We start from the raw sequence: 55,917 nt of genomic DNA on the forward strand, positions 1-55,917 counted from the left end.
AAAGAAACCACCACCACGACCAAAAAGCCATGGTGACGGGGCATAACAAACTAATTCGTCGACTATGACACACTGTTGAGTTCTCAAACATCAGACGCATTACCGTGCTGCAACCAACTGGCTACGAGCTGCGGTGGCTTGTCCAACACTAGGCGGTGTTTTTCCTGCGACGCAAATCGCTGGCTTTTCCCGCCTTCCGCAGCGTTACGATCTGGTTTGCTCTGCACTCGGTGCGGAGCCGCCTCGATCGAGGTGGTGCGGCTGGTCCACCTGGGGCCGGGAGCCCGGCCTTCTGGCCTTGCTCCCCGCCGCTCCCTGGCGACAAAGAGAACATTAGACCGATGCCCACGGTCGTGCAAATCGAAACCGTGTGACGGGGGGCACAATCGCGTTTGCGCAGGTCAGAGGCGCTTTCGATGCGCGACACGCGCGTGGCGCACGCTTCGGGAGCCTCGCTGGCCCCCGGATTCAGCGCACCTCGACGCCGGCGAACTTCTTCTTGCCGCGGCGCAGGACCAGCCAGGAACCCCCGAGCAGGTCGGACTCCCCGGGCACCAGCTCGGGGTCCTCCACCCGTTCGTTGTTGAGGTAGGCCCCGCCCTCCGAGACGGTTCGCCGTGCCTCGCCCTTGCTCTTGGCGAGCCCGGCCTCGACGAAGAGGTCGACGACGGAGGGGATGTCCGCACGGGCGACCGTGGCGCTGCCGGCCTCACGGACGGCGGCGGCCAGCGTCGCCGTACTGATCGAGCGCAGGTCTCCCCCGCCGAAGAGTGCGGCGGCCGCGGCCTTGGCCTGCTCGGTCTCCTCCGCCCCGTGGACGAGGGTGGTCACCTCGTCCGCGAGCCGACGCTGGGCCGCCCGCTTCCACGGCTCGTCTGCGGTCTGCTTCTCCAGCGCCTCGATCTCCTCGCGGGACAGGAAGGTGAAGATGCGCAGCATCTCCGCGACCTTCTCGTCCTCCACGTTGAGCCAGAACTGGTGGAAGGCGTACGGCGACATCATCTCCGGGTCGAGCCACAGGGCACCGCCCTCGGTCTTGCCGTACTTGGTCCCGTCGGCCTTGGTGACCAGCGGCGTCGCGAAGGCGTGCGCCTGGTTGCCGCTCGCCCGCCGGATGAGCTCGGCGCCGCCGGTGATGTTGCCCCACTGGTCGGACCCGCCGAACTGGAGCGTCACCCCGTGATCGCGGTTGAGCGCCATGAAGTCCATCGACTGCAGCAGCACGTACGAGAACTCGGTGTAGCTGATGCCGGAGTCGAGGCGGCGCTTGACGGTGTCGCGAGCGAGCATCCGGTTGACCGGGAAGTGCTTGCCGATGTCGCGCAGGAAGTCGATGACCGACAGGGATGCCGTCCAGTCGTAGTTGTTGACCACGGTGGCGGCGTTGAGGCCGTCGAAGGAGACGAACGCCGAGACCTGGGTGCGCACCCGCTCGGTCCAGTCCTTGACCGTGTCGAGGCTGTTGAGCGTGCGCTCCCCCGAGTCCTTCGGGTCGCCGATCATGCCGGTGGCGCCGCCGACGAGGACGTACGGCGTGTGGCCGGCGTCCTGGAGGCGGCGGGCCGTGACGAGCTGGACCAGGTTGCCCATGTGGAGGCTCGGCGCCGTCGGGTCGAAGCCGACGTAGAACCGCACGCTCCCCTCGCCCAGCGCCGTACGCAGCGCGTCGATGTCGGTCGAGTGGGCGACGAGTCCTCGCCAGGCCAGCTCGTCGAGGACGTTCGGGGTCGACACGGGGGTGTTCCTTCCGGTGGGGGTTCTCCCCCAGCCTGCCAGACGGCGGCCGCGCCTAGCATGTGTGATCTCCCCAGATGGAAGGCATGACGTGATCGCAGGCAGGTACACCCTCGAGCGTGAGGTCGGTCGTGGCGGCACGGGTGCCGTGCACCTCGGCCGCGACGAGGTCCTCGGCCGCCCGGTGGCGCTCAAGCGGATCGGCATGGTCCCGGGCGCGGACGCGCCGGACCTCGCCCGTGCCGAGCGCGAGGCCCGGCTGGCCGCGGCGCTGAACCACCCGCACGTCGTCGCCGTCTACGACCTCGTCGTCGAGGACGACCACCAGTGGCTGGTGATGGAGTACGTCGAGGGCGAGACCCTCGCCGAGCGCATCCGTCGCCGCGGACGGCTGGGCCCCGACGAGGCCGCGTCCCTCTTGTGGCAGGCCGCCGACGCCCTTGCCGAGGCGCACGAGCACGACATCGTCCACCGGGACGTGAAGCCCTCGAACATCCTGTTGACCGCCGCGGACCAGGCCAAGCTCACCGACTTCGGCATCGCGCGCGCCATGGCCGACGCCAGCCTCACCCAGACCGGCCTGGTCACCGGCTCCCCGGCCTACCTGGCCCCCGAGGTGGCCTCGGGCTCGACCGCGACCTCGGCCAGCGACGTGTGGTCGCTGGGCGCGACCCTCTTCCACGCCCTCGCCGGTCACGCGCCGTACGACGTGGGCGGGAACCTCATCGGCGGCCTCTACAAGATCGTGCACGAGGAGCCGCCGCGGCTGCCCGACGCCGGCCCGATGGCCGAGGTGCTCGAGCACACGATGGTCCGCGACCCCGAGCGGCGCTGGACGATGGCCCAGGTCCGCGACCACCTCGACGCGCTGCGCCGCGGCGAGACACCGACCCAGGTCGTGCCGACGGGCGCGACGACCCGGACCCCGGTGCAGCCCGTCCCGGCCGTCCCGCCGGCCGCGGCACCGCCGGAAGCCCCGGCCGCGCGGTCCGAGCAGACCGGGACGATCGCCCCCACGCCCCGACAGCCCCGGCGACGTCGCTCGGTCCTGCCGTGGCTCGTGGCGGCCGCAGCAGCCATCCTCATCGGCATCCTCGTGGTGGCCTCCCTCCAGGACGACCCGGGGCAGCCCGCCGCCGACCCGGGGTCCGGGTCGTCGAGCCCGTCACCGTCCAGCGAGTCACCCACCAGCGAGTCGCCGAGCAGCGAGTCGCCGACCGAGGACGCCACCCCGGTCGCGACACGTCGGGAGATGACCGCCTTCATCGAGGACTACCTCGCGACGGTCACCTCGGACCCGCGAGCGTCGTTCGCGATGCTGACCCCGCAGTTCCAGCAGGCCAGCAACGGGTTCGAGGGCTACTCCGGCTTCTGGGGCACCGTCGAGTCGGCGACGCCGCGCGACATCACGGCGGACCCCGAGTCGCTCACGGTCACCTACACCGTCGACTACGTCATGGAGAGCGGCCGCGAGGACACCGACGACGTGTCCCTGCAGCTGGTGCGCCAGGACGACACCTACCTGATCGCCGGGGAGGCCTGACCCGGCGACCCTCTCCTCCCTACAGTGGCCCCGTGGCCGATGTCGGGAACGGGATGGACGATGCGTTCTACCGCAGCATCGTCGAGGAGTCACCGGACGGCATCTGGGTCTTCGACCTCGACGGTCGCACGATCTACGCCAACGACGCGATCGCCGAGCTGTACGGCGTCGAGCCCGCGGACGTGGGTGCACTCACCGTCTTCGACACCCTGGACGAAGAGGGTCGCGCGCAGTTCGACACGCACCTCGCCGCGTTGCGTGCCGGGCTCTTCAACCCCCACGACGTCGAGTGCCAGTGGGTCCGCCACGACGGCAGCACGCTGTGGGTCCTGGTGCGCGAGAGCGCCGTCCGGGCTCCGGACGGCACGCTGGCCGGCGTCCTGCACCGTGTCAGCGACTACTCGCACCGGCGAGCGACCCTCACCGCGCTGACGCAGGCGCGTGCCGACCTGGCCGACAAGGTGTCGCAGTACGACCTGCTTCAGGGCGTCGCCAGTGCGGCGAACGACGCCCACAGCCTCGTCCAGGTCCTCGGCCGCGGCCGGGAGCTGCTCCTCCTCATGCCGGACTGGGAGCGTGCCGTGGCGTTCCTCGTCGAGGGTGACCGCCTCACCCGCCTCCACCCGGTGGCGGAGGAACGGGAGGCGGAGATCGCCGACGACGCGGCGCACCCCGAGCGCGCCGCCCGCGAGCTGGCGGTGGCCACCCGGGCCGCCCGCTCCGGGACCATGCAGTGGGACGAGCGGCGGGTGTCGGTCGCCTTCCCCATCACTCACCTCGGGCGGGTGCACGCGGTCGGGGTCATGACCGCCATCCCCCCGCTGGAGCGCTTCGAGCTGATCGAGCGGATGCTCGACCACGTCGTGCAACAGCTCGAGCACGTGCTGGCCCGTGAGCTGGCCGAGCAGTCACTGGCCGAGGCGCGCGACGCCGCCATGATGGCCTCGCAGCAGAAGTCCGAGTTCCTCGCCACGGTCAGCCACGAGATCCGCACTCCGCTCAACGGGGTCCTCGGCCTCAACGACCTCCTGCTGCGGACCGGACTCGACGCGGAGCAACGCCGGCTCGCCGACGGCATCCACACGTCCGGTCGGCTGCTGCTGTCACTGATCAACGACATCCTCGACTTCAGCAAGATCGAGGCCGGGCGGGTGGTCCTGGAACAGGTCGACTTCGACCTGCGAGCCGTGCTGGGCCACGTGGCCGGGCCGATCGCCGGCGCCGCCGCCGCCAAGGGCCTGCAGCTCGAGGTGGAGTACGACGCCAGCGTCCCGGCAGTCCTCTGCGGGGACCCGACCAAGCTGAGCCAGGTCGTCGCGAACCTGCTCACCAACGCGGTGAAGTTCACCGCGGCCGGCAGCGTCCGCGCGTCCGTGCGGGCCCATCGGCTGGGTGACCTGTGGCGGCTCACCGTGCGCGTCGACGACACCGGCATCGGCATCGACCCGTCGTTGACCGACGTCTTCGCGCCGTTCCAGCAGGCCGACTCCTCCACCACCCGGAGGTACGGCGGCACGGGGCTGGGACTGGCGATCTCGCGGGAGCTGGCTCGCGCCATGGGGGGCGACATCGGCTACACGAGCAGCGCCGGTCGGGGCAGCAGCTTCTGGTTCACCGGGGTCATCCGGCCAGCGACAGGCGCCGCGCCGGTCACCCTCGCCGAGACGGTCCGCCACGAGTCGCCCGTGCCGGTGTCTGCGCTGCGGGTGCTGGTGGTGGAGGACAACCGGGTCAACCAGCTCGTCGCCACCGGCATGCTGACGGCCCTGGGGCACACGGCCGACACCGCCGAGGACGGGGTCGCGGCGCTCGCGGCCCTGGAGCGGGCGTCGTACGACCTGGTGCTGATGGACGTGCAGATGCCGCGCATGGACGGGTACGAGGCGACCCGTGCCCTCCGCGCGCGGGAGGGCGACACCCAGCGCACCCTCGTGATCGCGATGACCGCCAACGCCGTCGCCGGAGAGCGCGAGCGCTGCCTGGCGGCGGGCATGGACGACTTCCTCACCAAGCCGGTCGACCTCGAGCACCTCACCCGGACGTTGGCGCGCTGGTTCGCGGGCGAGGGTGCGCTCGACCTCTCCCGCCTCGACCTGCTGCGCGACATGGACCCCACGGACACCTCCTACCTGGACCGGGTGACTGCCCGCTTCGAGGAGAGCACGGTCGCGGCGGCCGAGGACCTGCGCCGTGCCGTCGAGACCGGCGACGCCGACGCGTTGCGTGGCCACGCCCACAAGCTCGCCGGCGGCGCCGCCAACCTCGGGGCCGTCGAGGTGGCGAGCCTGGCCCGCGACCTCGAGGCCATCGGCGATGCCGGCACGACGTCCGGTGCGTCCGCGGTCCTGGCCCGGCTCCTCGGCGCGCTGGAGCAGGCGAGGGCGGGCGTCCGGGCCTACCGCGAGAGGTGGCTGGGCCCGGCGTAGGACGCAGGCACTGCGTAGGGCGGGTGGGGCTCGAACCCACGACCCAAGGATTATGAGTCCTCTGCTCTGACCGACTGAGCTACCGCCCCGGGGCGGGGGTGAGCCTACGCAACCGTCCGGTCCGCCGGCCGCGGCGGGCGTGCGATCACGCGACCCGGACGGGGTGCCGGACGACGGCGTCGAAGAAGTAGCCGTTGTCGTTGTACGCCGCGACCGCCGGCTGCGTGCGACCGAGGGCGTCGGTGGCCCGCGCGAGCAGCTCGTGGCTGCCCGGGCGCGGGTGCGCCCACTGGACCGACCAGCGGGTCCACCCCTGCTCCTGGCGACCGGCACGGTCCAGGACGGCGGGGCGCCAGGATCGACCGCCGTCGAGGCTGACGTCGACACGGGCGATGGGGGCGGCACCGCTCCACGAGCGACCGGTGAGCCGCACGGGCCGGGCGGGCAGGGTTGCGTCCCACGCCAGCTCCCACGCCGAGCGCACCGGGTTGACGGTGAGCGGCGGGGAGTCGGCCGCGAAGTCGCCCCCGGTCATCCGGTACCACTTCGTGTTCCAGGGCGAGGTGAGCTCGGAGGTCGACACCTCGAGCGAGCCGAGCCACTTGATGCTGGCGATCCCCACCCACCCGGGCAGCACCAGCCGTAGTGGGAAACCGTGATCCGGCAGCAGTGGGTCACCGTCGGCGCCCCAGGCGAGGAGGGCATCTTCGAGGGCCTTGGCGACCGGGAACGGGCGGCGTACGCGGCCGTGGTCGACGCCTCCGGTGACGTAGGGGTCGTCGAGCCCGGCGGCCTGGATCGAGACCGCCCCGGCGTCCAGGCCCACGGAGGCGAGCACGTCACGCAGCCGTACGCCGTCCCAGCGCACGGTGCCGACCGAGCCGAGCGACCACTGCGTGCCCGCTGCCGGCTGCCCCTGCTGGGCGGCGAAGAAGCGGCGGCCGTTGCCGGTGCACTCGTGCACGGCGGTGAGCGAGGTCTGCGGCAGGGCCCTGAGGTCGGCCAGGGACAGCGACACCGCGTCTGCCTCCGCGCGCGGCGTACGGAGGCCGTCGCCGAAGATCCGCAGCCGGTACGACGCGGCGTCGATCGTCGGCGTCGCCGTGTGGTTGCGCACGAACAACCGCTCCTGGGTGGTGCGGTAGCGGCGCGGGTCGACGGAGTCCCAGCGCATCTCGGCGTTGGTGCCGAAGGCCACGAACCACTCGGGCGGGATCGGCTTGAGGATCGGCCCGGTGGCGGCGACGGCCAGCGACGGCCGGACCACGGCGGTCACGCCGACGGCGGAGGCGAGGGTGAGGAAGCCGCGACGACTGAGGGGGGCACTGGTCATGCCCGAGACCTTAAACCATAAAGTCAGTCATTTCACTTCACAATGTGGTCGGATCGGTCGTCTGCATCTCGTGCATCCGCTCGACGCTGCGGTAGCCGAAGGCGGTGTTGGTCCGGTACATCGCGGCGTTGTCGGGATCGGTCCAGGTGTGGATGGCGACCCGATCGGGATGCTCGGCCAGGACGATCGCCAGCGTCGCTGCCTTGAGCGCGGCGCCGAGGTGGCGACCGCGGTGCTCGGGCATCACCAGGGTGTCGTCCTGGAGTGCCTGGTCCGTGCCGTGCGCGAGGTAGGTGAGCGAGTAGCCGCCGAACACCCCGTCCGCCTTCCGGCGCGCCACCGCGACCACGGAGGTGTACGAGCGCCCGGTGCGCTCCTCCCCCACCCTCAGCCGCTCCACGGTCATGTCCACGGGCTCGTAGTCCAGCTCGCCGAGGGGGACGTCGTGGTTCATCCGGGTCCGCATCTCGCAGTAGGTGTCGACGTACTCGTCGGGGCACCGGTCGCGCCAGGTCAGGACCTCGTAGCCCGCGACGTCCACCGGGGGCGGCACGGCGGGCAGCGGGAGCAGCAGGTGGTCCTCCACGTGCCTGCTCCGGTAGCCGAGCGCGGTCGCGAACGCCACTCCCGGCGACGCACTCCCCGGGACCTCGTACACCTCGCCGCAGCAGCTCGTGCGCCCCTCGGCGCGCCGCAGCCGGGTGGCCTCGACGTGGAGGGCCCGGCCGACGCCGTGACGCCGATGGGTGGGCAGGACCGAGATCTCGAGGTCGGCGAGGTGCATGTTGTCCTGCAGCGAGAATCCGAGCTCGGCCACGCCGACGACACGTCCGCCGACGACGGCCACCAGGGGAAGGTAGCGACGGTACGGGCTGGGATGGCGCCACGAGCCGAGCATCGCGTCGTACGTGCGGGTGATGGCGTGCGGCCGGTCGTGGCGCGCCACCGCCCGCTCGACGTCGTGGAACGCCCGCGTCGCGGCATCGTCGTGGACATCGAGCCGGTGGATCTCCATGGGGACATCTGACCCCGGCCGACCTGTCGCCCGCCACCGGTTTGGGTGCCATGCTCGGACCATGAGCGCCTTCGAACCGCTTCCCGAGGACTGGCAACGTGCGCTGTGCATCGTGGCGCACCCGGACGACCTGGAGTTCGGCGCGGCCGCCGCCGTCGCCCGGTGGACCGGCCAGGGCAAGGACGTCGTCTACTGCATGGTCACCAGCGGCGAGGCCGGGATCGACGGTCTGCACCCGGACGAGTGCCGTGGCGTGCGCGAGGCGGAGCAGGTCGAGTCGGCACGACTGGTGGGCGTGTCGACGGTCGAGTTCCTCGGTCTGCCGGACGGGATCGTCGAGTACGGCGTGCCGTTGCGGCGCACGCTCGCCGAGGTCGTCCGCCGGCACCGCCCGGACGTGGTGGTCACCGGCAACTTCCGCGAGTCGTGGGGCGGGCAGTCGCTCAACCAGGCCGACCACATCGCGGTCGGACGGGCCGTGCTCGACGCGGCCCGCGATGCCGGCAACCGGTGGATCTTCCCCGAGCAGCTCGAGGGCGACCTCGAGCCCTGGGGCGACGTACGTGCGGTGTGGGCGGCCGGGTCACCGGAGGCCCGCCACGCGGTCGACACCACCGACACGTTCGACGCCGGGGTCGCGTCGCTGGAGGCGCACCGCGCCTACATCGACGGGCTCGGCTGGGAGCACTTCGACCCGCGCGAGTTCCTGGAGGGGATGGCCCGCCAGACCGGCCAGGGCCTCGGGGTCGCCTTCGCGGCACCGTTCGAGGTCTACCCGCTGGGCTGGGGCGACTGATCGCCGCCCCCTCGGCCGCCTCCCTGGCCGCCCTCGCCACCGTGTCCACCTGGTTGGTCCGTCGCGACCCCGTGCAGGAACCGGACGTCGTGGTCCTGTGCGGGAGCGGCGTGCTCCGCTCGCTCGACGTGACCGCCGCACTGCTCGAGGCGCACCCGCACGCCCGCCTCGTGGTGACCGGCGGGCGCGGCCACTCCACGCCTGCCCTGCTCGCCGCCGTACGGCGCCGGACGTCGGCCGACGTGCCGGACGACGACGGGCGGTCGGAGTCGTCGGTGCTCGCGGCCCTGCTCGTCGCGCACCACGGCGTGGACCCGGACCGGATCACCCTCGAGGAGGCGTCCACCCACTGCGGCGAGAACGCGTCACTCACCGCACCCCTGCTCCCGGACGGCCGCGTGGTCGTCGTCCAGGACCCGACGATGCAGCGACGGACCCACGAGTCCTTCGTCCACGCCCTCGCGGGACGCGACGTGTCGCTCGCGAGTCACGCCCCGTTCGTGCCGGACGTCCGCCCCGACGGCGGGTACGACGACGCGGGCCACCGCGCCTGGGACCTGGACCGCCTCGTCGACCTGGTCCGGGGCGAGGTCAGGCGGCTGCGCGACGACGCGCGCGGCTACGGACCCCGGGGTGCCGGGTTCATCGGACACGTGGACCTGCCGCCGGCGGTCGAGTCCGCGTCCGCAGTGCTGGCCGAGGCGTTTCCCGGCACCTCCCGGGCCTGACCGGGACGCACGGACCCCACCCGGCTCACGGTTCGCGCAGCAGGAGGTAGGCCGAGGTGAACGCGGCGATCGCGCCGGGCAGTGCCTCGAACCGCTCGGTGAGGGCGACGGCGATCAGGGAGACGGCCACCACGAGCGGGAAGGCGGCCGAGAAGGCAGCGTCGGGCGAGGGCTCGCCGACCCGACCCGTGTCCGGTCCGTCCTGTGACGTCATGCGTATATCGTACTAAGTCACTCTGATTACCTCATGCGACGCCCGGACCACAGGTCCCTGTCCCAGAGGTCACTGGCCCCTGTCGACGACGCACGGGGGTGCCTAGTCTGGCGGGATGATCCGGTTCCTGCTCCGCACGGCCGTCTTCCTCGTGTCCGCCGCGGTCGGCCTGCTCGTGGCCGCGGCCCTCGTCGACGGTGTCGACGTCACCACGAGCGGGTTCCTCCTCGCGGTGCTGCTGTTCGCCGTGATCCAGAGCGTCCTCGCTCCGTTCATCGCCAAGGTCACTGCGAGGAACGCCGCAGCGCTCCTCGGCGGTGTGGGCCTGCTCTCGACCTTCGTCGCGCTGTGGCTCACGACCCTCATCGGTGACTCGCTCACCATCGACGGCGGGGTGGGCACGTGGCTCACGGCCACCGTCATCGTGTGGCTGGCCACCGCGCTCGCCACGCTGCTGCTGCCGCTCGTCCTCGTCAAGGCCGGCGTCGAGGCGGCGCGCGCGCGGACCTGAGCACTCATGCGAAAGGGCCCCCGACCTGCGACTTCCGCAGGACGAGGGCCCTTCACTGGCTCCCCCGGTTGGACTCGAACCAACAACCCTCCGGTTAACAGCCGAATGCTCTGCCAGTTGAGCTACAGGGGACCGCTGAGCAGCGAGAGCACACTAGCAAGGCGGGTGCGGCGTTGAGAAATCAGGTCGACCCCACGTCGGCGCGGGCCTCGGCGAGGGCCTCGGAGGCCGCCGTGCGGACGGCCGGGTCGTCCGGGTCGACGCCCTCGTCGTACTCGTAGAACCACTCGATCGACGCGTCGCCGCGCGGCGCCCGGCGACCGATCACCCGCACGCCGCGACGCCCGGACAGCGCGACGTGGCGCTGGAGCACGACGCTCGCCGTGACGCGCTCGCGGACCAGCTCGAGGAGTCGACCCGGCTCGACGAGACCCAGCGCGTGCTCGACCCGCTGCTCGCCCCACGAGCCCACGAGCGAGACGCGCAGGACGTCGGTCTCGCTGTCCCAGTCGGCCGCCTCGACCCGCTCCCAGGGGATCCGGGTCCGTGCGTCGGCGTCGCCACCGGCGACGTACAGCGCGTCCCGGGTGCCGACCAGGACCCGGTCGTCGTCGGTGCGGCACCAGGCGAGCACCCGCTCCCCCGGACCGACGGCGACGTCCGGGACGGAGGTGCGGCGCAGCGACCTCACTGGGCCGCCACCTGCTGGTCGCGCAGGGTGCGGCGGTGCTGCTCGAGGGCGACCAGCTCGCCGAACATCTTGTTGTACTCGACCTGGTGCTCGACCGGGTTCGTGCGCTGGAGGCGCGACTTGAGGTCGGCGATGCGCCGCATGGTGGTGAGCTCCTGCAGCCGGTAGACGTGCGCCGCGACGTAGCTGGGCGACGGCGCGGCCGGGGTGAGCACCGGCTCGACGCCGAGCTCGGAGATCGCGGACGACACGTGCGGGTCCGTCACCGACGACCGCACCCGGGTGCTCCAGCCGCCGTCCTCGGCGCCCGCGGCCGGCCCGCCGGCCGCCGCGATCGCCTCCCACACCGCGCGGAAGACCGGGTGGCTGAAGTCGTCGGGGCCGAGTCCGTTGATCACCCGGCCGACGGCCGCGGGGTGCTGGATGACGATCTTGAGCGTCTCGCGCTCGATGGAGAACCGGGGGTCACGCAGGCTGGGCAGCTGCTTGCGCTGCGGCGCCGGGGCGGCGTCCGGCTCCGGCGTCGTACGACGGGGGTCGGGGCGGGCGTCGGGACGAGCGCTGCCGGGGGCGGGGCGGCTGGCCGCGCGGCGCACCTCGGCGCGGGCGTCGTCCACGTCGACGCCGATCATCCCGGCGATCTCCCGGGCGAACGCGTCGACCTTGGACTTGTCGCGGATGCTCGAGACCAGGGCGGCGGCCTCGCGCAGCGCGTCGACGCGACCGTCGGCGCGGTCCAGGTCGTACTTGGTCAGCACGTTGCCCATCACGAAGCGGTACAGCGGCTTGCGGGTGGCGATGAGCTCGCGCACCGCCGCGTCCCCCTTCTGCAACCGCAGGTCGCAGGGGTCCAGCCCGTCGGGCTCGACGGCGACGTAGGTCTGGGAGACGAAGTTCTGGTCGCCACCGAAGGCGCGGAGCGCGGCCTTCTGCCCGGCGGCGTCGCCGTCGAAGGTGAAGATCACCTCGCCGCGGAACTCCTCGTGGTCGTGCAGGAAGCGCCGCAGGACGCGCGCGTGGTCGTCGCCGAAGGCGGTGCCGCAGGTGGCGACGGCGGTGGGGACGCCGGCGAGGTGGCAGGCCATCACGTCGGTGTAGCCCTCCACCACCACGGCCTGCGACGAACGGGCGATGTCGCGGCGCGCCAGGTCGAGGCCGTAGAGGACGGTGTTCTTCTTGTAGATCGGGGAGTCGCCGGTGTTGAGGTACTTGGCGTCGATGCGGTCGTCGTCGAAGATCCGCCGGGCGCCGAAGCCGATCGTCTCGCCGCTGGCCTCGCGGATCGGCCACAGCAGGCGACCGCGGAACGCGTCGTAGTGGGAGCGGCCCTGCTTGACGAGGCCGGCGGTCACCAGCTCCTCGTTGGAGAAGCGGCGCCCGCGCAAGTGCCGCAGCAGCGCCTCGCCGTCGCGGGGCGCGAAGCCCACACCGAAGGTCTCCGCGCTGGCCTGGTCGAAGCCGCGCTGCCCGAGGAACTGGCGGGCCACCAGCGCGTCGGGGGTACCGAGCTGCTCGGCGTAGAACTCCTGGGCGATCTTGTGCGCCTCGATCAACCGGCCACGGGCGGGCCCGCGCGGGCGCTCCACCTGGTCGCCGTCCTCGCGCCGCAGCACCACGCCGTACTTGTCGGCGAGCCGCTCGAGGGACTCGGCGAAGGACAGGCCGTCGATCTTCATCAGGAAGGAGATGACGTCGCCGCCCTCCTGGCAGCCGAAGCAGTGGAAGAACCCCCGGGACGGGTTGACGTTGAAGGAGGGCGACTTCTCGTCGTGGAAGGGGCACAGGCCCTTGAGCGAGCCACCACCGGCGCGCTTCAGCGTGACGTACGACGACACGACGTCGTCGATGCGCGCCTTCTCGCGAACTTCGGCGATGTCGTCGTCGCGGATCCGGCCTGCCACGTGGCGGAGTCTACGTCCGCCCTGCGTGCCACCCCCACGGGTGCGCCCGATTCACATTCCCGGGCAGGTGGGGCACGTTGGAGGCATGACTGATTCCCGGACGACCGACGACCAGACCCTCGGGGGGCTGGTGCACCAGATGACCCAACAGGTCCCCGAGCTCATCCGTTCCGAGATCCGGCTCGCGCAGGCCGAGGTGGCCGAGAAGGGCAAGCGCGCGGGTGTCGGGATCGGCATGTTCAGCGTGGCCGGGCTGCTCGCGTTCTTCGCGCTCGCCACCCTCGTCACGACCGCAGTGCTGGCGCTCGCGCTCGTCGTGGACGCCTGGCTCGCCGCGCTGATCGTCGCGCTGGTGCTGCTCGCCGCCGCTGCCGCGGCCGGGGTCCTGGGCAAGAACAAGGTCGCCTCCGCAGGCCCGCCCAAGCCGGAGCGCGCCCTGGAGGGCGTCAAGGAGGACATCGCCACAGTGAAGGGTGCACACCATGAGTGACCAGCAGACCCCCGAGCAGATCGAGGCCGAGATCGTCGCCCAGCGCGAGCAGCTGGCGCAGACGGTCGACCAGCTCAGCGCCAAGCTCGACGTGAAGTCGCAGGCGCGAGCCAAGGTCGCCGACGTCAAGGACCGCGCCACCACCGACGACGGTGCCCCGCGTCCCGAGGTGCTGGCGGCCGCCGGCTCCCTGGTCGCGATGGCGATCGTCCTGGTGTGGTGGCGCCACCGGTCATGAGCAGCGCCACCTCCCGCCACGAGGCCACGACCCCGGACGCCGAGGACGACCGCAAGCCCGACAGCCCCGCGGACCTCGAGAAGCGTTCCTGGCTGTACGTCGCGCGCAAGACGTGGCGCGAGTTCTCCGACGACCAGTGCACGGACCTCGCGGCCGCACTGACCTACTACGCCGTGCTGTCGATCTTCCCGGCCGCCATCGCGCTCACCTCGCTCCTGGGCCTGGTCGGCCAGGCCGAGGAGTCGGTGCAGACGGTGCTGGACGTCCTGGACCCGCTGGTCTCCGCCGACATGCTCGGGACCATCGAGCCGACGCTGACCCAGATCGCAACGTCGCAGAGTGCCGGTCTCACGCTCGTCCTGGGCCTGCTCGGCGCGCTGTGGACCGCCTCGGGGTACGTCGGGGCGTTCGGGCGGGCGATGAACCGGATCTACGAGATCCCGGAGGGCCGGCCGTTCTGGAAGCTGCGCCCGGTCATGCTGTTCATCACCATCATCGCGCTGGTGCTGATGGCCGCCGTGCTGCTCATGCTGGTGGTCTCCGGCCCCGTGGCGGAGTCCATCGGGAACGTCATCGGGCTCGGCGACGCGGCCCTGACCGTCTGGAGCATCGCGAAGTGGCCGGTGCTGGGGCTCGCCGTGGTGCTGATCGTGGCGATCCTCTACTACGCCACCCCCAACGTGAAGCAGCCGACGTTCCGGTGGATCTCCGTCGGGGCGCTCGCCGCCATCGCGGTGTGGGTGCTGGCCTCGGTCGCCTTCACCTTCTACGTCGCCAACTTCTCCTCCTACAACAAGACCTACGGCTCGCTGGCCGGGGTCATCGTGGCCCTGCTCTACCTGTGGCTCACGAACCTCGCGCTGCTCTTCGGCGCCGAGGTCGACTCCGAGCTCGAGCGCGGCCGCCAGCTCCAGGCCGGGATCGCGGCCGAGGAGGAGCTCCAGCTGCCGGCGCGGGACACCCGCAACATCCGCAAGGCCGAGGAGAAGGAGGCCGCGGACATCGCGCAGGGACGCCGCATCCGCGAGCAGCACGAGGACACTCCCCCGCACGACCACTCGCACAACCCCCACCGAGAGGATGCATGATGAAGAAGCTGTTGGTACTCGTCGCCGGAGGAATCGGCTACGTGCTCGGCACCCGCGCAGGCCGCGAGCGCTACGACCAGATCAAGTCCATGGCCACCAAGGTCAAGGACGACCCGCGCGTCCAGGACGCCGCCCACCAGGCTGCGGACACGGCCAAGGCCCAGGCCCCGGTCGTCAAGGACAAGGTCACCTCGGCGGCCAGTGCCGCCGCGGACAAGGTCAAGCCCTCGGGCAGCAACGACTCCGACCTGGAGTCGCAGCTCAACCCGGACAACGTCGCGCTGCAGGACAACCCGTACCCCCAGGGCGACCTGCCCTGAGCCTCAGCCGACCAGGGTGGCGTGCCGCGACACCGCGCTCGCGTCGGTGAGGGACGCCACCTGGTCGACGACCACGCGGCGGCGGCCGGCCTCGTCGGCCGCCGCCGCCCAGTCGTCGGCGAAGGGCCGGTCGAGCGCGTCGGGCCCGCGCTCCCACAGGGCTGCGAAGAGCTCGGCGAGCAGCAGCCGCTGGCGCTCCATCAGCGCCACCCGGTCGGTGGCCTGCATGACGTAGTGCGCCGCGATCCCCTTGAGGATCCCGATCTCCACCTGCGTCTCCCACGGCACGACGAGCTCGGCACGGTGGCGGACCCGCGGCCCGTCGGACGCCGCGAACGTCGCCGCCTGGACGCTGCCGCAGAAGCGGCCGATCAGGTCGCTGGTGAGGTTCTTGATCGCCGCGAGGTCGCGGCGCGTCCCCGTGTACGACGACGTGGGCCAGCTGGCCTGGCGGCGCATGGATGCCAGCGCCTCGGTGAGCTCGTCGTCGCCGGACCCCGGCAGGTACCACGCGCGGACGGTCGCCCAGAGCGCGTCCAGGTCGAGGCGGGTCAGGTCCAGCCGTCCGGCCACGATCCCGTCCTCGACGTCGTGCACCGAGTAGGCCACGTCGTCGGCGAGGTCCATCACCTGCGCCTCCACGCACTGGCGGCGTCCGGCGACGCCCTCGCGCACCCAGTCGAAGACCGGGACGTCGTCGTCGTACACCCCGAACTTGACCACGACACGGGGCGTGCCGTCGGCGTGCACCCCGCCCGGGCCGGGTGCACCGTCACGGGGCCACGGGTACTTGGTGCAGGCGTCCAGGGTCGCCCGGGTGAGGTTGAGCCCGACCGAGGCACCGGAGGCGTCGAACGTCTTCGCCTCGAGTCGCGCGAGCAGCCGCAGGGTCTGCGCGTTGCCCTCGAAGCCGCCGCAGTCCTGGCTGAGCTCGGCCAGCACCCGCTCGCCGTTGTGGCCGAACGGCGGGTGGCCGAGGTCGTGGGCCAGCGCGGCGGTCTCGGTGATGTCGGGGTGGCAGCCCAGCGCGCGGGCCAGGTCACGCGCGACCTGCGCCACCTCGAGGCTGTGGGTCAGCCGGTTGCGGACGAAGTCGTCGGTCTGCGGACCGACCACCTGGGTCTTGGCCGCGAGCCGTCGCGACGCCGCCGCGTGCACCACCCGGGCGCGGTCGCGCTCGAAGGCGGTGCGCACGGGGGCGTCGACGCGCTTGGGTGGCTCGTCGACCACGCGGGCGCGGTCGTGCTCGTCGTACAGCTCGTCGGGTGTCATCGCCCGCGAGCCTAGTGACCACGACCGACGGTCGAGCGCGCGGAGCCCTTCAGCGTGCGGCAGCGCGGCGGCAGCAGCCGACGCGCTCGCACCGATCAACTCAGTAGACGGTGACGTGCACGTGGTCGTAGTGGTTGGCGGTCGTCGACCCACGGTCGGACATGCCGCGCCAGCCCTCGCCGTTGCGCTCGACGGACCAGATCTGCTGGGAGTAGATGATGTACTCGATGCCCAGCTCGGAGTAGTGGGCGCGGAGGAACTCCGCGACCTCCCAGCCGGTCGCGCCGCTGGTCATGATGTCGATGGCCCGGCCCTGGCCGTGCTCACCGTCGCCGCGCCAGGTGCCGTACGCCGTGATCTCGGGCCAGTTCGCGCACACCACGTCGTGGATGTCGTAGAGCGAGGGGCGGCCGGCGTCGATGGAGGAGCCGTTGGTGCACTGGCCCCCCAGGGACGGCCCGGTCTCGGGCTTCTCGTCGGCGAGGTAGCCGGCGGTCACCCAGCGGGAGGTGCCGTCGACCACGATCTCGACCTTGTCGCCGTCCTTGCGACCGGTCACGAGGACCTTCTCGAGGGAGTCGACGAGGCCGACGCGACGGGCGTCGCCGTCGGGGGTGGTCCACAGGTTGAGCTCGGTCGTCGTCCAGAGCCGGGTGTCGGCGGTGCGGACGGCGCGGAGCGTGGCCTTCTGCTCCCGGGCGTCCTGCCGGGCCTCGCGTCGCGCGGCCTGGCGCTTGTCCTGGCGGGCCTCGGCGCGGGCCTCCTGCCGGGCCTCCTGGCGGCGCTCGGAGCGGGAGACGACGTCGCTGCGCTGGGCGACACCGGAGGCGGAGATCCCGGCCGCGGCGTTGGAGGACGAGGCGAGCAGGTCCTCGGTGCCGGGGACGACGGGGTTGGAGGTGAGGACACCCAGGGCGACGGCGGACAGGGTCGCGACGACGGCGACGGGTCCGGCCACCTGGATGGCTGAGGGCGTGCGGCGGGCATTGGCGTCCCGCATGTGGCGATGCTGAGCCACAGCGTTGATCCTTTGCTGTTGCGTTCGGGGGATGCTGACCGGCTCTCGAGCCTGTGAGGGCCTCGGGGGGAGAGACGGGCAGAACGACGAGTGAAGCACAGCATTTCTGGCCTGTCCCAATTCTGACGGGACTCGCCGGGGGTGTTCCCCGTCACCGGACCGTGACCGCTCCGTCACCGCAGCGTTATCCGCCCGTCACCTCGAGGGCGTCCTCGCGGACGTGGACGTCGCGTCCGTCGGTGTCGTCGAGCCAGCCCTCGGGCAGCACGACGCGCTTGCGCGGGGCCCCCTGCCGACCACGCGGGGTGCCCAGCTCGGCGACCGGGAAGCCCTCGTCGGGGTCGAGGTCCGCCAGCAGGTCGTCGAGCGTGGCCAGGGACTCGACCAGGGCCAGCCGGTGCCGCAGGTCTCCCCCGGCGCGGAAGCCCTTGAGGTACCAGGTCACGTGCTTGCGGAACTCCTTGCAGCCCCGCTCCTCCCCCATGTGCTCGCTCAACAGCTCGGCGTGCCGGCGCATCATCGTGGACACCTCGCCGAGCGTGGGCAGGGTCGCCACCTGCTCACCGGCGAAGGCCGCGGCCAGGTCCCGGAAGAGCCAGGGCCGGCCCAGGCAGCCGCGCCCGACGACGACGCCGGCGACGCCGGTCTGCTCGACCATCCGCACGGCGTCCGCCGCCTCCCAGATGTCGCCGTTGCCGAGGACCGGGATCTGCACGCTGGCCACCAGGTCGGCGATCGCGTCCCAGTCGGCCTGACCCGAGTAGGCCTGCTCGACGGTGCGACCGTGCAGCGCGATGGCGGCGGCGCCGGACTCCTGGGCGATGCGGCCCGCGTCGAGGTAGGTCAGGTGGTCGTCGTCGAGCCCCTTGCGGGTCTTGATGGTGACCGGCACGTCGTACGGCGTCGCGGCGCCGACCGCCGACTCGACGATGTCGCCGAGCAGGCCGCGCTTCCAGGGGAGGGCTCCCCCGCCGCCCTTGCGCGTCACCTTGGGCACCGGGCAGCCGAAGTTGAGGTCGACGTGGGCGACGCCGTACTCGTCGCACAGGATCTGCACGGCCCGTCCGACGTAGTGCGGGTCGGTGCCGTAGAGCTGCACGGAGCGGGTGGTCTCCAGCTCGTCGAAGACCAGCATCTTGCGCGTCGTCTCGTCACCCTCGACGAGGCCGCGCGAGGTGATCATCTCGCAGACGTAGAGTCCGGCGCCCTGCTCGGCGCACAGCCGTCGGTACGCCGCGTTGGTGATGCCCGCCATCGGCGCGAGCACCACGGGGGTGTCGACGGTGACGGATCCCCCGGAGGGAGCGCGAAGGGTCAGCGACGACGGCAAGGACATGTCCCCATTGTCCCCGGAGGGGTCAGCGCCTGCGTCGGGAGGGGCGCCTCGCCCGGTCCCGGTCCACCTTCGTCGCCTCGCCCGTCCAGCTGACCGCCTTCTGGTCAGGCGTCGGCTGGAAGACCATCGCGTCGTACGACGCACCGGCGCGCGCGAAGAAGACCACGCACTTCGCGGTGCTGTCGCCCGGCTCGAACGACGTCGGGAGGGGGCGGGAGCGACAGGGCCGGAACGGCTCCGCGAAGGCCCATGGCGGGCCGAGCGTGTCGGAGGTGTCGAGCAGGTAGAGCGGGACGTCGAACCCGCCGAGGTCCGTGTCGCCGGCGTTGGCGACCGTCACGTCGACGTAGTAGGGCTGGGCGCCCTCGACCGTGCCGGCGGCGACGAGTCCGTCGAAGTCGGCCGGGTCGGCCTCGCGGACCGCCTCGACGCCCAGCTCCAGCACGCCCTCGACATCCGGGGCCGGGCGCCAGGCGACGGTCGCGGTCTCACCGACGTCGAGCACGCTGCCGGGCGCGGTCGTGTCCGCGACGGCGCCCGACGAGTCCTCGGCGCCCGCCCCGCCCGACGGTTCCGTGGCCGGAGGGGTCGAGGCGCCCGCGGTGGACGTGCCGTCCCCGTCGGTGTCCGCGCCGGTCTGCCCGGAACAGCCCGCGAGCAGCACGACCGCGCACGCCCACGCCACCAGCCCGACCCGTCCCATGCGGGCATTGTGCACCGGGTCGGGCCGGGGCGGCGGCGGAACCGCCGTGGCTCAGCAGCCGAGCAGGCGCTCGGCGAACCAGCGCGAGATGCCGTCCAGGCTGACCCGCTCCTGGGTCATCGTGTCGCGCTCGCGGACCGTGACGGCGTTGTCGTCGAGGGTCTCGAAGTCGACCGTGACGCAGAACGGCGTACCGATCTCGTCCTGACGCCGGTAGCGGCGACCGATGGCGCCGGAGTCGTCGAAGTCGACGTTCCAGTTCTGGCGCAGCTCGGCGGCCAGGGCCTTGGCCTTGGGCGAGAGGTCGGCGTTGCGGCTCAGCGGCAGGACCGCGACCTTGATCGGCGCCAGGCGCGGGTCGAGCTTGAGCACGACGCGCTTGTCGACGCCGCCCTTGGTGTTGGGCGCCTCGTCCTCGGTGTAGGCGTCGATGAGGAACGCCATGAGGCTGCGGGTGAGCCCGGCCGCCGGCTCGATGACGTAGGGCATGTAGCGCTCGTTGCTGGCCTGGTCGAAGTAGGACAGGTCCTTGCCCGAGAACTCGCTGTGCTGCTTGAGGTCGAAGTCGGTGCGGTTGGCGACGCCCTCGAGCTCCTCGAAGTCGCGGCCGGAGAACCCGAAGCGGTACTCGATGTCGACGGTGCGCTTGGAGTAGTGCGAGAGCTTCTCGGCCGGGTGCTCGTAGTGGCGCAGGTTGTCGGGGTCGATGCCCAGGTCGACGTACCACTGGGTGCGCTGGTCGATCCAGTGCTGGTGCCACTCCTCGTCCTCGCCGGGCTTGACGAAGAACTCCATCTCCATCTGCTCGAACTCGCGGGTGCGGAAGATGAAGTTGCCGGGGGTGATCTCGTTGCGGAAGCTCTTGCCCATCTGGGCGATGCCGAACGGCGGCTTCTGCCGGCTGCTCGTGACCACGTTGGCGAAGTTGAGGAAGATGCCCTGCGCGGTCTCCGGGCGCAGGTAGTGCAGGCCCGACTCGTCCTCGATGACGCCGAGGTAGGTCTTGAGCATCATGTTGAAGTTGCGCGGCTCGGTCCACGCGCCGCGGGTGCCGCAGTGGGGGCAGGCCACCGACTCGTTGATGTCGACGGTGTCGGGGTCCACCGGGTTGTCGGGGCTCCCCTTCTTGGCCGCGTAGTCCTCCTGGAGGTGGTCCTCGCGGAAGCGCTTGTGGCAGGACTGGCACTCGGTCAGCGGGTCGCTGAAGGTGCTCAGGTGGCCGGAGGCCTCCCAGGTGCGGGTCGGGAGGATGACGCTGGAGTCCAGGCCGACCACGTCGTCGCGGCGGGTGACCATGAACTTCCACCACTGGCGCTTGATGTTCTCCTTGAGCTCCACGCCCAGCGGGCCGTAGTCCCAGGCGGAGCGGGTGCCGCCGTAGATCTCACCGCAGGGGTAGACGAAGCCTCGACGCTTCGCGAGGGAGACGACGTTGTCCAGGGCGGTGGGTGCGGGCTTGGCCACGATGAGGTCCTCACAGAAGAACAGGCCGGCTGGCTGCCGGTCGGTGGGACCACCCTAACGACGGGCGCACCGCACTTTTCCCCCGGCGTGCGCGCGGGCCTCAGGGCTCCAGCAGGTAGCCCAGACCGGGGCTGGTCACCAGGTGGCGCGGGTGTGCCGGATCGACCTCGAGCTTGCGCCGCAGCTGCGCGGCGTACACCCGCAGGTAGTGGCTCTCGTGGAGGTAGGCCGGTCCCCACACCTCGCGCAGGATCTGCTCGCGGGACACCAGCTTGCCGAGGTTGCGGGCCAGCAGCTCGAGGAAGGACCACTCGGTGGGGGTGAGCCGCACGTCCTGCCCACCGCGGCTCACCGCCTTGCGGCCGAAGTCGATGACGAGGTCGCCGACGACCACCGGCGCGGCCTCGCGCACGGGCTCGTGCGAGCGGCGTACGGCGGCGCGCAACCGGGCGAGGAGCTCCTGCATCGCGAAGGGCTTGGTGACGTAGTCGTCCGCACCCATGTCGAGCGCGTCCACCTTGTCCTCGCCGTGCTGGCGCGCCGAGAGCACCACGATCGGCACGGACGTCCAGCCCCGGATGCCCTCGATGACCTGCATCCCGTCCATGTCGGGCAGCCCGAGGTCGAGCAGCACGACGTCGGGGTGGAGGGTCGCGACCGCGTCCAGCGCGGACCGGCCGTCGTGGGCGACGGTCACGGTCCAGCCGTGCGCCTCCAGGTTGATCTGCAGCGCCCGGGCGAGGGGGGCCTCGTCGTCGACGACGAGCACGTGGGCGACCACGTCAGGATCCTGCCACTGCGAGGGGGACCGTGAGCACCATGGTGAGTCCGCCGCCGGGGGTGTCCTCGGCGACGAGGGTGGCGCCGACGGCGTCCGCCAGCCCCCGGGCCACGGCGAGGCCCAGCCCGAGTCCCCCGGGCGTGGCGTCGCCCAGTCTCTGGAAGGGCTCGAACATCCGCTCCCGGGCCGCCTCGCTGACCCCGGGGCCACGGTCGGCGACGCGGATCTCCATGTCCCGGGCACCGGCGTGGACGTCGACCCGGACCGCCGTGCCGGGCGCGTGCCGCACGGCGTTGGCCACGACGTTGGCGACCACCCGCTCGAGCAGCCCGGGGTCGGTCCGCACCAGCGGCTCCTCCTCGTCGAGATCCAGCACGACCGCCCCCGGCGGATGACCGGCGACCGCGAGCGGCAGCACCTCGTCGAGGCTGATGTCGCGCACCCGGGGCGTGAGCAGCCCCGACGAGAGCCGGGACAGGTCGAGGAGGTTGTCGATGAGGCGCTCGAGCTGGTCCGTCGAGCCGTCCAGGCTGGAGAGCAGCTCGGCGCGTTCGGCCTCCCCGAGCCGCCCGCCGCCCACGAGGCCGTCGACGGAGGCCCGGATGGTCGCCAGCGGCGTACGCAGGTCGTGGGAGACGGCACGCAACAGGGCCGTGCTCGTCGCCTCGGCATGCTCGAGCGCAGCGGCGCGGGCGTCGCGCTCACGCAGCCGGCGGTACTCCAGGACCAGCCCGGCCTGCACCGCGAAGCCGTCGAGCACCCGCATCTCCGAGGCGCGGAGCGATCGGCCGCGCAGCGCGAGCACTCGCCGGTCGTCCACGCGCACCTGCGCGTCGGCGGCCTCCGGGGTCTCGGGCGCCGCGGGTCCGTCGGCGGCCAGGAGCTCCCAGCCGTCGAGGTCGTCGTGCCGGGCCAGGAGCGAGACGGACTCCAGTCCGAACGTGGCGCGCAGCCGGGCGACCACGGCCTGCGCGGTGTCGTCCCCGGTCAGCACCGACTGGGACAGGCCCGACATCGTGGTCGCCTCGGCGCGCGCCCGGGCCGCGTCGGCGGCCACCCGCGACGCGCGGTCGACGACCGACGAGACGGCGGCCGCGATGACGACGAAGACCAGCAGGGCCACGAGGTTGCGCGGCTCGGACACGGTCCACTGCCCCACCGGCTCGGTGAAGAACCAGTTGAGGAGCAGGAAGCCGGCCAGTGCGGCCGCCAGGCCGGGCAGGAGGCCGCCGACCATGGCGACCAGCACGGTCACCGCGAGGTAGGACATCACCTCCAGCGGGAGGCTCTGCTCGGTGTGGGTGGCACTCAACAACAGGGTCACCAGCACCGGGAGCACCGTCGCCGCGACCCACCCCGCCGCCTGCCGGCTGCGGCTCAGCGGCGAGACCGAGCGCCGCATCCGGCGCGGCCCGCCCGCCTTGTCGTGGGTCACCAGGTGGACGTCGATGGGGCCCGACAGGCGGGCGATCTCGGTGGCCGTGGAGCCGACGAACAGCTGCCGCAGGCTGGTGTGGCTCGAGACGCCGACGACGACCATCGAGGCGTTGACGCCGCGGGCGAAGTCGATGACGGCCTCGGGCACGTCGTCCCCCACGACGGAGTGGAGGGAACCGCCGAGCTCCTCGACCAGCTCGCGTGAGGCGCGCAGGCTGGTGCCGTCGGGCCCGGAGAGTCCGTCGGAGCGCACCACGTGCACGGCGATCAGCTCGCTGCCCGCGGAGCGTGACGCGATCCGGGCCGCGCGGCGTACGACCGTCTCTCCCTCGGCTCCGCCGGTGATCGCCACCACCACCCGCTCGCGCGCCGGCCACGGGGTGTCGATGCGGTGCTCGCGGCGGTAGTCGTCCAGCGCGTCGTCGACCTTGTCGGCCAACCACAGCAGGGCGAGCTCGCGCAGCGCGGTGAGGTTGCCGACCCGGAAGTACGACGTCAGCGAGGCGTCGATCGCCTCGGCACGGTAGACGTTGCCGTGCGCGAGCCGGCGTCGCAGGGCCTCGGGGCTCATGTCGACGAGCTGGACCTGGTCGGCCGCCCGCACCACCGCGTCCGGCACGGTCTCGCGCTGCCGGACGCCGGTGATCCGCTCGACCTCGTCGTTGAGGGACGCCAGGTGCTGGATGTTGACGGTGGTGATGACGTCGATCCCGGCCCTGCGGATGTCCTCCACGTCCTGCCAGCGCTTGGCGTGCCTGCTGCCGGGGACGTTGGTGTGGGCCAGCTCGTCGACCAGCACCACTGCGGGGTGCCGGGCGATCACCGCCTCGGCGTCCATCTCCGTCAGCGTGCTGCCGCGGTAGGTGACCGTCCTGCGGGGCACCACCTCGAGCCCGGCGAGCTTGGCCGCGGTCTGCGGCCGGTCGTGGGTCTCGACGAGGCCGACCACGACGTCCGTGCCACGCCCGAGGCGACGGTGCGCCTCGTCGAGCATCGCGAACGTCTTGCCGACGCCGGGCGCCGCGCCGAGGTAGACGATGAGCTTGCCCCGCCGCGGCCCCCGCTCGTCCATGGGCTCAGTCTCGCAGGCCGGCGAGCGCGATGTTGAGGGCGAGCACGTCGACCCGGGGCTCGCCGAGGAAGCCGAGCGTGCGGTCGTCGGTGTGGGCCTCGACGAGGTCCCTGACCTCCTCCTCCGCGAGTCCGTTCGCCCGTGCCACGCGGGGCACCTGGAGCATCGCGTAGGCGGGCGAGACGTGCGGGTCGAGACCCGAGGCGGACGCGGTCAGCGCGTCGGCAGGGACCTGCGCCGGCGCCACACCCTCCTCCTCGGCGACCGCGGCGCGCCGCTCCTCGATGGTCGCCACCAGGTCGGGGCTCTCGGGACCGAGGTTGGAGCCGCCCGTGGCCAGCGGGTCCCACCCGTCACCCGCCGCGGACGGCCGCGGGTGGAACCACTCGGGCCCGTCGGAGCCCTGGCCGATGAGGGCGGAGCCGACCGCGTCGTCGTACGACGTCGTGCGCTCGCCGTCGGCGGTGACCAGCGAGCCGGACGCCCGCCAGTCGAAGGCCGCCTGCGCCACGCCGGTGACCACGAGGGGGTAGGCGAGGCCCAACAGGAGGGTGAGGACCACGAGGGTGCGCAGGCCGGCCACCGCGTGCCGGCCGAGGGTGAACAGGGATTCCATGACTGCCTCAGATTCCGGGGAGGAGGGAGATGACGAGGTCCAGGAGCTTGATGCCGAGGAACGGCGCGACCAGGCCGCCGACTCCGTAGACGAGGATGTTGTGGCGCAGCAGCACCTCGGCGGCGGCCGGTCGGTACGCCACGCCGCGCAAGGCCAGCGGGATGAGGGCCACGATGACGAGGGCGTTGAAGACGACCGCCGACAGGATCGCCGACTCGGGGCTGGACAGGCCCATCAGGTTGAGCGTGTCCAGCTGCGGGAAGGCGACGACGAACATCGCGGGCAGGATCGCGAAGTACTTGGCGATGTCGTTGGCGACGGAGAAGGTCGTCAGGGCGCCGCGGGTGATCAGCAGCTGCTTGCCGATCTCCACGACGTCGATGAGCTTGGTGGGGTCGGAGTCGAGGTCCACCATGTTGCCGGCCTCCTTGGCCGCCGACGTGCCGGTGTTCATCGCCACCCCGACGTCGGCCTGGGCCAGGGCGGGAGCGTCGTTGGTGCCGTCGCCGCACATGGCGACCAGCCGACCGCCCTCCTGCTCCTTGCGGATGAGCGCCATCTTGTCCTCCGGTGTGGCCTCGGCGAGGTAGTCGTCGACCCCGGCCTCCTCGGCGATGGCCCGGGCGGTCAGGGCGTTGTCGCCGGTGATCATCACGGTCCGGATCCCCATGGCACGCATCTCGTCGAAACGCTCGCGGATGCCCTCCTTGACCACGTCCTTGAGGTGGACGACGCCGAGGACCCTGGCCGGTCGGTCGGCGACCTGCTCGGCCACGACGAGCGGGGTTCCCCCCGAGGAGCTGATCCCGGCGACGATCTCGTCGAGCTCGTCGAGCATCCGACCGCCGGTGTTGTCCACCCAGGCGGCGACGGCGCTGCCCGCGCCCTTGCGGATGCGGTGTCCCGGGAGGTCGATGCCGCTCATCCGGGTCATGGCGGTGAAGTCCACCAGCTCGGCCCCGGCGCGCACGGTCGTGTCCTGCGCCAGCCCCCGGGTGTGGACCAGGTCGACGATGCTGCGTCCCTCGGGGGTCTCGTCGGCGAGCGAGGAGAGCTGCGCCGCCCGCGCGAGGGCGTCGAGCGTCACGCCGTCGACCGGGAACAGCTCCGCGGCCTGCCGGTTGCCGTAGGTGATCGTGCCGGTCTTGTCGAGGAGCAGCACGTCGACGTCACCCGCCGCCTCGACGGCGCGGCCGGACATGGCCAGCACGTTGCGGCGTACCAGCCGGTCCATGCCTGCGATGCCGATGGCGCTCAGGAGGGCGCCGATGGTGGTCGGGATGAGGCACACCAGCAGCGCCACCAGCACGAGCACGGACGGCTCGATCCCCGAGTAGTCCATGAAGGGCCACAGGGTCGCGACGACGAGCACGAACACTGCCGTCAGCGTGACCAGCAGGATGTTGAGCGCGACCTCGTTGGGGGTCTTCTGCCGCTCCGAGCCTTCCACCAGCGCGATCATCCGGTCCACGAACGACTGGCCCGGGTCGGAGGTGATCCTCACGACGATGCGGTCGGAGAGCACGACGGTGCCACCGGTGACTGCGCACCGGTCGCCGCCGGACTCGCGGATCACCGGGGCGGACTCGCCGGTCACCGCGGACTCGTCGACGGTGGCCACGCCCTCGATGACGTCGCCGTCACCGGGGATGCGCTCCCCCGCCTCCACCACGACGACGTCTCCGGCGCGCAGGCTGCCGCTGGGCACCTCCTCGACGGGCAGCGTCGCCAGCGCCACCGGTCGCGCGGCCCGCTCAGCGCTGGCGGTGATGCGTCGGGCGGTCGTGGTCTGCTGGAGCTGGCGCAGGCTGGCTGCCTGGGCCTTGCCGCGCCCCTCGGCGACGGCCTCGGCCAGGGTGCCGAACAGCACGGTCAACCACAGCCACCCGGTGATGGACACGGCGAACAGGGACGGGTCGAGCACGGTGGCGACCGTGGTGACGGCGGCCCCGACCTCCACGACGAGGAGCACCGGGTTGTCGAGCAGCTGGCGGGGGCTCATCTTGATGAGCGCCAGACGGAACGGGATGGTCACTGGAGTGCCTCGGCGATCGGGGCGAGCGCGAGGACGGGGACGAACGTGAGTCCGACCACGACCAGGGCCACGCCGGTGAGAAGGACGACGAAGAGGGGCTTGTGGGTGGGCAGGGTGCCGGCACCCGACGGGACGCGCTGCTGGGTCGCGAACCGGCCGGCCAGGGCCAGCACGAACACGATGGGCAGGAAGCGCCCGGCGAGCATGCACAGGCCGAGCAGGGTGTTGTAGAACGGCGTGCCCGTCATCAGGCCGGCGAAGGCCGAGCCGTTGTTGTTGCCGGCGGACGCGACGGCGTACAGCACCTCGGACAGGCCGTGCGGGCCGCTCTCCTGCTGGCCGGCCAGACCGGCGTCGAGGCTGATGGCCAGCGCCGCACCGACGAGCACCACGGCAGGGGTGGCGAGCACGTAGAGCGCGACGAGCGTCATCTCCCGCTGGCCGATCTTCTTGCCCAGCCACTCGGGGGTGCGCCCGACCATGAGGCCGGACAGGAACACGGTCACGGCGGCGAGCATGAGCATCCCGTAGAGCCCTGAGCCGACGCCGCCGGGCGCGATCTCCCCCAGCAGCATGTTGAAGAGCGTCACCAGCCCGCCCGGCGCCGTGAGCGAGTCGTGCATGGCGTTCACCGCACCCGTCGACGTGCCCGTGGTGGCGGCTGCGAAGAGCGCGGACCCGGCCTCGCCGAAGCGGACCTCCTTGCCCTCCATCGCCGCGCCGGCGGCCCCGGGCGCAGAGCCGGGAGCGGCCATCTCGGCCCACGTGAGGAGACCGATCGAGGCGACGAGCAGGATCGACATCACCGCGAGCACGGCACGGCCCTGACGGCGGTCGCCGACGATGCGACCGAAGGCCAGCGCCATCGCGAGTGGGACGAGCAGGATCAGGTAGATCTCGAACAGGTTGCTCAGCGCGTTCGGGTTCTCGAAGGGGTGTGCGGAGTTGGCGTTGTAGAAGCCGCCGCCGTTGGTGCCGAGCTCCTTGATGACCTCCTGGCTGGCGACCGGACCACCGGTCAGGGACTGGCTGCCGTCGGCCAGGGTGCCGACGAGGTGGGGTGCGTCGAAGTTCTGGACCACGCCCAGCGCCACCAGGACGACCGCACCGACCACGCTGATGGGCAGCAGCACCCGGACCACGCCGCGGACGAGGTCGACCCAGAAGTTGCCGACCCGGCCCTCGGCGCTCGTGCGCGCGAGGCCGCGGGCGAGGGCGACGGCGACGGCCATGCCGACCGCTGCGGAGACGAAGTTCTGCACCGTCAACCCGCTCATCTGCATGAGGTGGCCGAGCGCCGCCTCGCCGGAGTACCACTGCCAGTTGGTGTTGGTCACGAAGGAGACCGCGGTGTTGAACGCGCCGTCGGCCGGCAGCGCGGACATGCCCAGCGACAGCGGGAGGTGCTGCTGGAGCCGGCCGAACGCGTACAGGGCCAGGACGCCCACCAGCGAGAAGCCGAGGACCGAGGTCAGGTAAGTGCGCCAGTGCTGGTCGGCGCCGGGGTCGACCCCGGCCAGCCGGTAGACGAGGCGCTCACCGGCGAGGTGCCGGGGGCTGGAGTAGACGTGGGCCAGGTAGCGGGCCAGCGGGGGGACGGTGAGGGCGAGCAGGAGGCCGAGGGCGGCCACCTGGAGGAGCGCGGGGAGGGTGGAGCTCACCGGTCGAGCCTCCTCGCGAGGAGGGCGAGGCCGACGAAGAACGCGACCACGAGCAGGGTGAGGAGAACATCGGGCATGTCCCATTCCTACGACCGGCGGACCCGATCACCTGCCGGTCTTGATGCTTCCCTGATGCCTCCAGCGCTCGCGTTGACGCAGCCCTGACGGCTGCCGGACGGGGCGGCGTCAGGCGCGCGGGATGTCGACGTTGAGGTCCGCGCCGGGCTCGACGACCTCGTAGGCGCTCGGCTCGTCGACGGCGTGCACCATCAGCGGCTGGATGTGCATCTTGCCCTCGTACGACGACAGGGCGCGGCGGTAGGAGCCGACGTTCTCCCAGCGGCTCGACAGCACCCACAGGTCGGGGTCGTCGAGGTTGCGGCCGATCTCGCCGCCGAGGTAGCCGGGGCGGGCGGCGAAGATCCCCTGCGCCTGCTCGAGGCCCGCCAGCAGGGCCGTGACCGCGGCGGGGTCGGGCGAGGGGGCGCGGAGGCGGGTGACGACGAGCACCCGCAGATCATAGGGAGTCGCGGCGTCGAGCCGGACGAGTTGACAACCATTCTCATCTTGCTGAGAATCGTTCTCATGTTGTCGCTCGCCCGCCGCTCCCGTGCCCTGCCGCTCGTCGCCGCCGGCGCTCTCCTCCTCGCCGGGTGCGGCAGCTCCGGCGGCTCCGGCGACGGTGGCTCCGACCGCCAGGCCGTGGCCGCCTTCTTCCCCCTCGCGTGGGTCACCGAGCAGGTGGCGGGCGACGACTGGGAGGTCACCAACCTCACGCAGCCCGGCGGCGAGCCCCACGACCTCGAGATGGGGATCGCGCAGACCGTCGACCTCGAGGAGGGCGCCGTGGTGGTCTTCGAGCGTGGCTTCCAGCCCGCCGTCGACGACGCGGTCGACACCGTCTCCGAGGGGGTGGTCGTCGACGCCGCCGAGGCCGTGGCGCTGCGCTCGCTCGACGAGCAGCACGCCTCCCACGAGGAAGGCTCCGAGGAGCACGCCGAGGAGGAGCACAGCGCGGACGACGGCCACGACCACGGTGACACCGACCCGCACTTCTGGCAGGACCCGCTGCTCATGGCCGACCTCGCCGACGCGGTCGCCGACGGGCTGGCGGAGGCCGACCCGGACGGCGCGGCGTCGTACCGCAGCAACGCCGCCGACCTGCGCACCGAGCTCGAGGCGCTGGACGCCGAGCTCACGGCCGGCCTCGCGGACTGCGAGCGCGACACCGTGGTGGTCAGCCACGAGGCGTTCGGCTACCTGGAGCGCTACGGACTCCACTTCGAGGCCATCGCCGGGCTCACCCCCGACGCCGAGCCCACGCCGGCCGTGCTGGCCGAGCTCGAGCAGCTGATCGCCGACGAGGGGGTCACCACCGTCTTCTCCGAGCGGCTGGCCTCCCCCGCGATGGCCGAGGCGCTCGCCTCGGACACGGGCGTGGAGACCGCCGTGCTCGACCCCCTCGAGGGACCGGGCGAGGGTGACGACGCGGGCGACTACGTTGCTCTCATGCAGCAGAACCTCGCCGCGCTCCAGCGAGCCAACGGATGCTGAACACCGCCGGCGCCCCCGTCGTCGAGGCACGGGACGTCACGGTCGCCATCGGCGGCCGGCCGGTGCTGCGCGGCAACGACCTCGTCGTGCGGGAGGGCGAGTTCGTGGCCCTGATGGGGGCCAACGGCTCCGGCAAGAGCACCCTCGTGCGAGCGCTGACCGGGCTGCGCCCGTTGACCCAGGGCTCCGTGCTGCTCTTCGGCACCCCGCTGCACGACTTCCGGGCCCGGCACCGCATCGGCTACGTCCCGCAACGCGGGACCGCGACCGGCGGCGTGCCGGCGAGCGTGCGCGAGGTCGTCGCCTCCGGGCGGCTGACCCGACGCGGGCTGCTCCGCCCCACGAGCCGCGCCGACCGGGCGGCCATCGCGGATGCCCTCGAGGTCGTCGGCCTCGGCGACAAGGCCGGGGACGGGATCTCCACCCTGTCCGGTGGCCAGCAGCAGCGGGTCCTCATCGCCCGGGCACTGGCCGGTGAGCCCGACCTGTTCTTCCTCGACGAGCCGACCGCGGGCGTGGACCTGCCCAACCAGCAGGCGCTCGCCGACGCGCTGCGCACCCTCTCGGGCCGTGGTGCGACCGTCGTCCTCGTCGCCCACGAGCTCGGCCCGCTCGAGCCGCTCGTGGACCGGGCCGTCGTCATGCGCGACGGCCGGATCGCGTACGACGGCACCCCGCTGTCGCACGAGGACGTGCACGGCCACCACCACCCGGTCGACGCCCGGCACGACCACGTGCCCCACGTCGGCTCACCGTTCGACACGCTCGCCCACGACCACCGGGAGGGGGACCGATGAGCCTCACGGAGCTGCTCGACCTCCTCGGCCACGACTTCATGCAGCGGGCCCTGCTCGCCGCGCTGCTGACCGGGCTCGCCGCACCCGCCATCGGCACCTTCCTCGTCCAGCGGCGCCTGGCCCTGCTGGGCGACGGCATCGGCCACGTCGCCGTGACCGGGGTCGCCCTGGGCCTGCTCACCGGGACGTCGCCGACCTGGACGGCCGTGGTCGTCGCGATCCTCGGGGCCGTGCTCATCGAGGTGATCCGCGAGCAGGGGCACACCAACGGCGACGTCGCGCTGGCCCTGCTCTTCTACGGCGGTCTCGCGGGCGGCGTGCTCATCACCGGCCTCGCCGGCGAGGGCGCCGCCAGCCTGCAGGTCTACCTCTTCGGCTCGGTGACGAGCATCAGCGCCACCGAGGTCTGGTACACCGCGGGCCTGGCCGTCGTGGTCCTCACGCTCACCCTCGGGCTCCTCCCCCAGCTGTTCGCCGTCGCGTCCGACCCCGAGTTCGCCCGGGTCGCCGGGCTGCGCGTGCGCTTCTACAACCTGCTCGTCGCGGTCCTGGCCGCCGTCAGCGTGACGGTCGCCATGCGCACCGTCGGGCTGCTGCTCGTCTCGGCGCTCATGGTCGTGCCCGTCGCCACCTCGCAGCAGCTCGCCCGGTCCTTCCGCGCGACCCTGCTGGCCGCGATGGTGCTCGGCGGCCTCGCGGCGGTCGGTGGCCTGGTCGTGAGCGCTTGGCTGTCCGCCCGGGCGACCGTCGCCCCCGGCCCCTCGATCGTGCTGCTCGCGCTGGCGATGTTCGCCGCGACGTGGCCCGTGGGTGTCTGGTTGCGCCGGCGCCGCCGCCTCGCGGAGCCCTTCCCGATCGTCGCCGTCGACGCGCCCGACTCCCCCGACGCGCACGGGGTTGCGGGCCACGACGAACGGGCGCACGACCACCGGCACGACCACGAGCACGGCGACGACTGCGGCCATCCCGCGGTGCGCCACGGCGACCACGTCGACTACGTCCACGACGGGCACCGGCACGCGCCCCACGGAGAGCACTATGACGAGCACTGACCCGCAGCCCCTGCGACCCACCCGCCAGCGGATCGCGGTAACCGAGGCCCTGGCGTCGTTCGACGACTTCCGCAGCGCCCAGGAGATCCACGAGCTCCTCGACCGGCGAGGTGCCAAGGTCGGCCTGGCCACCGTCTACCGCACCCTCCAGCGGCTCAGCGAGTCCCACGAGGTCGACATGCTGCGCACCGAGGACGGCGAGGCGGTCTACCGCCGCTGCTCGGGCACCCACCACCACCACCTGGTGTGCCGCGAGTGCGGAGCCACCGTCGAGGTCGAGGGGCCGGCCGTGGAGCGCTGGACCAACGCGATGGCCGCCGAGCACGGCTTCGCCGACGTCTCGCACACGCTGGAGATCTTCGGCACCTGCCCCAGACACTGACCGGCACGGAACGTCAGGGGCGCACGTGCGGCCGCGGCGCTGCGACACGCACCACCCGGGAGGTCCGGTCCGCCCCACCTTCCCTCTCACCCGGTGCTTCGTGGGTCACCTCCACCACGATCTCGTCCTCCTCGACGCTCACCCGCACGGTGACCGCGGTGGCGGCGCCCTGCAACGCGCGGGTGACGCCGTCGAGGACCACGGAGACGACGTCGACGACGTGCCGGTCGGACAGTCGGCGGCTCGTGCCGCGAACTTGCAGCGTGGTCTCCAGGCCCGAGTCGGCCGCGGCCTGGTCGAGCGCCTGCGACAGGCGGTTGCGCACCGTCAGGTCGGGCACGGGGGCCTGGGTGAGGTCGAACACCGTCCTGCGGAGCGCGACGATGACGTCGTCGACCCCCTCGACCACCGACATCAGGCGCCACCTGGTCCGCTCGTCGCCGACCTGCGCGGCGAGCGCGTGGACGTCCATGGCGAGCCCGAACAACCGACCCACGATCCTCGCGTGCAGCTCGGCCGAGATGCGCAGGTGCTCCCGCACCAGGATGTCGTCGCCGGTCACGGGAGCCGTGACGTCGTGCGGGACGTCGACCGGCGCACTGCGGTGCGTCAGCTCCAGCGTGGCACCGACCGGCCGACGCTCCTCGTCGAGCCTCGGTGCGACCAGCATGTCGAACCACCGCTGGTCGTCGGGAGTGTGGCACGGGATGACCATGGAGAGCGACGCAGGCAGCTTGCCGGCCAGCGCGGCCCGCACCGCGGACGCCGCCAGCACGGCGACCGGATCGTCGCCGGCGGCGTCGCACACGGCGAGGAAGGACGTCCCGACGCCGGTCAGGGACGGGTCCCCGCCGTTCTCGCGAGCGAAGCGCTCCCACGCGTCGTTCACGGAGACGACCGTGCCGGACGCGTCGAGCACGGCCACCTCGGTGTCCGGCGGGGTGCCGGGCGCCGACATCGCAGCACGAGGGGTCGCTGGATTCGTGTCCATGGGGCCTCGGAACTTCCCAGGTGCGACACACGCCCGTCCGGTCCCCGCGACCGGGCGGCACGTGCGTCCTCTCGAGGGTAGCCCCTGCGCCGGTTCTCCACACCGCCGTACGACCCGGTCCAGTCGTGGGCGGGACTCGTGGCCCGGTCTGGTGGTCAGGTCTCGTTGGGCAGGGCCCCGCCGTACCTCCGGTCGCGGCGTGCGTACTGCTCGACGGCCTGCCACAGGTGGCGACGGTCGACGTCGGGCCACAGCACGTCGGTGAAGACCAGCTCGCTGTACGCCGCCTGCCACAGCATGAAGTTGGACAGCCGCTGCTCCCCCGAGGTCCGCCAGACCAGGTCGGCGTCGGACAATTCGGGGACGTAGAGGTGCTTGGCGAAGGTGCGGGCGTCGATCTTGTCCGGGTCGAGCCGACCCGCGGCCACCGCGCGACCCATCGAGCGGGCGGCGTCGACGAGCTCGGAGCGGCCGCCGTAGTTGACGCACATGGTCAGCGTCAGGACGTCGTTGTCGCGCGTCATCTCCTCGGCGACCCTCAGCTCCTTGACCACCGACCTCCACAACCGGGGCGCCCGTCCGGCCCACCGGACCCGCACCCCCAGCTCGTGCATCTCGTCGCGGCGGCGGCGGATGACGTCACGGTTGAAGCCCATCAGGAAGCGCACCTCGTCGGGCGAGCGCGACCAGTTCTCGGTGGAGAAGGCGTAGGCGGAGATCGCCTTCACACCGACCTCGATGGCCCCCTCGACGACGTCGAACAACGAGTGCTCGCCCTGCTCGTGGCCCTTGGTGCGCGGCAGGCCGCGGTCCTTGGCCCAGCGGCCGTTGCCGTCCATCACGATGGCGACGTGGCGGGGCACGAGGTCGGCGGGCACGGCGGGGGGCCGGGCGCCACTGGGGTGCGGGGTGGGCGGTCGGACGCTTCGCTTCACGGGACGAACCCTAGTCAGGGCGGCGCGCTCAACGCTCGACGTACGCCATCGACCGCAGACCACGCTCGACGTGCCAGGCGAGGTAGGCGGCGACCAGGGAGCTGGCCTCCTTGAGGTGGCGCGGCTGCGCGGCGTGCACGAGCGGCCAGTCTCCGGTGAGGAGCGCCGCGCCGAGGAGCAGCGTCTCCTCGGCCGGCGTGGCCGAGCCGGGCAGCTTGCAGAGCCGGCACAGGACACCACCGGCGGACGGGTTGAAGAAGCGGTGCGGCCCCTCGACGCCGCAGGAGACGCAGTGGTCGAAGGACGGCGCCCAGCCGGCCACCGACAGCGAGCGCAGCAGGTAGGAGTCGCGCACCTGGCCGGCTCCGTGCTCGCCGGCGGCCATCGCGCGCAGCCCGCCGACGAGCAGCAGGAACTGCTGGACCGCCGGCTCCTTCTCCTCGGTGACCAGCCGTTCGGCGGTCTCGAGCATCACGGTGCCGGAGGTGTAGCGGTCGTAGTCCAGGCCCAGCCGGGCGTGGAAGGGATCGATCGTCTCGGCCTGCGTGATCGTGTCGAGGTTGCGGCCCTCCGCGAGCTGGAGGTCCACGTGGGTGAAGGGCTCCAGCCGCGAGCCCCACCGCGACGTCGTACGCCGCACCCCGCGCGCCACCGCACGGACCCGGCCGTGGTGGCGGGTCAGCAGGGTGATGATGCGGTCGGCCTCACCCAGCTTGTGGGTGCGCAGCACGACCGCCTCGTCGCGGTAGAGAGGCACCCGTCCATTCTGCCCCGTCAGCGGGTACGGCGGCGCGCGCCTCGCGGCGAGTCCCAGCAGGACCGGGCGAAGCCGGCCGCCAGGTTGTTGAGCCGCTCGGGCGCGGCCCGCCACTCCAGGATGCTGCGGGCCCGCACGAAGGTCGCGTTCGGCATCTCGTCGGCGAGCATCGCCGCGTCCGCTGCGGGGTGGATCGGGTCGGCGGGGTGGCCGACGACCAGCGCGGGCGCCTCGATGGCCCGCCGTTGCGCCGCCGACGGCGCGACGCGGCCGAAGAAGATCCCGTGCACCGTCGCGGCCATCGGCCCCGCCTGCTGGTTGCAGGTGTCGAGCCCGATCCCCACCCAGAACGGCACCAGCCCCCGCGGGACCGGCTTGGTCACCCAGCGCAGCGCGGAGACGGTCACCGGCAGGAAGCGGGCGGCGAAGAGCAGCGGCGCGAACGCCATGATCCCCGCCTCGAGGGCGTTGTCGAGCACCGGCATCTCGAGCAGCAGTCCGCGGACCCGCTCGGGGGCCAGGACCGCCACCTCGAGCGAGGCGTTGGCCCCCAGCGAGGTCCCTCCGACGACGGCCTGCTCGGCCCCGAGGTGGTCGAGCAGGGCGATGACCTGCTCTCCGAAGGCCGTGATCGAGTAGGACAGCGGGTCGGCCGGGCGGTCGGAGCGGCCGTGCCCGAGCAGGTCGAGGGTCACCACGTGCAGCCCCTCGGAGGCCAGCGCCCGGGCGAGCGGCTGGTGCATCCGGCGCGGCATCAGCTGGCCGTGCAGGAGCACCACCCAGGCGTCCCCGGAGCCGTACTCGGTGTACTCCAGGCGGTCCCTCCCGGCGTCGTGCTCCAGGAAGAACTGGCCGATCCGCTCGCTGACCAACATGGCGCGAACCTACCGCTCAGGCGCGGTTGACCGCGCTGATGACCGCCTTGAGGGACGCGGTGACGATGTTGGCGTCCAGCCCGACGCCCCACAGCACCTTCTCGCCGACCGCGCACTCGACGTACGCCGCCGCGATGGCGTCGCCGCCGGAGGACAGGGCGTGCTCGTGGTAGTCGAGCACCCGCACGTCCCAACCCCGCTCGTCGGCCTGCGGCAGGCCGTTGATCGCGTCCACGAAGGCCGCGATCGGGCCGTTGCCCTCGCCGGACAGGCTGGTGAGCTCGCCGTCGACGAACACGTTGACACTGAGCTGGTCCTTCTCGCCGGCCGCGCTGCTGGTGTGGACCGAGTCGAGCAGGAGCGGGCGCTCGCGGTCGAGGTACTCGGCGCGGAAGGCGTCCCAGATCGCCGCGGGCGACACCTCGCCGCCCTCGGCGTCGGTGTGCTGCTGGATGACCCGGCTGAACTCGATCTGGGCCCGGCGCGGCAGGTCGAGCTTGTGCTCGTGCTTGAGGATGTAGGCCACGCCGCCCTTGCCGGACTGGCTGTTGACCCTGATCACGGCCTCGTAGCTGCGCCCGACGTCCTTGGGGTCGATCGGCAGGTAGGGCACCGCCCACTCGTGGTCCTCGACCGGTACGCCGGCACGCTCGGCGTCGCGCTCGAGGGCCTCGAAGCCCTTCTTGATGGCGTCCTGGTGGGAGCCGGAGAAGGCCGTGTAGACCAGGTCCCCGCCGTACGGGTGCCGCTCGTGGACCGGCAGCTGGTTGCAGTACTCGACCGTGCGGCGGACGTCGTCGATGTCGGAGAAGTCGATCTGCGGGTCGATGCCCTGGGTGAGCAGGTTGAGGCCGAGGGTCACCAGGCACACGTTGCCGGTGCGCTCGCCGTTGCCGAACAGGCAGCCCTCGATCCGGTCGGCCCCCGCCAGGTAGCCGAGCTCGGCGGCGGCGACCGCCGTACCCCGGTCGTTGTGCGGGTGCAGGGACAACACGACGTGCTCGCGGTGGTGCAGGTGGCGACCCATCCACTCGATGGAGTCGGCGTACACGTTGGGCGTGGCCATCTCGACCGTGGCGGGCAGGTTGATGATGACCGGACGCTCGGCGGTGGGCTCGAAGACGTCGAGGACCGCGTTGCAGATGCGTACCGCGAACTCGAGCTCGGTGCCGGTGTAGGACTCGGGCGAGTACTCGTAGAAGACGTCGGTCCCGGGGACCAGCTCCTCGTACTTCTTGCAGATCTCCGCGCCCCGCACCGCGATGTCGAGGATGCCGTCCTCGTCGAGGCCGAAGACCACCCGCCGCTGCAGGGTCGAGGTGGAGTTGTAGAGGTGCACGATCGCCTGCTTGGCACCACGCAGGGACTCGTAGGTGCGCTCGATGAGCTCCTCGCGGGCCTGGGTCAGCACCTGGATGACGACGTCATCGGGGATCAGGTCCTCCTCGATGAGCATCCGCACGAAGTCGAAGTCGGTCTGGGACGCGGCCGGGAAGCCGACCTCGATCTCCTTGTAGCCCATCTTCACCAGGAGCTGGAACATCTCCTTCTTGCGGGCCGGGCTCATCGGGTCGATGAGCGCCTGGTTGCCGTCGCGCAGGTCGACCGCGCACCAGCGCGGGGCCTGCGTCATCCGCTTCGTCGGCCAGGTGCGGTCGGTGAGGTCGACCGGGAGGAAGGGCACGTAGCGCCCGGGCTTCATGCCGCTGGGCTGTTGGGGGTTGCGCTCGTGGGGCGGGGTGTTGCTGATCATGAGGTCCTCGATGTCGCTGGTGACGGGCGCCGGTGCACAGCACGCTCTCCGCAGCGAGGGGCCGACCGTGTCTAGGCCTCGCTGCGGCAGCGAAGAAGCCCTTCGACGGGGCTCAGGAGAACGAGGCTGCGCGTCATGATGGGTCCAGAGTAGCCCGGTCCCGCGACTCCGGCGCCCCGGGCATCACGTGGTGAGACGGTCCCGACGGGTACGACGCTCAGGCGCGACCGCGGGCGGCGAACGCCACGGCCGTGACGTCGAAGGGGCCGGCGCCGAGCTGCTCGCGGCAGGTGGCGCGCAACTGCTCGCGCCGGGCCGGACCGAGGCCCGCGATGACCTCCCCCACTGGCCCGACACCGCGCAGGTACGGCTCCCACCACTCCTCGAACGTCGGGTGCGTGACGCTCACGGCCAGCTCGGTGCCCTCCACCTCGCGCACACCCGCGCCCTCGAAGATCCGCACGAGCTCGCCGCTCGCGCCAGCGGGGAAACGCCCCTCGCCCGGGTGGTCGGGGTCCACCTCCGCCAGCGCGGCCCAGATCGGGGCCATCGGCTCGCGCCGGCCCGCCAGGTCCCACACCGTCGCCCCGACCCAGCCACCGGCGCGCGTCACGCGCACCATCTCGGCGAGGCCGGCGACCGGGTCCTGCATGAAGTGCACGACGAGGCAGGAGCCGGCGACGTCGAAGGAGTCGTCGTCGTACGGCAGGGCCTCGGCGGTGCCCTGCCGGACGTCCACACCGGGCAACCGCTGCCGGCAGGCCTCGACGAAGGGCAGCGACGGGTCCACCGCCGCGACGTGGTCCGCGCCGAGGCGCTCGGCGAGGGGCTGGGTCAGGGCTCCCGGCCCGCAGCCGACGTCGACGGCCCGTTGACCGGCGGTCACCTCGAGCCAGTCGGCCAGGCGTACGGCGAGGGGGCGCGAGTAACGGCCCATGAACCGGTCGTACGCCTCGCCCGCCACCTCGAACGTCATGCCCGACGACGCTACTCCTCGCCGGCGACCGCGTCGCCCCTCGAACCCGGCGGCCCGACGTGCTCCGCCAGGTGGTCCAGCGACGACGCGAACGCCGTCAGGTGCTCGCGCCGGTCGATCCCGGGCGGCACGTCGCGTGCCTCGATCGCCACCAGCGAGCCGTCGGGGTGGGGCTCGACGGTCCAGGTCATCGTCATGGTGCCCGCCAGGTCCGGGTCGTCGGAGACGAACCCGGCCGCCTCGACGACGCGTCGCGGAGCGAGGAGCTCGACGAACCGGACCTCGACCACGTCGCGGTTGTCGCCCGACTTGCCCCGCTGTGCCACGTCGTCGTACGCGAGGACCATGCGGTACCCGCCGCCGGGGCGGGCGTCGAACCACTCGACCGTGGCCGTCATGCCGGTCGGCGGCAGCCAGGAGGCCCGCGCCCGCGCATCAGTCAGGGCGGCGTAGACGGCCTCGGGCGAGGCCGGGACGACCCGGTGTGCCTCGTCGATGCGCTCCACGGCCCCGATCGTAGGCGGCGCCACCGCCCGTTAGCCTCGGCGCGTGCCTCGCCTGCTCGTGGTCCACCACTCCCCCACGCCGTTGGTGCGGTCGTTGGCCGAGGCGGTGCTGGCCGGCGCCCGGGACGACGAGATCACCGGCGTCGAGGTGGTCGAGAGGGAGGCCCTGGCCGCCACCGCCGACGACGTCCTGTCGGCCGACGGCTACCTGCTCGGCACGACCGCCAACTTCGGCTACATGTCGGGGGCGCTCAAGCACTTCTTCGACACGATCTTCCTCGAGGCCGGAGGAGCCCTCACCGACGACGGGTCGGCGTCCGGCGGCTCGGGCGGGCGACGCCCGTTCGGGCTGTGGGTGCACGGCCGCTACGACACGGCCGGGGCGGTGCGCTCGGTGCAGTCCATCGTGGGGGCGCTGCCCTGGCAGCAGTCCGCGCCCGTGCTCGAGGTCCTCGGTGACGTGGGCGCTCCCGAGCGGGCCGCGGCATACGAGCTCGGGGGTACGATCGCTGCGCTGCTGAGCGAGTGAACGGACACGACACCATGGCGCACCGCGGACCCGGAGTGGCCGCCCTCGTCGCCGCCCTGCTCCTCGCCGGCGCGGCGCTCGCGGGGTGCACCGACGACGCCGGCAGCCCGGAGCCCGCGTCGCCCTCGACCTCTGCGTCGCCGTCGGAGTCGGCACCCACCTCGCCCTCGCCGTCCGCGGTGGTGTCGCCCGAGCGGCCGGACAAGGACGGCTGCCACCTCCTGACGTACGACGAGGCGATCGCGCCCGTCGTCGCCGGCACGGAGGTGCCGTGCAGGCAGCGCCACACCGCCCAGACCTTCAGGATCGGGCGCCTCGACCTGGTGGCCGACGGCCACCTGCGAGCGGTCGACTCCCCCGACGTACAGGCCGACGTCGCGCGCACCTGCACCTCCTCGCTCGGCGACCACGTCGGGGGGACGCTCGAGGACCGGCGCCTGAGCATGGTGCAGGCCGTGTGGTTCACCCCGTCGGTGGAGGACGCGGCCGCGGGGGCCGACTGGTTCCGCTGCGACGTCGTGGCGCTCGCCTCGGCGGGTCAGCTGTTGCCGCTCCCCCGGTCCACGCGCGGTCTGGTGGGCTCCTCGGACCGCCTCGCGATGTGCAGCACCGCGGAGCCCGGCACCGGCGCCTTCGAGCGGGTCCCGTGCGGGGTGGGCGACCACGCGTGGCGGGCGATCTCGACCGTCGACCTGCCGGGATCGGCGTACCCCTCGGCGGGGGAGGCGGGATCGCGGATGGAGTCGGCCTGCCGCTCCGCCGCGCGGGCTCAGGCGGACGACCCGCTCGACTTCACCTGGTCGGAGGAGCGGCCCACGCAGGTGCAGTGGGACGCGGGCCAGCACTACGGGATCTGCTGGGTGCCGGACTGATGGTCCCCCCACTCCATGCGGAGCTCCGGCCGGCGCTGGAACCGGCGGTGCAGACGCCCGCTGACCTGCGAGGGCGACGTGGAATCCTGACGCGGTGAGCGAATCCGGTCTGCCCATGCGCACCTCCTGTCGTGGTCTCGTGTTCGACGACGACCGGCGGGTCCTGCTGGCCCACCACCGCATCAACGAGGGGACGACCGTGTGGATCGGACCCGGTGGTGGCGTCGAGGTCGGGGAGGCACTCGTGGATGCCCTCGCTCGTGAGCTGTTCGAGGAGACCGGCCTCGTGCTCAGGGACAGGACCGCACCGGCGCTCGTGTGGACGCAGGAGAACACCTTCCCCGAGATGGAACCGCACGGCTTCGCCGGTACCAGCCACTTCTACGTCGTGCCGCTGAGCGCCTTCACGAGGGAGGGAGGCTCACCCGTCGACGCGGCCGACCATCCGTACGAGGACGGCGTGCTCGACATGCGCTGGTGGTCGCCCGACGACGTCGAGGCGGCCCATCGACAGTCCATCCTCTTCGCGCCCCGCGCGTTCCCTCACCTCATGCGGGACCTCCTCGACCGAGACCGGTTCGAGGCAATGACGCGCACACCCCTGACGCTGGGCCTGTGAGTCCGGCGCGGCGATCCCTTCCGCACAGTCGTGTCCACAAGCCGGTCGGAACCCTCGTTCTCGGGGTCTGATTGTCGGTGGTCCCTGCTTGGCTTGAGCCATGACATCGACCGCCGCACCCGTGCTGCCGAAGACTCCGGCCGCGCTGCTGCGCGCGATCCGGGCCTCGCGCGAGCGGGCCGCGGCGGAGGAGGTCGAGATGATGCGTCTCGGTGTCCACTGGGCCGACCTGCACCTGGCGGATCCGGAGTTCGCGGAGGCGTGCTTCACCTCGCCGAAGACGTTCGCGGGTGAGGGGTCGCCGGCGATCGACGAGTTCTGCGTGCCGGAGTTCGCGACNGGATCCGGAGTTCGCGGAGGCGTGCTTCACCTCSCCGAAGACSTTCGCGGGTGAGGGGTCGCCGGCGATCGACGAGTTCTGCGTGCCGGAGTTCGCGACCATGCTGGGTCGCACCAACGACAGTGCCGGGCACTTCCTGTCGCAGTGCGTCGAGCTGGCCTACCGCCTCCCCCAGCTGTGGGGTGCGGTCCGGGCGGGCCTTGTCGCGGGGTGGCGGGCACGGCTGGTCGCCGACACCACGATCGACCTGTCGTTGGAAGCCGCGACCCATGTCGATGGGCAGGTGTTCTGGTGCGCCTCCCGGCTGACGCCCGCTCAGCTGGGGCGGGTGGTGGACGAGGCGAAGGTGCGGTTCATGCCCGATCAGGTGGCTGATGCCCTGGAGAAGAGTGCGGACAAGCGGCACGTCACCTTCGACACNTTCGCGGGTGAGGGGTCGCCGGCGATCGACGAGTTCTGCGTGCCGGAGTTCGCGACCATGCTGGGTCGCACCAACGACAGTGCCGGGCACTTCCTGTCGCAGTGCGTCGAGCTGGCCTACCGCCTCCCGAAGCTCTGGGGTGCGGTCCAGGCAGGACTCGTCGCGGGGTGGCGGGCCCGGATGGTCGCCGACACGACCATCGACCTTTCCCTGGAAGCGGCGACCCATGTCGATGGGCAGGTGTTCTGGTGCGCGTCCCGGCTCACGCCCGCGCAGCTGGGGCGGGTGGTGGACGAGGCGAAGGTGCGGTTCATGCCCGACGCCGTCCAGGAGTCGCTGGAGAAGTCTGCGGACAAGCGGCACGTCACCTTCGACACCCAGCAGGCGTCCTACGACGGGACCATGGGACTGGAGGCGAGCCTGGAGATACCCGACGCCCTCGCCCTCGCTGCCGCGGTGGAGTCCGGTGCCGAACACCTGGCCAAGCTGGGCTCGACCGACACGGTCGACGGACGCCGCGCCACCGCGCTGGGTGACCTGGCGCGACACCAGCTCACCATCGGGTTCGACGACAACGACGAGGCTCGGCGTATCGCGACTGGCTCCTCCGCGCCGGTGACCCAGGTGGTGCTCCACGCCCATCTGTCCGCCGACGCCATCACCGATCACCACCAGACGAACGCCCAGGAGCTGGCCGGTCGGGTCGAGCAGGGCGGCCAGCGAGTCCTGTCCGTGGAGCAGATCCGCGCGTGGTGCGGACGCCCCGACGTCACCGTCGTGGTCAAGCCCGTCATCGATCTCCGCGAGCGACTCGAGTGTCGGGGCTACGAGCCCACCGACAAGATCCGCGAGCACGTCATCGCCCGCGACGGGACCTGTGTGTTCCCGTGGTGCGGCCGCAACGCGAGGTATTGCGACCTCGACCACATCGTGGCGTACAACCACGACCACCCCGAGCTCGGCGGTCGGACCAGCACCGACAATCTCGCCGCCCTGTGCCGACGGCACCACCGCCTGAAGACCCACGGCCGGTGGCGCTACGAGATGACCGACCCGGGCGTGTTCGTGTGGACCAGTCCGTTGGGCCACACGTACCTCCGCGACCACACCGGCAGCAGACCCCCCGGCCGCGCCTGGCCGGAGCCCGGCACCACCGCGCACCCGCCCGACCTCTGACCACCACGCCCCGCACCCCGCCCGAGCAGCACTCGGCGGGGTCACAGGCACGTCCCCGACCCTCGGCACCAGAGCACCACAATCGGGTGGTCCTCGACCCGCTTGTTTGCGAGGGTCCTCCCATGGCGACCATCGAGCAGCTCGGGCCCGACGACTGGCAGGAGTTCCGGGAGATCCGTATGCGTGCACTCGCGGACGCACCCACCGCGTTCAGCATGACGCTCGCAGACGCGGAGGAGCAGCCCGAGGAGGTCTGGCGGGGGCGACTCGACCAGGGCGACCCGATCCTGGCGGTGCGTGACGGCGACCGACTCGTGGCGATGGGTGGCGGCTGGCGACCACCCGAGGACCCCGACCGGGTGATGGTGTGGGGCATGTGGACCGCGCCCGAGGCGCGGGGCCGGGGCTACGCCCGTGCCCTGCTCGATCACCTCGTCGACGACGCCCGCTCGTACGGCGCCAGCACCGTGGAGCTGCACGTCACCGAGGGCAACGACAACGCCCGCCGGCTCTACGAGGACTGCGACTTCATCGCCACCGGCGAGTGGACGCCGCTGCGTGAGGGCTCGCGGCTGCGCATCGAGCTCCTGCGCCTCACATTCCGGCCGAGGCCCCGGCACTGACCGACTGGGGCCTGGAGGCTCAGAAGCCGAGCTTGCGCAGCTGGCGCGGGTCGCGCTGCCAGTCCTTGGCGATCTTGACGTGCAGGTCGAGGTACACCGGGGTGCCGAGCAGCTTCACGATCTGCTCGCGGGCCGCGGTGCCGACCTCGCGCAGGCGAGCCCCCTTGTGGCCGATCATGATCCCCTTCTGGGACTCGCGCTCGACGTACAGGTTGGCGTAGATGTCCAGCAGCGGCTTGTCGGCGTCGCGGCCCTCACGGAGGTTCATCTCCTCGACCACGACCGCGATGGAGTGCGGCAGCTCGTCGCGGACGCCCTCGAGCGCGGCCTCACGGATCAGCTCCGCGACCAGGATCTCCTCGGGTGCGTCGGTGAGGTCGCCGTCCGGGTAGAGCGGAGGTCCCTCCGGCAGCATCCCGAGCAGCAGGTCGGCCAGCAGGCCGACCTGGGAGCCGGACACCGCCGACACCGGGACGATCTCGGCCCACTCGGTGTCGGTCTCGGTGCCCAGCGCCGCGATGTCGAGCAGGTGCTGCCCGAGCTGCTCGGGCGTGACGAGGTCGGTCTTGGTGGCCACCGCGACCTTGACCGTGCGGCGTACCTTGCCGAGCTCCTTGACGATGAACCGGTCGCCGGGGCCGATCTTCTCGTTGGCCGGGAAGCAGACCGCGACCACGTCGACCTCGGCCCAGGTGGTCTTGACGAGGTCGTTGAGCCGCTCCCCCAGCAGGGTCCGCGGGCGGTGCAGGCCCGGGGTGTCGACCAGGATGAGCTGCCCGTCGGCGCGGTGGACGATGCCGCGTACGACGGTGCGGGTGGTCTGCGGCTTCGAGGACGTGATGACGACCTTGGTGCCCACCAGTGCGTTGGTCAGGGTCGACTTGCCGGCATTGGGCCGCCCCACGAAGCTGGCGAACCCGCTGCGGAACCCCTCCGGACGGGTGCCGTAGACCGGTCCCGCCGGCTCGATCCCGCGGACGTCGAAGTCCTTGTCGTGCTCGTTGCTCATGCGGTGCTCTCTCGCGCTGCGTCGTAGTCGGCCCAGATCTGGTCGTCACTCTTCCCTGCCGCCTTGCCGGCGCGCCAGATGGGTCCGGGATCGACCGCACGCGGCTGACGCTTCTGGCCGCCGCCGCGCCAGTAACCCATCACGTCGTACGCCGCCGACGGCAGCGCGCGGTCGCGCATCAGGTGCTTGCGGATCGCCCGCATCTGGGCGGACTCCCCCGCCATCCAGAAGTAGCCGTCGCCCGCCGGCCAGTCGATCGCGGTCACGACGTCGGCGGTCGCGGTCTCCACCCCGTCGGGAGGCGTCGTCCAGGTGACGTCGCCGGCGACGTAGTCGCGGATCGGCTCGTCGGGCGTCTCGACCCAGGCGGTCACGGGGACCGAGACGGTCTCCATGATCCGCGCGATGGCCGGCAGCGCGGTGAGGTCACCGACCAGGAGCAGCCAGGTGGCGCCGGCCGGCATGTCGAAGGAGCCCCGGGGGGCGCTGACGCTCACGGTGTCGCCGACGCAGTCGGTGGAGGCCCACTCGGTGACCAGCCCCGTCTCGTGGACGACGACGTCGAGGACCAGCTCGCCGTCGGCCCACGACCGCACGGTGTAGTAGCGGGTCTGGAACTGTCCCGGCACGGTGAGCGCGACCCACTCGTCGGGGACGCCGGTCGACTCGAAGCCTGCGAGGCCGGGACCGCCGAGCACCAGTCGCACGAAGTGCGAGGACAGCTGTTCCCGTCGCAGGACGTCCGCGGCGTACACAGCTGGTCGGGTGCTCATCCCGACAGGCTATCGGCGACGCGCGATGGGTCAGGAATCGCCCGGTCGACCCGATCCTGCTGTCAGGAACCGCCCGCTCACCAGTCCGGACGCATCGGGAACGAGGACCGGCCGTCGTCCTGGTTGCGGGTGGCGAGCACGTGGTGCAACTCGACCTCGTCGCGCTCGAAGCCGACCCGCGAGCCGGCCATGTAGATCCCCCACACCCGGGCGGTCCCCTCCCCCACCTCGGCGACGCACTCGTCCCAGTGGGTGGCGAGGTTGCGGTTCCAGTCGGCGAGCGTGCGGGCGTAGTGCACGCGCAGGTTCTCGGTGTGCTGCACCTCGAGCCCGGCGTCCTGGGCCGCGGAGACGATCGTCCCCGACCCGGTGAGCTCACCGTCGGGGAAGACGTAGCGGTCGATGAACGCGCCCGTCTCCTGGCGCTTGTTGTGGTTGCGGGTGATGCAGTGGTTGAGCAGGCGTCCGCCGGGCCGCAGGCGGTCGCGCAGGTGGGCGAAGTACGCCGGGTAGTTGCGCACGCCGACGTGCTCGAGGAGGCCGATCGAGCTCACCGCGTCGAAGCCGGTCTCCAGGACGTCGCGGTAGTCGAGGTGGCGCACCTCGGCGAGGTCGCCGAGGCCCTCGCGGTCGATCGCCTCCTTGGCCCACTGCGCCTGCTCGAGGGACAGCGTGACGCCGAGCGCCCGCACGCCGTACTCGCGCGCGGCGTGGCGCACCATCCCGCCCCAGCCGCAGCCGACGTCCAGCAGGCGCTGCCCCGGCCGGAGGGCGAGCTTGCGGCAGACCAGGTCGAACTTCGCGGCCTGCGCCTCCTCGAGCGTCGCCTCCGCAGTGGGGTAGAGCGCACAGGTGTAGGCCATCGACGGACCCAGCACCCGCTCGTAGAAGCGGTTGGAGACGTCGTAGTGGCGGGCGATCACCTCGGCGTCGCGGGTCATGGAGTGCCGCAGCCCCTCCACGACCCGTCGCCAGCGCGGCAGGTGCTCCTGCGGCGGCGGCGGCGGCGGGCGCAGGTGCGTGAGCCCCAGCCCGCGGGCGATCGCGAAGGCCTCGGACGGCGGTGGCACCCGGAAGCGCGTGTGGTCCTTGAGCAGCACGAGCAGGTCGTAGGGGTCGCCGGGGTGCACGCCGGTGACGTCGAGGTCCCCGCTCGCGTAGGCCCGGGCCAGCCCGAGGTCGCCCGGCGCGGTCATCAGGTGCGCCAGGCCCCGCTCGGTCCTGAGGTGCAGCCCGATCTCCGCGTCCGGCGGCCCGGCACTGCTGCCGTCGTACGCCGTGAAGCGCACCGGCAGCCCGTCGCGCATCAGTCGGTCCACGGCGTCCCCGATGGGCATCCGTCGTGTGCTGGTCATCGTCCCCCCACCACCTTGTCGAAGAGGTCGGTCATCCGGCCGTCCGGGTCGTGCAGGCTCCTGACCCGGGCCAGGTTGGCCCCGTCGTAGAGCCGGTCGAAGTCCGCGCGCTCGTAGAACGCCTCGGAGTAGAGGCTCTTGTGGCCACCCAGCTCGGCGACCTTCGCCTCGATGGCCCGGTTGCGCGGGGCGTCCGGTGCGTCCGGCCCGACCGCGACGCTGCCCCAGAAGCCGACGTTGACGTACGTCGTCCCGGCCGTCAGCGGGTAGGTCGGCCAGGGCCGCTCGGAGTCGGTGCGCCGCAGCCGCAGCGGGCACAGCCACACCGGGCGCATCCCGACCTCGGCGTCGAACCAGGCGAGGAACTCGGGCAGCCGGTCGACCGGGACCTCGACGTCCTGCACGACCCGCTCGCCCTGCGGGCGCCCGGCCCGCCGGTCGAGGCGGTCGCCGATGCCGAACCGGCGGTCGAGGGCGACGAGACGCCAGTAGACGTCCGAGCGGCGCAGGCGCCGCGGCCACAACCGCCGTACGACGGGGTGCTGGGCGCCGAAGGCCCGCGAGCACCAGAACCAGTCGGTGTCCCAGCGCCACAGGTAGTCGTGCATCGTCAGCCGGTCGGTGGACCGGTGCTGCAGCGAGCGGTAGAAGACCTGCCGGCGCGTGTAGTCGCTGGTCGGCCCCGGCTCGTCGGTCCACCGGGCGAGGGTGAGGTAGAGCTCGTCGGGGGCGAAGGCCACGCCGTCGAGGCCGTCGACCGTCTCGCCCTCCCAGGCACGCTCGTCGGTGATCCGCACGACCGCGGCGGCGAGCGAGGCCGCGTCGGGGAAGCGGACGTGGCGCAGCGCGACGTACGGCGGGACGCGCTCGAGCTCGATCCGCAGCCGGGTGGCGTAGCCCAGGGAGCCGTAGGAGTTGGGGAAGGCGTCGAAGAGGTCGTCCCCGGGCTTGGTGGTCACGACCTCGCCCGAGCCGGTGAGGACGTCCATCTCCAGGACGGACTCGTGGGGCAGGCCGTGGCGGAAGCTGGTCGACTCGATCCCGAGACCGGTCACCGCGCCCCCGAGGGTGATGGTGCGCAGCTGGGGGACGACGTACGGGATCCGGTCGTGCTGCAGGGTCACCTCGACCAGGTGCTCGTAGGTGCACATCCCCTGCACCTCGGCGATGTCGCCGTCGACCTCGATGACGCCGTCGAGCCCTGAGACGTCGAGGCCGGACGTGGTCGCGCCCCGGGCCCGGAAGAGGTTGGAGGTCGGCTTGGCCAGACGTACCGGCGCGCCCTCGGACAGCGCGGCGTAGGACCTCGTCAGTCGCGCCACGCCGGCTGCGTGTCGGTCCCGACCGATCGCCGTGCGCACGCGCCCACGGTAGCGATCGCCGCCGACGCCGGACAGACCCCGCGCGTGACGTTCAGGTGACCGACTGGGTCACGATCGCGGGCCTGCTCAGGTGTGCAGCGTGGCGGACAGCGTGCCGCGCGGGTCGCCCGCGTGGACCGGGACACCGGTGCCGGCGAACTCGCGGACCGCGGCCAGCTCGGGCGCCGCGTCGGTCGCGCTCAGCGCGACTGCCGCCTCCAGCCCGCGGGAGCCGGAGGCGATGGCCATGGCCACGCAGACCTCGAGGGCGCTCAGCGACAACGACTCCAGCGCCACGCTGGCCGCCGCGTAGGTGCGCCCGTCGAGGTCGCGGACGGCGGCACCCTCGGCCGCACCGGTGCGGGCCCGGGTGGCCCGGGCCAGGGTCACCAGCTTGGCGTCCTCGGCCGACAGCTCGGGGTCAGTCATCGTCGCGCTCCTCGGAGTCGGTGTCGTCGTCGGGACCGGAGACCGGAGCCACCAGCACGGTGCCGATCTTGTTGCGGCGACCCGACACCCGCTCGGCCTCGAACCGCAGACCGTGCGCCTCGACCACCGAGCCCGGGATCGGCACCCGGCCCAGCTGCTTGGCCATCAGGCCGCCGACGCTGTCGACGTCCTCGTCGTGGACGGAGACCCCCACCAGCTCGTCGAGGTCGTCGACGGGGTAGCGCGAGGAGACACGGAAGGTGCCGTCGTCGAGGTACTCCACGTCGGTCTCCTCCTCGTCGTACTCGTCGGTGATCTCGCCGACGATCTCCTCGAGGACGTCCTCGATGGTGATCAGGCCGGCGGTGCCGCCGTACTCGTCGACCACGACCGCGATGTGCTGGCGGCGGGCCTGGAGCTCGGTGAGCAGGGCGTCGACGGGCTTGGACTCGGGGACCCAGTGGACGGGGCGCATGACCTCGTCGACGCGTTGGGTGAACTCCACGTCGGGCTGCTCGAAGTCGCGCCGCACGATGTCCTTGAGGTAGGCGATGCCCACGATGTCGTCGAGGTTCTCCCCCACGACCGGCACCCGGGAGAAGCCGCTGCGCAGGAACAGCGACATCGTCTGGCGCAGATTCTTGTGGCGCTCGATGTAGACGACGTCGGTGCGCGGGACCATCACCTCGCGGGCGATGGTGTCGCCGAGCTCGAAGACCGAGTGGATCATCTTGCGCTCGCCGGACTCGATCACCGCCGATGCCTCGGCCAGGTCGACCAGCTCGCGCAGCTCGGTCTCGGTCGAGAACGGCCCCTCACGGAAGCCCTTGCCCGGGGTGATCGCGTTGCCGAGCAGGATGAGCAGCTGCGGCAGCGGGCCGAGGATGGTCGTCACGAAGGACAGCGGGCCGGCCGACAGGGTCGCGACCGTCTGGTCGTGCTGGCGTCCGACCGTGCGGGGAGCCACCCCGATGACCACGAACGAGACGAGCAGCATCGCGCCCACGCTGGTGAGGTACGCCGGCCAGAAGTCACCGTCGTACAGGTCGTGGACCCACAGCGCGACCAGCACGATGGCCGCGGTCTCGCACAGCAGGCGCAGCAGCAGCGCGGTGTTGAGGTAGCGGGCGGGGTCGTCGAGGATCGTCAGCAGCCGCTTGGAGCCCGACGCACCTTCGGCGACCAGCTCCTCGGCACGGGCGTGCGAGAAGCCGCCGATGGCGGCGTCGGCGGCGGAGAAGAGACCGGCCAGCACGACGAGTGAGCCCGCCACCAGGAGCAGCCAGATGTCGCCGATCACTGCGCCGGATCAGGGGCCGAGGCCCCCCACTCCTCCAGGAGCCGGGCCTGGAGGCCGAACATCTCCGCGTGCTCCTCGGGCTCGGCGTGGTCGTAGCCGAGGAGGTGGAGGATGCCGTGCACGGTGAGCAGCTCGATCTCGGCGACGGTGCCGTGACCTGCCTCCGCACCCTGGCGCTCGGCCACGGTGGGGCACAGCACGAGGTCGCCGAGGACGCCCTCCTCGGGCTCCTCGTTGACCTTGCCGGGACGCAGCTCGTCCATCGGGAAGGCGAGCACGTCGGTCGGGCCTTCCTTGTCCATCCACTGCGCGTTGAGCTGCGCGATGGTGTCCTCGTCGACGGCCTTGATGCACAGCTCGGCGAGGGGGTGGACGCGCATGCGGTCCAGCACGAAGCGCGACAGCGTGGAGAGTCGCCGGACGTCGAGCTCCTGCTCGGACTCGTTGAGGACCTCGATGCTCATCGGTTGGTCCCCCGCGGTCGCGAGTCGCGTGAGTGCGGGGCCGGCTGCTGGGCGTCGTGGGCGTCGTACGCCGCCACGATGCGGCCCACGAGCCGGTGCCGCACGACGTCGTGCGAGGTCAGGCGGTTGAAGACGACGTCCTCGACGCCGTCGAGGATGCCCTCGACGACGCGGAGGCCGGACTGCACCCCGCCCGGCAGGTCGACCTGGGTGACGTCGCCGGTGACGACGATCTTGGAGCCGAAGCCGAGGCGGGTGAGGAACATCTTCATCTGCTCGGGCGAGGTGTTCTGCGCCTCGTCGAGGATGATGAACGCGTCGTTGAGGGTGCGCCCGCGCATGTAGGCCAGCGGAGCGACCTCGATGGTGCCGGCCGCCAGCAGCTTGGGGATCGTCTCCGGGTCGAGCATGTCGTGCAGCGCGTCGTACAACGGGCGCAGGTAGGGGTCGATCTTCTCCGAGAGCGTGCCGGGCAGGAAGCCCAGCCGCTCCCCGGCCTCGACGGCGGGACGGGTCAGGATGATCCGGCTGACGTCCTTGGCCTGCAGGGCCTGGACGGCCTTGGCCATCGCGAGGTAGGTCTTGCCGGTGCCGGCCGGGCCGATGCCGAAGGTGATCGTGTGCTTGTCGATCGAGTCGACGTAGCGCTTCTGGTTGAGCGTCTTGGGCCGGATGGTGCGGCCTCGGTTGCTCAGGATGTTGAGGGACAGCACGTCGGCCGGGCGCTCGGTGGTCTCGGCGCGCATCATCGAGATGATGCGCTCGACCGTCTCGGCGGTGACGCCCTGGCCGGTGCGGATGATGGTCACGATCTCGTCGAGCAGCCGCTCGGCGAGGGCGACCTCGGCCGGCTCACCGGTGAGGGTGATGCGGTTGCCGCGGACGTGGACGTCGGCGGAGAACGCGCGCTCGATGAGGCCGAGGTGCTCGTCGCCGGGGCCGAGGACGCTGACCATGTCGATGCTGTTGGGCACGACGACGGTGTGGGAGGGATACGGAGTCTCAGTCATGGGTGGTCCCATGCTAGCGAGCGGCTCCGACAGCGCCCACCGAGCAACCCCTCGGACGTACGGTGTCCCCATGCCGGGTGCCGACCGCGACCTCCACGAGTGGTACGACGAGGACCCCGACGACCACGACGACAACACCGAGCCCGCCTGGTTCGCCGGCCAGCACCTGCCCGAGGACGCCCGCCGGATGGGGCTGACCCACCACACGGTCGAGGGCGCACTGCTGGACTTCGGGGGCCGCCTCGACTCCTCCAAGCCGTGGCACCGGGTCACGGCGTGGCTGATGCTCGTGGTCTTCGGGCTGCCGGTCCTGTTCGCGGTGCTGCGGCTGCGCTACCTGTTCTGAGCCGGGCCCGTCCGGATCAGGGCTTGCTGACCTGGAGCATCCCCAGGCACATCTCGTCGGTCGTGCCCTCGCCCCACACGACGTACCGGTCGGGCTGGCCCTCGAAGGACGGGAGCTGGTCACGCAGCGACTGCGTGTGCCTGCAGGTGACCTTCACCGTGTCGCCGGGCTGCAGCGAGACCGGGTCGATGTCGCGGGCGCCCTGGTCGTCGAAGTCCCACACCGGGATGTCGAGCACCGTCTTCTCGCGGTCGGTGCCGGGGTTGGTGACGACGCTGATCTCGCGTCCGAGCAGATGCATGTGGCCGCCGGTGGCGTGGATGGTGATCGGCTCGTTCACCGTGCGGGTGCAGCTCTGCACCTGGCCGGGGTCCGGTTCGCCGCCGCACAGCAGGTAGAGCACGTTGGCGGTGCGCGAGCCCTCGGCACCGAAACGCTGCAGCACGTCCATCATCGCGGCGTCGCGGTCGCACAGCGGGCCGTCGGCGTACGCCGCGCGGCAGGGCAGCTCGACGGGCGCCGGGAGCAGCATGGTGTGCAGCTCGGTCAGGTCCCGGCTGCCGGGTGCGAGGCGCAGCTGGGCGGCCGAGGTGTCCGGCTGGGTGCCGGCGAGGAGGTTGTAGTGGACCTGCATGACGATCCGGGATCCCTCGGCCAGCTTGACGCCGTACCCGGGCTTGCGGACCGACTCCTCGCCGCCCGGTGCCCAGGCGCCGATCCACGCGGCGTCGTCGACCTGCTGGAACGCGTCGAGGCCGGTGCCGCCGAAGCACGTCCATCCCTCGCCGTCCTCCTGCGCGTCCTTCTCCTCGGCCGCCGCCACCTGCTCGGCCGGGACCTGGAAGAGGATGACGTGGTGGACGACCTCGGGGTTGCCGGGCTGCACGGTGGTGCCGGTGAGCCAGGTGTCGCGCTCGAGGCCGGGGTCGAGCAGGAAGCAGCGGTAGTCGTCGGTGCCCGTGCCGTAGGGGGCGGAGGGTGTGTACGCCGTCGGCATGGTGAGGGTCTCGCGGCGCTCGCCCCTGCGCAGCGGCACCTCCGCGGCCGGCTCGACCGACGCGTGGTCGTCGTGGCCCGTCCCGGTGCCCGCCTCCGCCGTGCTCGCGTCGGTCGCCTCGTGGCCGGCCTCGTGCTCCTCGGACGCCGACGAGCAGCCGGCCAGCAGGAGGGCCAGGGCCGCGACGACGGTCGCGACCAGCCGACTCGTCGGGCGGCTCGTCCGGCGGCTCGTCCGGCGGCTGGTCGAGCGGCTCATCCGGGCGGCCACTGCAGGGTCCGTCCGCCGAGCAGGTGCAGGTGGGCGTGGAAGACGGTCTGGCCCGCCCCGGCGCCGGTGTTGAAGACCGACCGGTAGCCGTCGGACAGGCCCTCGCGCTCGGCGATGTCCGCTGCGGCCCGCAGCACGTCGGCCAGGCCGGAGGGTTCGTGGTGGGCCAGCTCGGCGGCGTCCGCGTAGTGGCTGCGCGGCACCACCAGCACGTGGGTGGGCGCCTGCGGGTTGATGTCGCGGAACGCCACCGTCGTCTCGTCTGCGCGCACGATCTCGGCGGGGACGTCACCGGCCACGATCTTGCAGAACAGGCAGTCGTCGGGACGATCGGGCGCGGTCATGGGCCCAGCCTAAGTCCGCGGTCCCCGGCGTGTAACCGATTGGACGCGCCTTACGTCCCACTAGCGTGAAACGCATGCGTCCCTCTTCCCTGGCCCTGTACGCCGCGCTCGCCCTCGGGCTCGCCTCGGGCCTGTCCGCCTGCTCGGAGGACGACCCGGCGCGCGACGACCAGACGCCTGCCGGCGCGACCGCGACCGAGAGCTCGACCCAGGAGCCGACCGAGCAGCCGTCCGAGTCCGAGGCCGCATCACCGGACGAGGAAACAGAGCAGCCGTCCGAGTCCGAGGCCTCCGGCACCGCGGTGCCGGTCTACTACGTCGGCGACACCCCGCAGGGACCGCGGCTGTTCCGCGAGTTCCAGCGGGTCGCGGGCGACCCGCTGCTCGAGGCCGCGAAGCTCGTCGACGGCGGAGCCCCGCTCGACCCGGACTACCGCACCGAGTGGCCCGGCGTGGGCATCGAGAGCGTGCAGGCCACCGACGGCGTGCTGCTCGTCACGATCCCCGGTGACGGCTTCACCGACCGGCCCGACGGCATGTCCAGGCGCTCGGCGCGCCTCGCCCTCCAGCAGCTCGCCTACACGTTGCAGGGCGTCCAGCAGGAGCGGGTTCCGGTGCAGATCCAGCGCACGGGCGCCGACCCGGTGCTCTTCGGCATCAGCACCGAGGCCCCGATCACCAACGCACCGGCCTTGAAGGTCTCCAGCCTGGTCAACGTCACCTCTCCCGCCCAGGGCGAGACCGTCGAGGGCGACAGCCTCGAGGCCAGCGGGGTGGCGTCGTCCTTCGAGGCGACCGTGCCGTGGGAGATCCGGCGTGGCGACGAGGTCGTGCTCGACGGCTTCGCCACCGCCGAGGGCTGGATGGACAAGCTCTACCCCTGGCAGGCGAGCATCGACGTCTCCGGGCTCGAGCCGGGTGACTACACCTTCGTGGCCCGTACCGACGACCCCTCCGGCGGCGCCGAGGGTGCCGGGCCGCACGAGGACACCAAGGACTTCACCCTCCGCTGACCGGGCACTTCCTGACACCTCACACCCGCCGACCGGGCAGTTCCTGACACCTCCCACCCGCCGACCGGGCGCTTCCTGACACCTCACACCCGCCGACCGGGCAGTTCCTGACACCTCACACCCGCCGACCGGGCAGTTCCTGACACCTCACACCCGCCGACCTCCCCCCTTCCTGACACCTCACACCCGCCGACCTCCCCCCTTCCTGTGCGTCGATCCCTCCGGGCAGGTGGGGAACCGGACAGGCCGCAAGCCACCGACGTACGCCGATCTCGTTCCCCGCTGCGGCGGATCAGCCCCCAGCTGACAGCAAGCGCCCGCTCGGCACGCCCCAGGTGTCAGGAAGCGCCCGGTCGGCGCCCCCCAGGTGCCAGGAAGCGCCCGGTCGGCGCCCCCCAGGTGCCAGGAAGCGCCCGCTCGGCACGCCTCAGGTGTCAGGAAGCGCCCGCTCGGCGGCCCCCAGGTGTCAGGAAGCGCCCGCTCGGTGGCCCCCAGCTGACAGGAAGTGCCCGCTCGCGTCAGCGCCAGCGGTCGGTGCGCGCGAGCAGCGCGGCGACGGCGACGACGCCGGCGGTCGACGTACGCAGCACCTCGTCGCCGAGGCGGACGGTGCGGGCACCGGCGGACTCGAGGGCCGCCAGCTCCTCGGGGGCGATGCCGCCCTCGGGGCCGACCACGACCACGATCCGCCCGGTGGCCGGGACGTCGAGGCCGGCCAGCGCGGTCGTCGCGTCCTCGTGCAGCACCACGGCCAGGTCGGCGTCGGCCACCAGGTCGCGGACGGCATCGGTCGAGGCGAGCGGAGTCACGGTCGGGAGCCACGAGCGGCGGGACTGCTTGCCGGCCTCGCGGGCGGTGGCCTGCCACTTGGCGTGGGACTTCGCGGCGCGCTCGCCCTTCCAGACCGCCACCGATCGGGCGGCGGCCCAGGGCACGACGACGTCGACGCCCACCTCGGTGAGCACCTCGACGGCGAGCTCGCCGCGGTCACCCTTGGGCAGCGCCTGGACCACGGTGAAGGCCGGCGAGGGCCGGTCCGCCGCCGCCACGGACGCGACCTCGACGTCGAAGACGCGCTTGCCCGTCGTGGTGACCGCACCCGTCACCGAACGACCCTCGCCGTCGGTGAGGACCACCTGCTCGCCGACGCGCAGACGGCGTACGGCGACGGCGTGGTGCGCCTCGTCGCCGGTCACCTCGACGACCGAGCCGACGACGACGCCCTCCAGCGTGGGCACGAGGTGGACGGGGAGGGTCATACGGTCAGCGCTGCCGGATCAGTGCGGGTTGAACGCGTCGCGCAGGCGACCGAACACCGACTTCTGCGGAGCCCGGACCGCGCCGTCCGGCGACTCCTCGCCCCGGATGGCCGCCAGCTCGCGCAGCAGCTCCTCCTGGCGCTCGTCGAGCCGGGTCGGGGTGTCGACCACCACGGTGACGATCAGGTCGCCGCGACCACCGCGCAGGCCCGGGACGCCGAACCCGCGCAGCACCTGCTCGCTGCCGGACTGGGTGCCGGGCTTGACCTCGAGGTCGTAGTCGGTGCGGACCTCGGAGTCCTCGGCGGTGTCGAGGTCGGCCTCGAGCAGCGGCAGGGTGAGCGTGGCGCCGAGCGCGGCGGCGGTCATCGGCAGGGTCACCGTGCAGTGCAGGTCGTTGCCGTGC

Annotated in this window: 56 protein-coding genes and 2 tRNA genes (1 of these 58 only partly in view); 20 read left to right on the forward strand and 38 right to left on the reverse strand. The window is 72.1% G+C overall.

Features of this window, described 5'->3' with window-relative positions; all coding sequences use genetic code 11:
• Positions 1-468: 468 nt before the first annotated feature.
• Entirely contained in the window at positions 469-1,734 is a 1,266-nt protein-coding gene (gene tyrS / locus ASG94_RS18675; protein ID WP_056928004.1) for a tyrosine--tRNA ligase, read from the reverse strand.
• Positions 1,735-1,825: 91 nt separating this feature from the next.
• On the opposite strand from tyrS, the gene ASG94_RS18680 reads away from it, so the two are divergent.
• Positions 1,826-3,277 (forward strand): serine/threonine-protein kinase, encoded by a 1,452-nt coding sequence (locus ASG94_RS18680; RefSeq protein WP_056928005.1) that lies wholly within the window; start codon positions 1,826-1,828, stop codon positions 3,275-3,277.
• A gap of 32 nt (positions 3,278-3,309) precedes the next feature.
• Positions 3,310-5,703, forward strand: a complete 2,394-nt coding sequence (locus tag ASG94_RS18685) for a hybrid sensor histidine kinase/response regulator (RefSeq protein WP_156411705.1) — start codon at positions 3,310-3,312, stop codon at positions 5,701-5,703.
• Positions 5,704-5,718: 15 nt separating this feature from the next.
• Here the strand turns inward: ASG94_RS18685 and ASG94_RS18690 are convergent.
• From ASG94_RS18690 to ASG94_RS18700, 3 genes are all read right to left on the reverse strand, one after another.
• Positions 5,719-5,792, reverse strand: a tRNA-Ile gene (locus ASG94_RS18690).
• 56 nt (positions 5,793-5,848) lie between these two features.
• Positions 5,849-7,036: a sulfite oxidase gene (locus tag ASG94_RS18695; RefSeq protein ID WP_082624358.1), complete on the reverse strand. Its 1,188-nt coding sequence runs from the start codon at positions 7,034-7,036 to the stop codon at positions 5,849-5,851.
• Positions 7,037-7,073: 37 nt separating this feature from the next.
• Complete coding sequence (locus ASG94_RS18700; protein WP_056928008.1) at positions 7,074-8,051, reverse strand: GNAT family N-acetyltransferase; 978 nt, start codon at positions 8,049-8,051, stop codon at positions 7,074-7,076.
• Between the two features lie 61 nt (positions 8,052-8,112).
• Here ASG94_RS18700 and ASG94_RS18705 point away from each other — a divergent pair, with 61 nt between their 5' ends.
• Positions 8,113-8,847 (forward strand): PIG-L deacetylase family protein, encoded by a 735-nt coding sequence (locus tag ASG94_RS18705; protein ID WP_056928009.1) that lies wholly within the window; start codon positions 8,113-8,115, stop codon positions 8,845-8,847.
• 41 nt (positions 8,848-8,888) lie between these two features.
• The gene (locus tag ASG94_RS18710) at positions 8,889-9,575 is read left to right on the forward strand and encodes a YdcF family protein (protein ID WP_162260843.1); all 687 of its coding nucleotides are present in this window, start codon (positions 8,889-8,891) and stop codon (positions 9,573-9,575) included.
• 25 nt (positions 9,576-9,600) lie between these two features.
• Here the strand turns inward: ASG94_RS18710 and ASG94_RS18715 are convergent, their stop codons facing one another.
• Positions 9,601-9,789, reverse strand: a complete 189-nt coding sequence (locus tag ASG94_RS18715; RefSeq protein ID WP_056928011.1) for a hypothetical protein — start codon at positions 9,787-9,789, stop codon at positions 9,601-9,603.
• A 115-nt stretch (positions 9,790-9,904) separates the two neighbouring features.
• On the opposite strand from ASG94_RS18715, the gene ASG94_RS18720 reads away from it, so the two are divergent.
• Complete coding sequence (locus tag ASG94_RS18720) at positions 9,905-10,300, forward strand: phage holin family protein (RefSeq protein WP_056928012.1); 396 nt, start codon at positions 9,905-9,907, stop codon at positions 10,298-10,300.
• A 56-nt stretch (positions 10,301-10,356) separates the two neighbouring features.
• Here ASG94_RS18720 and ASG94_RS18725 read toward each other — a convergent pair.
• From ASG94_RS18725 to dnaG, 3 genes are all read right to left on the reverse strand, one after another.
• A tRNA-Asn gene (locus tag ASG94_RS18725) sits at positions 10,357-10,432 on the reverse strand.
• 49 nt (positions 10,433-10,481) lie between these two features.
• Complete coding sequence (locus ASG94_RS18730) at positions 10,482-10,991, reverse strand: hypothetical protein (RefSeq protein WP_056928013.1); 510 nt, start codon at positions 10,989-10,991, stop codon at positions 10,482-10,484.
• Complete coding sequence (dnaG, locus tag ASG94_RS18735) at positions 10,988-12,892, reverse strand: DNA primase (RefSeq protein WP_056928014.1); 1,905 nt, start codon at positions 12,890-12,892, stop codon at positions 10,988-10,990. Before dnaG ends, ASG94_RS18730 begins: the two co-directional genes overlap by 4 nt.
• Before the next feature lie 85 nt (positions 12,893-12,977).
• Here dnaG and ASG94_RS18740 point away from each other — a divergent pair, with 85 nt between their 5' ends.
• Genes ASG94_RS18740 through ASG94_RS18755 form a run of 4 tightly spaced genes read left to right on the forward strand, consistent with a single transcriptional unit; the run spans position 12,978 to position 15,028 of the window.
• Positions 12,978-13,382 carry a phage holin family protein gene (locus tag ASG94_RS18740; RefSeq protein ID WP_056928015.1) on the forward strand — a complete coding sequence of 135 codons (405 nt, stop codon included), beginning with the start codon at positions 12,978-12,980 and terminating at the stop codon, positions 13,380-13,382.
• Positions 13,375-13,620 carry a DUF3618 domain-containing protein gene (locus tag ASG94_RS18745; protein ID WP_056928016.1) on the forward strand — a complete coding sequence of 82 codons (246 nt, stop codon included), beginning with the start codon at positions 13,375-13,377 and terminating at the stop codon, positions 13,618-13,620. The genes ASG94_RS18740 and ASG94_RS18745 overlap by 8 nt, the downstream gene beginning before the upstream one ends.
• Positions 13,617-14,708, forward strand: a complete 1,092-nt coding sequence (locus tag ASG94_RS18750) for a YihY/virulence factor BrkB family protein (protein ID WP_056928165.1) — start codon at positions 13,617-13,619, stop codon at positions 14,706-14,708. The genes ASG94_RS18745 and ASG94_RS18750 overlap by 4 nt, the downstream gene beginning before the upstream one ends.
• A complete protein-coding gene (locus tag ASG94_RS18755) occupies positions 14,708-15,028 on the forward strand; it encodes a YtxH domain-containing protein (protein WP_200958197.1) in 321 nt (106 codons plus the stop codon). Before ASG94_RS18750 ends, ASG94_RS18755 begins: the two co-directional genes overlap by 1 nt.
• Positions 15,029-15,031: 3 nt before the next feature.
• Here ASG94_RS18755 and ASG94_RS18760 read toward each other — a convergent pair whose 3' ends face one another.
• The 11 genes from ASG94_RS18760 to ASG94_RS18810 all read right to left on the reverse strand — a co-directional run bounded on the left by ASG94_RS18760 (position 15,032) and on the right by ASG94_RS18810 (position 28,933).
• Entirely contained in the window at positions 15,032-16,300 is a 1,269-nt protein-coding gene (locus ASG94_RS18760; RefSeq protein ID WP_056928017.1) for a deoxyguanosinetriphosphate triphosphohydrolase, read from the reverse strand.
• Positions 16,301-16,400: 100 nt separating this feature from the next.
• Positions 16,401-17,300 (reverse strand): hypothetical protein, encoded by a 900-nt coding sequence (locus tag ASG94_RS18765; protein WP_056928018.1) that lies wholly within the window; start codon positions 17,298-17,300, stop codon positions 16,401-16,403.
• A 202-nt stretch (positions 17,301-17,502) separates the two neighbouring features.
• On the reverse strand, positions 17,503-18,654 hold the full coding sequence (gene dusB / locus ASG94_RS18770; RefSeq protein ID WP_056928019.1) for a tRNA dihydrouridine synthase DusB: 1,152 nt from the start codon (positions 18,652-18,654) through the stop codon (positions 17,503-17,505).
• Positions 18,655-18,676: 22 nt separating this feature from the next.
• Positions 18,677-19,357, reverse strand: a complete 681-nt coding sequence (locus ASG94_RS18775) for a hypothetical protein (protein WP_056928020.1) — start codon at positions 19,355-19,357, stop codon at positions 18,677-18,679.
• A gap of 51 nt (positions 19,358-19,408) precedes the next feature.
• Positions 19,409-20,821 (reverse strand): glycine--tRNA ligase, encoded by a 1,413-nt coding sequence (locus tag ASG94_RS18780; RefSeq protein ID WP_082624360.1) that lies wholly within the window; start codon positions 20,819-20,821, stop codon positions 19,409-19,411.
• A gap of 100 nt (positions 20,822-20,921) precedes the next feature.
• Positions 20,922-21,602: a response regulator gene (locus ASG94_RS18785; RefSeq protein ID WP_156411706.1), complete on the reverse strand. Its 681-nt coding sequence runs from the start codon at positions 21,600-21,602 to the stop codon at positions 20,922-20,924.
• A gap of 1 nt (position 21,603) precedes the next feature.
• Entirely contained in the window at positions 21,604-24,111 is a 2,508-nt protein-coding gene (locus ASG94_RS18790; protein WP_056928022.1) for a sensor histidine kinase, read from the reverse strand.
• A gap of 4 nt (positions 24,112-24,115) precedes the next feature.
• Positions 24,116-24,727, reverse strand: coding sequence for a potassium-transporting ATPase subunit KdpC (gene kdpC, locus ASG94_RS18795; RefSeq protein WP_056928023.1), 612 nt, complete (start codon positions 24,725-24,727; stop codon positions 24,116-24,118).
• Between the two features lie 7 nt (positions 24,728-24,734).
• Positions 24,735-26,756 (reverse strand): potassium-transporting ATPase subunit KdpB, encoded by a 2,022-nt coding sequence (gene kdpB, locus ASG94_RS18800; protein WP_442938534.1) that lies wholly within the window; start codon positions 26,754-26,756, stop codon positions 24,735-24,737.
• 2 nt (positions 26,757-26,758) lie between these two features.
• Positions 26,759-28,423 (reverse strand): potassium-transporting ATPase subunit KdpA, encoded by a 1,665-nt coding sequence (kdpA, locus tag ASG94_RS18805; RefSeq protein WP_056928025.1) that lies wholly within the window; start codon positions 28,421-28,423, stop codon positions 26,759-26,761.
• A gap of 186 nt (positions 28,424-28,609) precedes the next feature.
• Entirely contained in the window at positions 28,610-28,933 is a 324-nt protein-coding gene (locus ASG94_RS18810; protein ID WP_056928026.1) for an antibiotic biosynthesis monooxygenase family protein, read from the reverse strand.
• A 75-nt stretch (positions 28,934-29,008) separates the two neighbouring features.
• Between ASG94_RS18810 and ASG94_RS18815 the strand changes: the two genes are divergently transcribed.
• From ASG94_RS18815 to ASG94_RS18830, 4 genes are read left to right on the forward strand one after another with little or no spacing between them, the layout of a single operon-like run.
• Entirely contained in the window at positions 29,009-29,977 is a 969-nt protein-coding gene (locus tag ASG94_RS18815; protein ID WP_056928027.1) for a metal ABC transporter substrate-binding protein, read from the forward strand.
• Positions 29,971-30,774, forward strand: a complete 804-nt coding sequence (locus ASG94_RS18820) for a metal ABC transporter ATP-binding protein (RefSeq protein WP_056928028.1) — start codon at positions 29,971-29,973, stop codon at positions 30,772-30,774. Before ASG94_RS18815 ends, ASG94_RS18820 begins: the two co-directional genes overlap by 7 nt.
• A complete protein-coding gene (locus ASG94_RS18825) occupies positions 30,771-31,826 on the forward strand; it encodes a metal ABC transporter permease (RefSeq protein ID WP_056928029.1) in 1,056 nt (351 codons plus the stop codon). Before ASG94_RS18820 ends, ASG94_RS18825 begins: the two co-directional genes overlap by 4 nt.
• Complete coding sequence (locus tag ASG94_RS18830; RefSeq protein ID WP_056928030.1) at positions 31,813-32,208, forward strand: Fur family transcriptional regulator; 396 nt, start codon at positions 31,813-31,815, stop codon at positions 32,206-32,208. Before ASG94_RS18825 ends, ASG94_RS18830 begins: the two co-directional genes overlap by 14 nt.
• A 13-nt stretch (positions 32,209-32,221) precedes the next feature.
• Here ASG94_RS18830 and ASG94_RS18835 read toward each other — a convergent pair whose 3' ends face one another.
• From ASG94_RS18835 to ASG94_RS18865, 7 genes are all read right to left on the reverse strand, one after another.
• Entirely contained in the window at positions 32,222-33,166 is a 945-nt protein-coding gene (locus tag ASG94_RS18835; RefSeq protein WP_056928031.1) for a PAS domain-containing protein, read from the reverse strand.
• A gap of 188 nt (positions 33,167-33,354) precedes the next feature.
• Positions 33,355-34,134, reverse strand: a complete 780-nt coding sequence (locus tag ASG94_RS18840) for an isoprenyl transferase (protein ID WP_056928032.1) — start codon at positions 34,132-34,134, stop codon at positions 33,355-33,357.
• 28 nt (positions 34,135-34,162) lie between these two features.
• Positions 34,163-34,891, reverse strand: coding sequence for a DNA repair protein RecO (gene recO / locus ASG94_RS18845; protein ID WP_056928033.1), 729 nt, complete (start codon positions 34,889-34,891; stop codon positions 34,163-34,165).
• Positions 34,892-34,908: 17 nt separating this feature from the next.
• Complete coding sequence (locus ASG94_RS18850) at positions 34,909-35,766, reverse strand: alpha/beta fold hydrolase (protein WP_156411708.1); 858 nt, start codon at positions 35,764-35,766, stop codon at positions 34,909-34,911.
• 16 nt (positions 35,767-35,782) lie between these two features.
• Positions 35,783-37,519: a 2-isopropylmalate synthase gene (leuA, locus tag ASG94_RS18855; protein ID WP_056928034.1), complete on the reverse strand. Its 1,737-nt coding sequence runs from the start codon at positions 37,517-37,519 to the stop codon at positions 35,783-35,785.
• Positions 37,520-37,736: 217 nt separating this feature from the next.
• Positions 37,737-38,495: a class I SAM-dependent methyltransferase gene (locus ASG94_RS18860; RefSeq protein ID WP_056928035.1), complete on the reverse strand. Its 759-nt coding sequence runs from the start codon at positions 38,493-38,495 to the stop codon at positions 37,737-37,739.
• An 11-nt stretch (positions 38,496-38,506) separates the two neighbouring features.
• The gene (locus tag ASG94_RS18865; protein ID WP_056928036.1) at positions 38,507-39,001 is read right to left on the reverse strand and encodes an SRPBCC domain-containing protein; all 495 of its coding nucleotides are present in this window, start codon (positions 38,999-39,001) and stop codon (positions 38,507-38,509) included.
• A 43-nt stretch (positions 39,002-39,044) separates the two neighbouring features.
• Between ASG94_RS18865 and ASG94_RS18870 the strand changes: the two genes are divergently transcribed.
• From ASG94_RS18870 to ASG94_RS18895, 5 genes are all read left to right on the forward strand, one after another.
• Positions 39,045-39,530: a flavodoxin family protein gene (locus tag ASG94_RS18870; RefSeq protein WP_056928037.1), complete on the forward strand. Its 486-nt coding sequence runs from the start codon at positions 39,045-39,047 to the stop codon at positions 39,528-39,530.
• A 14-nt stretch (positions 39,531-39,544) separates the two neighbouring features.
• The gene (locus ASG94_RS18875) at positions 39,545-40,402 is read left to right on the forward strand and encodes a septum formation family protein (RefSeq protein ID WP_156411709.1); all 858 of its coding nucleotides are present in this window, start codon (positions 39,545-39,547) and stop codon (positions 40,400-40,402) included.
• A 94-nt stretch (positions 40,403-40,496) separates the two neighbouring features.
• Positions 40,497-41,021 carry an NUDIX domain-containing protein gene (locus ASG94_RS18880; RefSeq protein ID WP_156411710.1) on the forward strand — a complete coding sequence of 175 codons (525 nt, stop codon included), beginning with the start codon at positions 40,497-40,499 and terminating at the stop codon, positions 41,019-41,021.
• A gap of 1,163 nt (positions 41,022-42,184) precedes the next feature.
• Positions 42,185-42,958: an HNH endonuclease signature motif containing protein gene (locus tag ASG94_RS22475; RefSeq protein WP_235537339.1), complete on the forward strand. Its 774-nt coding sequence runs from the start codon at positions 42,185-42,187 to the stop codon at positions 42,956-42,958.
• Between the two features lie 122 nt (positions 42,959-43,080).
• Positions 43,081-43,581 (forward strand): GNAT family N-acetyltransferase, encoded by a 501-nt coding sequence (locus ASG94_RS18895; RefSeq protein ID WP_056928042.1) that lies wholly within the window; start codon positions 43,081-43,083, stop codon positions 43,579-43,581.
• Positions 43,582-43,600: 19 nt separating this feature from the next.
• On the opposite strand, the gene era is transcribed toward ASG94_RS18895, so the two are convergent.
• The 8 genes from era to ASG94_RS18935 form a co-directional block, all read right to left on the reverse strand.
• Positions 43,601-44,590, reverse strand: a complete 990-nt coding sequence (gene era, locus ASG94_RS18900; RefSeq protein ID WP_082624364.1) for a GTPase Era — start codon at positions 44,588-44,590, stop codon at positions 43,601-43,603.
• On the reverse strand, positions 44,587-45,363 hold the full coding sequence (locus ASG94_RS18905; protein ID WP_056928043.1) for a siderophore-interacting protein: 777 nt from the start codon (positions 45,361-45,363) through the stop codon (positions 44,587-44,589). Before ASG94_RS18905 ends, era begins: the two co-directional genes overlap by 4 nt.
• A gap of 77 nt (positions 45,364-45,440) precedes the next feature.
• A complete protein-coding gene (locus ASG94_RS18910) occupies positions 45,441-46,718 on the reverse strand; it encodes a class I SAM-dependent methyltransferase (protein ID WP_056928044.1) in 1,278 nt (425 codons plus the stop codon).
• The gene (locus ASG94_RS18915; RefSeq protein ID WP_056928045.1) at positions 46,715-48,079 is read right to left on the reverse strand and encodes an FAD-binding oxidoreductase; all 1,365 of its coding nucleotides are present in this window, start codon (positions 48,077-48,079) and stop codon (positions 46,715-46,717) included. The genes ASG94_RS18910 and ASG94_RS18915 overlap by 4 nt, the downstream gene beginning before the upstream one ends.
• An 87-nt stretch (positions 48,080-48,166) precedes the next feature.
• Positions 48,167-48,508: a hypothetical protein gene (locus tag ASG94_RS18920; protein WP_056928046.1), complete on the reverse strand. Its 342-nt coding sequence runs from the start codon at positions 48,506-48,508 to the stop codon at positions 48,167-48,169.
• Positions 48,501-49,805 carry a hemolysin family protein gene (locus tag ASG94_RS18925; RefSeq protein WP_056928169.1) on the reverse strand — a complete coding sequence of 435 codons (1,305 nt, stop codon included), beginning with the start codon at positions 49,803-49,805 and terminating at the stop codon, positions 48,501-48,503. Before ASG94_RS18925 ends, ASG94_RS18920 begins: the two co-directional genes overlap by 8 nt.
• Positions 49,805-50,272: an rRNA maturation RNase YbeY gene (ybeY, locus tag ASG94_RS18930; RefSeq protein ID WP_056928047.1), complete on the reverse strand. Its 468-nt coding sequence runs from the start codon at positions 50,270-50,272 to the stop codon at positions 49,805-49,807. The genes ASG94_RS18925 and ybeY overlap by 1 nt, the downstream gene beginning before the upstream one ends.
• The gene (locus ASG94_RS18935) at positions 50,269-51,282 is read right to left on the reverse strand and encodes a PhoH family protein (protein ID WP_056928048.1); all 1,014 of its coding nucleotides are present in this window, start codon (positions 51,280-51,282) and stop codon (positions 50,269-50,271) included. The genes ybeY and ASG94_RS18935 overlap by 4 nt, the downstream gene beginning before the upstream one ends.
• A gap of 70 nt (positions 51,283-51,352) precedes the next feature.
• On the opposite strand from ASG94_RS18935, the gene ASG94_RS18940 reads away from it, so the two are divergent.
• Entirely contained in the window at positions 51,353-51,628 is a 276-nt protein-coding gene (locus ASG94_RS18940; RefSeq protein ID WP_056928049.1) for a hypothetical protein, read from the forward strand.
• A gap of 16 nt (positions 51,629-51,644) precedes the next feature.
• Here ASG94_RS18940 and ASG94_RS18945 read toward each other — a convergent pair whose 3' ends face one another.
• Positions 51,645-52,883 carry a hypothetical protein gene (locus ASG94_RS18945; RefSeq protein ID WP_156411712.1) on the reverse strand — a complete coding sequence of 413 codons (1,239 nt, stop codon included), beginning with the start codon at positions 52,881-52,883 and terminating at the stop codon, positions 51,645-51,647.
• Positions 52,880-53,239 carry a histidine triad nucleotide-binding protein gene (locus ASG94_RS18950; RefSeq protein WP_056928050.1) on the reverse strand — a complete coding sequence of 120 codons (360 nt, stop codon included), beginning with the start codon at positions 53,237-53,239 and terminating at the stop codon, positions 52,880-52,882. The genes ASG94_RS18945 and ASG94_RS18950 overlap by 4 nt, the downstream gene beginning before the upstream one ends.
• A 74-nt stretch (positions 53,240-53,313) precedes the next feature.
• Between ASG94_RS18950 and ASG94_RS18955 the strand changes: the two genes are divergently transcribed.
• Positions 53,314-54,252: a Gmad2 immunoglobulin-like domain-containing protein gene (locus ASG94_RS18955; protein WP_056928051.1), complete on the forward strand. Its 939-nt coding sequence runs from the start codon at positions 53,314-53,316 to the stop codon at positions 54,250-54,252.
• Between the two features lie 518 nt (positions 54,253-54,770).
• On the opposite strand, the gene ASG94_RS18960 is transcribed toward ASG94_RS18955, so the two are convergent.
• Together ASG94_RS18960 and dnaJ are read right to left on the reverse strand one after the other, a co-directional pair.
• On the reverse strand, positions 54,771-55,511 hold the full coding sequence (locus tag ASG94_RS18960; protein WP_056928052.1) for a 16S rRNA (uracil(1498)-N(3))-methyltransferase: 741 nt from the start codon (positions 55,509-55,511) through the stop codon (positions 54,771-54,773).
• A gap of 18 nt (positions 55,512-55,529) precedes the next feature.
• Positions 55,530-55,917: the 3' end of a molecular chaperone DnaJ gene (gene dnaJ, locus ASG94_RS18965; protein WP_056928053.1), read on the reverse strand. Its footprint extends 791 nt past the window's final position; the window shows 388 of its 1,179 coding nt (coding positions 792-1,179); its start codon lies beyond the right edge, outside the window — the gene reads right to left on this strand; its stop codon occupies positions 55,530-55,532.

Source organism: Nocardioides sp. Soil805 (assembly GCF_001429625.1).
GTDB lineage: Bacteria > Actinomycetota > Actinomycetes > Propionibacteriales > Nocardioidaceae > Nocardioides.

Bases quoted from the DNA above. Each gene is read 5' to 3' on its own strand.
- ASG94_RS18895 (WP_056928042.1), top strand. From the start codon at position 43,081: ATGGCGACCATCGAGCAGCTCGGGCCCGACGACTGGCAGGAGTTCCGG.
- ASG94_RS18700 (WP_056928008.1), bottom strand. From the start codon at position 8,051: ATGGAGATCCACCGGCTCGATGTCCACGACGATGCCGCGACGCGGGCG.
- ASG94_RS18960 (WP_056928052.1), bottom strand. From the start codon at position 55,511: ATGACCCTCCCCGTCCACCTCGTGCCCACGCTGGAGGGCGTCGTCGTC.
- ASG94_RS18720 (WP_056928012.1), top strand. From the start codon at position 9,905: ATGATCCGGTTCCTGCTCCGCACGGCCGTCTTCCTCGTGTCCGCCGCG.
- ASG94_RS18790 (WP_056928022.1), bottom strand. From the start codon at position 24,111: ATGGACGAGCGGGGGCCGCGGCGGGGCAAGCTCATCGTCTACCTCGGC.
- ASG94_RS18945 (WP_156411712.1), bottom strand. From the start codon at position 52,883: ATGAGCCGCTCGACCAGCCGCCGGACGAGCCGCCGGACGAGCCGCCCG.
- ASG94_RS18820 (WP_056928028.1), top strand. From the start codon at position 29,971: ATGCTGAACACCGCCGGCGCCCCCGTCGTCGAGGCACGGGACGTCACG.
- ASG94_RS18705 (WP_056928009.1), top strand. From the start codon at position 8,113: ATGAGCGCCTTCGAACCGCTTCCCGAGGACTGGCAACGTGCGCTGTGC.
- dusB (WP_056928019.1), bottom strand. From the start codon at position 18,654: ATGTCCTTGCCGTCGTCGCTGACCCTTCGCGCTCCCTCCGGGGGATCC.
- ASG94_RS18910 (WP_056928044.1), bottom strand. From the start codon at position 46,718: ATGACCAGCACACGACGGATGCCCATCGGGGACGCCGTGGACCGACTG.
- ASG94_RS18815 (WP_056928027.1), top strand. From the start codon at position 29,009: ATGTTGTCGCTCGCCCGCCGCTCCCGTGCCCTGCCGCTCGTCGCCGCC.
- ASG94_RS18905 (WP_056928043.1), bottom strand. From the start codon at position 45,363: ATGAGCACCCGACCAGCTGTGTACGCCGCGGACGTCCTGCGACGGGAA.
- ASG94_RS18875 (WP_156411709.1), top strand. From the start codon at position 39,545: ATGGCGCACCGCGGACCCGGAGTGGCCGCCCTCGTCGCCGCCCTGCTC.
- ASG94_RS18755 (WP_200958197.1), top strand. From the start codon at position 14,708: ATGAAGAAGCTGTTGGTACTCGTCGCCGGAGGAATCGGCTACGTGCTC.
- ASG94_RS18830 (WP_056928030.1), top strand. From the start codon at position 31,813: ATGACGAGCACTGACCCGCAGCCCCTGCGACCCACCCGCCAGCGGATC.
- ASG94_RS18740 (WP_056928015.1), top strand. From the start codon at position 12,978: ATGACTGATTCCCGGACGACCGACGACCAGACCCTCGGGGGGCTGGTG.
- ASG94_RS18920 (WP_056928046.1), bottom strand. From the start codon at position 48,508: ATGACTGACCCCGAGCTGTCGGCCGAGGACGCCAAGCTGGTGACCCTG.
- ASG94_RS18950 (WP_056928050.1), bottom strand. From the start codon at position 53,239: ATGACCGCGCCCGATCGTCCCGACGACTGCCTGTTCTGCAAGATCGTG.
- ASG94_RS18940 (WP_056928049.1), top strand. From the start codon at position 51,353: ATGCCGGGTGCCGACCGCGACCTCCACGAGTGGTACGACGAGGACCCC.
- ASG94_RS18935 (WP_056928048.1), bottom strand. From the start codon at position 51,282: ATGACTGAGACTCCGTATCCCTCCCACACCGTCGTCGTGCCCAACAGC.
- kdpC (WP_056928023.1), bottom strand. From the start codon at position 24,727: ATGGAATCCCTGTTCACCCTCGGCCGGCACGCGGTGGCCGGCCTGCGC.
- ASG94_RS22475 (WP_235537339.1), top strand. From the start codon at position 42,185: ATGGGACTGGAGGCGAGCCTGGAGATACCCGACGCCCTCGCCCTCGCT.
- ASG94_RS18745 (WP_056928016.1), top strand. From the start codon at position 13,375: ATGAGTGACCAGCAGACCCCCGAGCAGATCGAGGCCGAGATCGTCGCC.
- ASG94_RS18825 (WP_056928029.1), top strand. From the start codon at position 30,771: ATGAGCCTCACGGAGCTGCTCGACCTCCTCGGCCACGACTTCATGCAG.
- ASG94_RS18695 (WP_082624358.1), bottom strand. From the start codon at position 7,036: ATGACCAGTGCCCCCCTCAGTCGTCGCGGCTTCCTCACCCTCGCCTCC.
- era (WP_082624364.1), bottom strand. From the start codon at position 44,590: ATGAGCAACGAGCACGACAAGGACTTCGACGTCCGCGGGATCGAGCCG.
- leuA (WP_056928034.1), bottom strand. From the start codon at position 37,519: ATGATCAGCAACACCCCGCCCCACGAGCGCAACCCCCAACAGCCCAGC.
- ASG94_RS18765 (WP_056928018.1), bottom strand. From the start codon at position 17,300: ATGCGGGACGCCAATGCCCGCCGCACGCCCTCAGCCATCCAGGTGGCC.
- ASG94_RS18955 (WP_056928051.1), top strand. From the start codon at position 53,314: ATGCGTCCCTCTTCCCTGGCCCTGTACGCCGCGCTCGCCCTCGGGCTC.
- ybeY (WP_056928047.1), bottom strand. From the start codon at position 50,272: ATGAGCATCGAGGTCCTCAACGAGTCCGAGCAGGAGCTCGACGTCCGG.
- ASG94_RS18775 (WP_056928020.1), bottom strand. From the start codon at position 19,357: ATGGGACGGGTCGGGCTGGTGGCGTGGGCGTGCGCGGTCGTGCTGCTC.
- ASG94_RS18750 (WP_056928165.1), top strand. From the start codon at position 13,617: ATGAGCAGCGCCACCTCCCGCCACGAGGCCACGACCCCGGACGCCGAG.
- ASG94_RS18860 (WP_056928035.1), bottom strand. From the start codon at position 38,495: ATGACGTTCGAGGTGGCGGGCGAGGCGTACGACCGGTTCATGGGCCGT.
- ASG94_RS18835 (WP_056928031.1), bottom strand. From the start codon at position 33,166: ATGTCGGCGCCCGGCACCCCGCCGGACACCGAGGTGGCCGTGCTCGAC.
- ASG94_RS18850 (WP_156411708.1), bottom strand. From the start codon at position 35,766: ATGTTGGTCAGCGAGCGGATCGGCCAGTTCTTCCTGGAGCACGACGCC.
- ASG94_RS18760 (WP_056928017.1), bottom strand. From the start codon at position 16,300: ATGACACCCGACGAGCTGTACGACGAGCACGACCGCGCCCGCGTGGTC.
- ASG94_RS18715 (WP_056928011.1), bottom strand. From the start codon at position 9,789: ATGACGTCACAGGACGGACCGGACACGGGTCGGGTCGGCGAGCCCTCG.